Below are 52,185 nucleotides of genomic sequence, written 5' to 3' on the forward strand. Positions count from 1 at the left end.
ACCGAAACGGAGGTCGCCTGAAACACCCCGATCCACAGGTATTGACAATTCCTCCGCCTGCTGCGTTTCCATGTGATCGAACTTAGCGGCGCCACCCCGATGCCGATGCGGGTTTGGGTTCCCGTGTCGGTCGGCGGTCATCGCCTACCGTGGATGCCATGCCGATTCCCGTCACCGAGTTCAGCCTCCTCGAGCAGACCGCGTTTCTGACCGCCTACGCCCGGGCATTGGACAACCGGGCGGAGGTGCCGATACTCGGCGACGAGCTCTCCGACCGGGTCGTCGGGCTCATCGACTACGACTTCGCGGCATTCAGGATCCCGGCCAGTGTGGTGCGCCAGACCGCGTTGCGGGCCAAGCTGCTCGACGACCGGGTCCGCACGTTCACCTCCACCAACCCCGACGCCGTCGTGGTGGATCTCGGCGCCGGGCTGGGCGAACCGATGGTGCGGGTGGCGCCACCGGCGGGGGTCGACTGGTACAGCATCGACCTGCCGCACGTGATCGCGCTGCGCGAGAAGTTGCTGACGGCTCCCGACGGTGAGCACCTGGTGGCGGCCGATCTGACGTCGGGTGACTGGATCGCCGGTATCCCGGTTGGCCGGCCCACCATGGTGATTGCCGACGGCCTGTTCGCGTTTCTCACCGAGGCGCAGGTCATAGCGCTGTTCGGGCAGATCATCGACCGCGTCGGCACCGGCGAGTTGGCGTTCAACGATTACGGCCAGGTCGGCGTGCTCAGTTCGCTCGGGATGAAGCTGGCTCCGCGCGGCATGTTCACCGTGCTGCGCCAGGTCTGGGCCAACCCCGGATTCAGCGACCCGCGGACCCCGCAACGCTGGGACCCTCGACTGCGACTGGTCGAGCAGGCCTGCCTGGCGCATGCCGCCGAGGTCGATTCCTTCCCCAGCGCGGCCCGGGTGGTGACCCGGCTTGCCGGCCGATTCAAGTCGGTGGCCGGCAAGGCCCGGGTGCTGCGCTACAAATTCTGAGGCGCCAACTCGGTCACATCGGGGCGATCGAGACGAGCTGCTTACGTGTCAGAACAGTGACACTGCCCCGTCGAGGTACTGCGACGGGTCGAAGTCGATCCCAGCGAACGGGTCGGCGGGAAGGACGTAGTTGGGGACCGCCGCTTCGGTCAATCCGGAGTGGAACAGGCTGTTCCACAGGAACATCGGACTCGAATCACCGACCTGGATGTAGTCGGCGGAGACACCGTCGACCGTTACGACGGTGTTCGTAAAGTCCGGGGTCGAGAAGACCCAGTAGGTCGCATCGTGAGGTCCGACGTTGTCCATGGTCAAGCTGGTGAAGGCGCCATCGAAGTAGCTGAGCTTCTGCACCGTAACCCCGGACAGGTCGTCGAACCATCCCAGATCGAGACCATTGGAGGCCTCGGCATTGGGCACGAAGTCTCCGTATTGGTAGGTCGAACTGGTAAGCAGCGTCGACCAGAAGTCATCGATCTTGATGTTGTAGCTGCCGGCATCGGTCACCGTGCCGTCGTCCGAGGTGTACTGGACGTTGTAGACCTGGTCGCCCTTCCAGTCGGTGATCCATGGGCGAACCCCACCGTATTGCCAGTCGCTCAGGTTCTCCGGACCCATCACCAGGCAGACTGCGCCGTCGCAGGTCTCATAAGGGCCGCCCCCGAAGCCCGGTGCGATGCCGTTCTCACTTCCAGCAGCGTTTGCTGTCGACATCGACAAGGCGATTGCAACAAACGCTCCAGCCGCGCCCACCCCGCTCAGGGTAAGAAAACGACGCGATTTCCACATAACTGCCTCCGTGATCGTTTGTTGCACATGCGCACCTGTGATCGCTCTGGTGCTCAGACGTTACACCGGTGTTGCCTAGGATTGCCATCCGAATCTAACGGAAAATCATGCTAGTGGTGAACCTACGGTCTGTTCTAACCGGATGCTTCATCTGTCTCGCCTCCCACCTGCGTCACGCCAGATGTGTGGGAAGTTTCAGACGGTACTCCGGCGATGCACTGTTGTTACCAAGAACGGACGTTAACGTTATGTAGAGGTTCAGGCTTCCGCCCACACCTGCCCGACCAGCGTCTTCACAACCCGTCCGTTCCCGGCGGCGGGTGGATTCCACAGGTACATGCGTCGATGGACGGACACGTGCAACGCATGCCCCACGCGATCACGGCACGAGCGCGCGACAACGTCTCCAATTGGGCATCGATCTGCGCCAGCTTGGCCAGCGCCAGCATGCGGCTGGCCGGACGCCCCGGGGCGTCATCGGCAAACAGCAGCGCAATCTCTTCCAGCGAGAATCCCGCCGATTTGCACAGGCCGACCACCCCGAGCCGGGTCAGCACCGCATCGCCGTAGCGGCGCTGACCGCTGACTCTGGCCGGGGCAGACAGCAGGCCGATCTGCTCGTAGTAACGCAGGGTTGTCGCTGGGACCCCGCTGCGCCGGCTCACCTCGCCGATCGTCATTCGGTCAGACATCCGGACCTCCCGACCCTTGACTTAAAGTCAACTCTAAGTGGTTCCCTGATGTCATGCCCGCACAATCACTCGACGCTTTGCACGGTGCCCGCTACGCAGTTCTGCGGTCGTTTCGCCGCGACGGCACGCCCGCCGACACCCCGGTGTGGTTCGCGGTCGACGACGGCACCGTGTTGTTCCGCACCAAGATCGGCCCGAAAACCAAACGCCTGGCGGCACGACCGGATGTCGAGCTGACCGCGTGCGACTACCGCGGCCGGCCCCGACGCGACGCACCGACGATGGCCGGGGTCGCCACGATCCTGTCCGGCGAACAGGCCGAGGCCGCCAACCACCGACTGCACCGGCGCTACGGCTGGCAGTGGAACGCCATACCGATGATCAAGATCCCCGGTGTCACCAATGTGCATCGGAGCCTGTCGATCCGAGAAAAGCTGCGGCGGGCGCGATCCCGCACCCTGTGGCCGGACAGCGTCATCGTGGCCGTCACACCCGTCCGGTGACTATCCGCCCAAACAGCCCGGACCGAGCAATGCCTTCAAGTCGCCCATCAGCGCGGAGGAAGGAGTAACCCGCAGTGCGGGATCCAGTTCCAGCACGGTGATTCGCTCCCCGCTGATCAGCCGCAGCTGCACCTGCGCCGTGCCGGGATGACGGGTCAGCACCTGCTTGAGCGCCGAGACCTTGTCCAGCGTGCATTGCCGGGTCGGCAGACTGACCGCCAGCGGCCGGTCTGCGGCGCTGCCCGAGAAGTCGGGTACCACAAGCTCGTTGGCGATCAGCGAGAGCCGATCATCGCGGATGTTGACCTTGCCGCTGACCAGCACCACCGCGTCATCGGCGATCTCGGCGCCGTAGGCGGAGTAGGTGTGCGGAAAGAACATCACCTCGATACCGCCGGTCAGATCCTCCAACTGCGCTGAGGCCCAGGGCATCCCGTTCTTGTTGACCCGCCGGTTGACCGATGCCAGGATGCCACCCACCCGTACCTGGGTGTCGTTGGCGATATCGCCCTCCAGGATCGCTGGGATCTGGGTGTCGACCTGCGCCGCCAGCAGATGCGCGACGCCGTTGAGCGGATGCCCGGACACGTACAGGCCCAGCATCTCTCGCTCCAGGGCAAGCTTGTGCTTGTCCTCCCACTCGTCCTCGGGCACCTTGATGGTGAACACCGCGTCGCCGCCGCCGTCGTCACCGCCGCCGAACAGGTCGAACTGGCCCACCGCCTGAGCCTTCTTGGTGCCCAGCACCGAGTCGACCGCGTCGGTGTGCACCAAGAACAGGCCCTTGCGCGGATGTCCCAGAGAGTCGAAAGCGCCTGCCTTGATCAGTGATTCGGTGACCTTCTTGTTACAGGCCGCGATGTCGATCTTGTGCAGATAGTCCGAGAAGTCGGTGTAGCGGCCCTTACCCGTGCGGGTGGCGATCAGCGATCCGACGACGTTGGCGCCGACGTTGCGTACCGCGGCCAGCCCGTAGCGGATGTCGGTGCCGACCGAGGCGAAGTTCACCCCGGACTCGTTGACGTCGGGAGGCAGCACGGTGATGCCCAGCCGGCGGCAGTCGGCAAGATAGATTGCGGCCTTGTCCTTGTCATCTCCGACCGAGGTCAGCAATCCGGCCATGTATTCGGCCGGATAGTTGGCCTTGAGGTAAGCCGTCCAGTACGACACCAACCCGTAGCCGGCCGCGTGCGACTTGTTGAACGCGTAGCCGGCGAACGGAAGGATGGTGTCCCAGAGCGCCTTCACGGCCTTCTCGGAGAACCCGTTGGCCGTCATACCCTCATAGAAGCCCTTGTACTCGGCTTCGAGGACTTCGAGTTTCTTCTTGCCCATGGCTTTTCGCAGCGCATCGGCCTTGCCCATCGTGTAGGAGGCCACCTTCTGCGCGATGAACATGATCTGCTCTTGGTAGACGATCAGGCCGTAGGTCTCGGCGAGAATCTCCTGCAGCGGCTCTTCGAGCTCGGGGTGGATGGGCTTGATGGCCTGGCGGTTGTTCTTGCGGTCGGCGTAGTCGTTGTGCGCGTTCATGCCCATCGGACCGGGCCGGTACAGCGCCAGCACCGCGACGATGTCGTTGAACTCGGTGGGCTGCATTCGGCGCAGCAGGTCGCGCATCGGTCCGCCGTCGAGCTGGAACACTCCGAGGGTGTCGCCGCGGCCCAGCAACTCGTAAGTGGCCGGATCGTCGAACGGCAGCGAATCGAGATCCAGATCGATCCCCCGGTTGGCCTTGATGTTCTCCAGGCAGTCGCCGATGATCGTCAGGTTGCGCAGGCCCAGGAAGTCCATCTTGAGCAGGCCGATTTCTTCGCACGACGGGTAGTCCCAGCCGGTGATGATCGCGCCGTCCTGCGGACGCTTCCACAGCGGGATGGCGTCGATGAGCGGCTCGGAACTCATGATCACCGCGCAGGCGTGCACGCCCGCGTTGCGGACCAGACCCTCCAGACCACGCGCGGTCTCGTAGATGGTGCGCACATCGGGGTCGGTGTCGATCAGCCCGCGGACCTCGGCGGCCTCCTTGTACCGCTCGTGCGTCGGGTCGGTGATGCCCGACAGCGGGATGTCCTTGGCCATGATCGGCGGGGGCAGCGCCTTGGTGATCCGGTCGGCGATCGCGTAGCCGGGCTGACCGTAGTGCACACGCGCCGAATCCTTCAGCGCCGCTTTGGTTTTAATGGTGCCGAAGGTGATCACCTGTGCCACCCGGTCGCTTCCCCACCGCTCGGCGGCGTAGCGCACCATCTCGCCGCGGCGCCGGTCGTCGAAGTCGATGTCGATGTCGGGGGCCGACGGCCGCTCCGGGTTGAGGAAGCGCTCGAACAGCAGGCCGTGCGGGATCGGGTCGATGTTGGTGATCCCCAACGCGTAGGCGACCAGCGACCCGGCGGCCGAGCCACGCCCCGGGCCGACGCGGATGTCGATCGACCGGGCGTGGCTGATCAGGTCCGCCACGATCAGGAAGTACGACGGGAATCCCTTGCCGCAGATGACGTCGATCTCGTAGTCGGCGCGGTCGGTGTACTCCTGTGCCACCCCGGCCGGGAAACGGCGCTGCAACCCGGCGCGCACCTCATGGCGCAGCCACGAGCCCTGGTCGTGGCCCTCGGGAACCGGGAACACCGGCATCCGGTCCCGCGGCGCCCAGACGTCGGCGTAAGAGGTCACCCGCTCGGCGATCAGCAGCGTGGAGTCACACGCGCCCGGGAGCTGGTCGTCCCAGAGCGCGCGCATCTCGGCGGCGGACTTCAGGTAGTAGCCGTCGCCGTCGAACTTGAACCGGGTGGGGTCCGACAGGGTCTTGCCGGTCTGAATGCACAGCAGTGCTTCGTGGTTCTGCGAGGCGTCCCGGGTGACGTAGTGGCAGTCGTTGGTGGCCAGCGGCGGGATGTCGAGCTTGCGGGCCACCTCCAGCAGGCCTTCGCGGACCCGGCGCTCGATGGACAGTCCGTGGTCCATCACCTCCAGGAAGTAGTTCTGCGGCCCGAAGATCTCCCGCCACTTCGCCGCGGACTCCAGCGCCTCACGGTCCTGTCCGAGCCGCAGCCGGGTCTGAACCTCTCCGGACGGGCAGCCCGTGGTGGCGATGATCCCCTCGGCGTGCTCGGCGATGATCTCTGCGTCCATCCGCGACCACTTGCCCAGTTGGCCCTCGAAGGAGGCCAGCGACGTCAGCTTGAACAGGTTGCGCAGTCCGGTGGCGTTCTCGGCGACCATCGTCAGGTGGGTGTAGGACCCGCTGCCGGAGACGTCGTCGCTCTTCTGGCTGGGATCACCCCACTGGACCCGGCGGGTATCGAACCGGGAAGCGGGAGCGACATACGCCTCCACGCCGATGATCGGGGTGATGCCCGCCTTGGTCGCGGAGTTGTAGAACTCACTGGCGCCGAACATGTTTCCGTGGTCGGTCATCCCGATCGCGGACATTTCCAGCCGCTGCGCCTCGGCGAGCATGGGCGCGATCTTGGCCGCACCGTCGAGCATCGAGTACTCGGTGTGGTTATGCAGGTGCACGAAGGACCGCGCGGCTGAACTGTCCATAGGACCGCCAGTCTATGGCTGCCCGCCGACGCTTCCCGGGCGTGTCGTCAACCGTGTCTTGCGCGGCGGCGTTTCGCCAGACAACTGCCGCCGCCGTGCACTACGTTGAGGTTCGGCGCAAGCGAGGAGACACATACATGAGCGTGTACCGGGTCATCGACATCATCGGGACCAGCCCGTCGTCCTGGGAGAATGCCGCGGCCGAAGCGGTGCACCGGGCCAAGCAGACCATCGACGACATCCGCGTGGCCCAGGTCGTCGAGCAGGATCTCACCCTCGATGACAAGGGCGGGATCATCTATCGCACCAAGCTGCGGATCTCGTTCAAGATCCGGCCGCCGAAGTCCCCCGACAGCTAACGGGCGCCTGCACCTCAGCGGTGCAGGACGTCCAGGGCGTGCTGCAGGTCAGCCGGGTAGTCGCTGGTGATCTCGATGCGCCGCCCGTCGGCGGGGTGGGCGAAGCCCAGCGAATGGGCGTGCAGCCACTGGCGTTCCAGCCCCAGCTTGTCCGCCAGCGTCGGATCCGCGCCGTAGGTGAGGTCACCGCAGCAGGGATGTCGCAGCGCCGAGAAATGCACCCGGATCTGATGGGTGCGGCCGGTTTCCAGGTGCACGTCGAGCAAGCTGGCGGCGACGAACGCCTCCAGGGTGTCGTAGTGGGTGATGCTGTGCCGGCCGTCGGCGGTGACGGTGAACTTCCAGTCCCGCCCATGGTGGCGGCCGATCGGCGCGTCGATGGTGCCGCTCGACGGATCCGGATGCCCCTGCACCAGTGCGTGATAGCGCTTGTCGACGGTGCGGGCCTTGAAAGCCCGTTTGAGTGCGGTGTAGGCCCGTTCGGAGATCGCCACCACCATCACCCCTGAGGTGCCGACGTCGAGGCGGTGCACGATGCCCTGGCGCTCGGGCACCCCGGAGGTGGTGATCCGGTAGCCGGCCGCGGCCAGGCCGCCCAGCACCGTCGGCCCGCTCCAGCCGACCGAGGCATGCGCCGCCACCCCGGCCGGTTTGTCCACCGCGACGATGTCGGCATCGGAGTACAGGATCGTCATGCCCTCGACCTCGGTCGGGGTGTTCTCCAGCGGTGCCGGGGCCTCCGGCAGCCGCACGTGCAGCCAGGCGCCGGCGACCAGCCGATCGGACTTGCCGGCAGGCGCACCGTCCAATTCGACGTCGCCGTTCTCGGCCAAGGTGGCCGACACGCTCCGTGACAGGCCCAACAGGCGTGCCAGACCGGCGTCCACCCGCATGCCGGCCAGCCCCTCGGGGACCGGCATGGACCGTTCGGTCACAACCGCATCAGTCCTGGTCGCCGGTGCGCCGACGACCGACCGCATCGAAGTCGAATCCGAACACCGACAGCCCGACCAGCAGGATCGCCCCGCCAACCACGGCGGGGTCGGCGACGTTGAACACCGGCCACCAGCCGATCGACAAGAAGTCCACGACGTGGCCCTGCAGGTGACCCGGTGCGCGGAAGAAGCGGTCCACCAGGTTGCCCAGTGCCCCGCCGAGGATCATGCCCAGCCCGACGGCCCACCACGGCGACACCAGCCGGCGCGACATCCAGATGATGCCGAGCACCACCGTGCTGGCGATCAGGGTCAGCACCCAGGTGTAGCTGGTGGCCATCGAGAACGCGGCACCGGAGTTGCGGACCAATGTCCAGGTCACGGTCTCGCCGATGATCGGCACCGGCTGCCCCGGCGTGAGCATCTTCACCGCCAGCACCTTGGTGACGACGTCGGCGATCAGCACGACGGCGGCCACCGACATCAGCAGGCCCAGTCGGCGGCGCGGTGCCGCGGGCTCCGCCGCAGTCTCCGCGACCGGCTCAGTCGAGTCGGTTGTCTCCTCAGTCACGCCACCATCATCCCTTAATGCGCGTGCGGCATGATCGCGGCATGGTGTCCCAGCGGCTCACGGTCATCACCACCGGCGGAACGATCGCCGCCAGCGCCGACGATCAGGGGGTGCGCCGGCCCACTCGGCGCGGCGCGGATCTGGTCGCCGGGCTCGGCGGTGGTACCGCCGACGTCACGGTGGTGGACCTGATGTCCCGCGACAGCTCGGAGCTGACCCCGGACGACTGGGGGCGGATCGTGGCAGCGGTGCGCGCCGCGGTGGACGGCGGAGCGGACGGGGTGGTGGTCACCCACGGCACCGACACCTGCGAGGAGACCGCACTGTGGCTGGAACTCGGCTACACCGGGGACCCTCCGGTGGTGTTGACCGGCGCGCAGCGCAGCGCGGATGCCCCCGACGCCGACGGGCCCGGCAACCTGCGCGACGCGCTGCGGGTGGCGGCGGACCCCGCAGCCCACGGCCTGGGGGTGCTGGTGTGCTTCGCCGGGCAGGTGTTGGCGCCGTTGGGCCTGCACAAGGCGACCACCACCGACCTGACCGGTTTCCACGGGCCACCGGTGGGCACCGTGAGCTCCGGGCGGGTGCGGTTGACCGACACCAAGATCCGGCCCCAGCTCGATGCGACCGACCCGCCTCGCGTTGACGTCGTGGCGCTCTACGCGGGCGCGGATGCGGTGGCGCTGGACGCCTGCGTGGCCGCCGGTGCGCGCGGCCTCGTGCTGGAGGCGCTCGGATCGGGCAACGCCGGATCGGCCGTGGTCGACGGGGTGCGCCGGCACTGTGCCGCCGGGGTGGCGGTGGCGGTGTGCAGCCGGGTGCCGGATGCGCGGGTCGGCCCCGACTACGGGCCCGGCCGGGCCCTGGTGGACGCCGGCGCGGTGATGGTGCCGCGGCTGCACCCACCCCAGGCGCGGGTCCTGCTGATGGCGGCCCTGGCCGCGGGGCAGGCGGTCGGCGACGTCTTCGATCGGTGGGGTTGACTGCATCCATGTCCTCTCAACACACCTACACCTCAACTTCCCCGTGACGCACGACCCGGTGGTACGCCTGGCCGCCTAACCCGCGCGCGTGACGTCAGCGAGCTGATAGCGCCGGCGATAGCCGATTCGAACAGGCAGTACCACTTGAAATTCAGTACGGCAGCGACGGAATCAGCCCGGATCCGCACCGGCGACGTAGTCCGGCCAGTCCAGGCTGTCGACCGGGTCTGCCGGGCTGATCGCGGGCCCGTCGGCAGGAAAGGTCCGCGCTCGGCCCGGCCCGGAGCCACGCGTCTCGAATCGCACCGTCACCACCCCATGCCCGGCGCCCTGCACCCAGCCGTGGCCCAGCTCGGGGTGAGCGACGTCGTCCCCGATCCGCCAGGGTGTTGATTCGGGTGAAATAAGTTGCGCCACCGACATTTCCGAGTGATCCGCCTGCTCGGACGCCGAGGCTTCCCCGAATTCCAGATCCGGGAACAACGACTCCTGCCGGACGTCGGTCAGCCCCGAGTACCCCACCCCGAGTAGCCGGATCGGCCCTACCTCCGCGGGATCCAGCAGCAGCCGAGCAGCCGCCGAGGTCAGTGCCGCGGCGTCGGTCGTGGCATACGGCAGGGTCGCCGAGCGGGTCAGCACGCTCATGTCGGCCTTCTTGAGCTTCACCGTCACGGTGCGGGCGCCGCGGCCGTCGCGCACCAACCGGCGGTAGGCGTGCTCGCCGATCGGGCCCACCTCGGCGCGCAGCTGCTCCAGGGTGGTCAGGTCGACGGCGAAGGTCGATTCGGCGCTGATCTGTTTGGCCTCGGCCCGTTCGGCCACCGGCCGGTCATCGATCCCGCAGGCCAGCCGATGCAGCGCAGGGCCGATGGTGGCCCCGAGGATGCTGGCGACCTCGGTGTCGGTCAGCGCCGCGAACTGCCCGACGGTGCCGATCCCGAGCCGGTGCAGCTTCTCCTCGGCCACCGGGCCGATCCCCCACAGTCGGCGCACCGGCAAGCCGTCCAGCAGAATCCGTTCCTCGGCACGGCCGACCACCCGCACCCCGTCGGGTTTGGCCAGATCCGAGGCGATCTTGGCGATCTGCTTGCCCGAACCGGCACCCACCGAGGCCACCAGGCCGGTCTCGTCGAGCACCCGGCGTCGCAGCCGCTCACAGAACAGTTCGACGTCGGCGCGGTCGGCCCCGGCCAGCTCGACCGGTTCACCGAACGCCTCGTCGAAGGAGAGTTGTTCGACGACCGGGATCACCGCACGCACCGTCTCGAAGACCCGGCGGCTCGCCAGCCCGTACACCGCGCCGCGCGGCGGCAGCACCACCGCGGTGGCTCCCACCTGCCGGCGGGCCTGGTGCATCGGCATGGCCGAGCGGGCCCCGAACACCCGGGCCTCGTAGCTGGCGCCGGCCACCACGCCGCGTCCACCCGTCCCGCCGACCAGCACCGGCCGTCCCCGCAGGGTGGGACGGGTGAGCTGCTCGACGGAGGCGAAGAACGCGTCCATGTCCAGATGCAGGACCCAACGGGCGTCCACAACGCTAGATCCTAGGGCGGTCCCCCCCTGCCGCGGCGGCAGCGAGGCTACTTCGAGCCACCGCCCGCAAGCTGGTGCGGGCAATAGAATTTCGCTGCGATCGCCGTGAACCGTGCCGCGTCGGCCATGCTGAGCCCGGGGTTGGCCTCGGTGACGTCGGTGAGCAGCTCCAGGCTGGTCTCACCGTTGGCCGCCAGCCCGCATTCGGCTTCGGCAACGGCCACGGCCTGCGCGGGATCGGCGAAGCTGATCCCGACCTGGTGCAGCGCCTCGATGAACTCGGCGCGCTCCACCGCGCTCACCTCCACGACGCCCGGAGTGGCATGGCCGGGTGCGGCAAGCGCAAACGCTGCCGCCGCGGCGAGCGGGGCGATCGCGCATCTCATGAGAAGCATTGAGGTCTCCTTGCTCAGGCCAGCGCCGAGTTCGCCCCGGCGAGCGCACTGTCCTCGTCTTCGAGCACATGCACCGCGTGGATTCCAGGTTTCAGCGACAACTTGGCGACCAACTCGTCGAGGCCGGCCTGGTCGACGTTCCAATGTTGCACGACGTCGGGTGTCTGCTGCAGTTGGGCGATCACCTGGTCGAGCGGGACCGGCGCCTGCCGGTCGTTGAGGTTGGTCGACACCACCCGGGCCGCCGGTGCGATCGTGCGGGTCCGGGCGCCCGGGGCGCCCAGCGCCCCACCGGCGGCACTGCCCAGCGCTGCCGGTGCGAGCGCGCCGGGCACGGCCCCGGCCGCCGGGGACGCGGCGAGCGCGGTCTCGGGCACCGAGGTGGCGGCCAGCTTGATCGCCGAGGTGGCACTGGCCCAGTTCGGCGGCACCGACAACGCCCCCACCCGCACGGCGCTGCCCGCGCTGGCCCCGGCGGTGCGCGGGGCCCCACCCAGCCCGCCGCCCAGGTTCAATCCCGAGCTCGACAGGCCACCGCCGAGCGCGGACTTCGAGATCTCCACGACCGGCGCTTTGTAGCTGGCGCGGAAGTGGGTCATTCCCATGTTCATAGTCGCGTGCGTGCCGTTCACCCAACCGCTCTGGCCGGCGACTCCCGCCACCGCGCTCAGGTCGGACTCGAACAGCGTCCTCATCTCGGGCCCACCGAGCAGGCTGTCGAGGCCGTTCTGCCACATGGAGGTGTAGCCGTTGGCCAGTGAATTGATCTGGTTCAGGATCTGCTGCAGAAGGTCGGGCTGGGTCGTTGCGGCCGCTGCTGCGGTCGACTCGGCTGATCCCACGTCCCCGTTGGTGGTCTGCGGTGCTTCGCTGAACGCGGTCAGGTTGGTCGCGGATGCCGAAGCACCGGCGTAGCCGAGCATGGCCGCGACGTCCTGCGACCACATCCGCAGGTATTCGGCTTCCACGGCGGCGATCTCGGTGCTGTTCTGCCCGAAGATGTTCGACGCCACCAGCGAAGCCAGTTGACTGCGGTTCGCGGCGATCGCCGGTGGGGGCACGATCCCGGCGAACGCCGACTCGTAGGCGCTGGCCGCCGCCGTCGCCTGGGCGGCGGTCTGCTCGGCCTGCGCGGCCGTGGTGGACAGCCAGTTCACGTACGGAGCGGCCGCGGTCGCCATCGCCGCTGCCGCCGGCCCCTGCCAGCCCCCGCTCAGCCCGGCCAGCACCGCGGCGTAGGACGACGCGCTGGAATGCAGTTCGGTGGCCAGACCCGTCCATGCCGCCGCGGCGGCGAACAGCGGGTCAGCACCCGGGCCGGAGTACATCTGCCCGGAGATGACCTCCGGCGGTTGTGCCGCAAAGCTCCCAAACACCATGAACGCGACCTGCTTTCGTTACTTAGCGATCGGCGGGATGACGATGACGGTGGCCGTGGTGGCGATATCAGGCCCGGTTTGGTTGTTGGTGACGTGCGAGATCGCACTGATCGCGCGGGTGACGCCGGCACCGGCGGCCTGGCGCACCGGCGTTCCGATCGCCCGTCCGGCCAGACTCGACAGTGCCATCTGGCCGGCCAGCACGCCCTCGCCGTTGACCGCCAGTGCCGGAGCGGCCTCCAGCACGCTGGCCTGCAGCGCCACCGCAGCGGTCTTGACGGTCGGGATGGCGGTCGCCCAGCTGGTCGGGACCGACAACGAGCCGACCAGGCCTGCGCGCCCCAGCGTTCCCGACACCGCCGCCGGAGTGGCCTGCGCACCGGTGAGCAGCGGGCTCGCCAGCAGCGGTTTCAAGGCGCCCACGATCGGCTTGGGGTTGAGGGTGGAGGTCAGGCTGTTGAAGCCGTTGGTCAGCGACGGGATGCTGATGGCCATCTGGTAGAAGCTTCGGCCGGCGTTGGCGATCCCGATGCCATACGGCCCGGTCAGCGTGCTGAGCACCGTGTTGAACGTCTTCGTCACCGCAGTGAGGTCGCCGGACACCTGGCTGGTGCTGGGAAGCTGCGCGAGCAGGTCGGACAGGCCCAGCTGCGCATTGGAGGCGGCAGCGGACTGCGCCGCGTTGGTGGCGGCCGCCGACTGGCTGGTCTGGCCGGCGGAATTGGTGGTCTCCGGAGGAGCGGTGAAGGAGTCCAGTTTGGTGGCCGCCGCCGAGGAACCGGTGTAGGTGTACATGGCTGCCGCGTCCTGCGCCCACATCGCGCCGTACTGCGCTTCGGCCGCCGCGATGGCCGGCGCGTTCTGCCCCAGGAAGTTGGTCGCGACCAGCGTCGCGAGCAGAGTGCGGTTGGCCGCGATCACCGGCGGCGGCACGGTGGCGGCATAGGCGGCCTCGTAGGCCCCGGCGGCCGCCTTGGCCTGCAGCGCGGTCTCCTCGGCGCTTACCGCAGTGGCTTTCATCCACGCCGCGTAGGGGGTCGCCGCGGCCGCCATCGAAGTCGCCGAGGGGCCGTGCCAGGCCGAGTCGGCCAGATCGGTGATCACCGACTCATACGACGTCGCCGCATAATGCAGTTCGGCCGCCAGCGCCGCCCAGTTCGCGGCGGCGGCCAACAGCGGCGCCGAGCCGGGGCCGGCATACATTCGCCCGGAGTTGACCTCCGGCGGCAGTGCCCCGAAATCCATCACTGTCCCCCGCTCTGGCAACTTCGAAACATCCGTGAGTCAGGAACCAGTTAGCTCTGCTCATCTCCTGGTCAAAGGCTAGGAAGTCCGGCGAACAACCACGAACCGTCGCCGCCGAAATCGGCACTTTCAGGGCGCCCCGTGGACGCATCTCCAACGCCGTGACCAGGGGAACAGCCGGTGAACGGACTATTAATAATCTCGGCGCGAAAAACCAGCCCTCAATTCAGTCCGTGTTCAGGCCTTGGCTATCGCCACCTGCACGCCGTCACCGATCTCGGTGGCGCCCGGGCCCGGGTCGCCGAAGGAGAAACGGGTCGCCAGGATCTCACCGGAGATCAACTCGGCATGCGTCTGCGCCCACCCCAGCCGCTCCGCCGGCACCGACAAGACCACACTGATCCGGTCAGAGACCTCCAGGCCGCTGGACTTGCGCAGTTCCTGCAGCTCGCGGATCCGGTCCTTGGCCCAACCCTCGGCTTCCAGTTCCTCGGTCACCTCGCCGTCGAGTACCACCAGGCCGGCGCCGTCGGGCAGGGCCACGGTGAACTCCGGGTCGGCGGCCACCAGTTTGGAGGTGTATTCACCCTCGTGCAGCACCACCGGCCCCGCGCTCAGGGTGCCGTCGGGGTTGAGGACGCCCTCCCCGGCCTTGACGGCCTTGATCGCGGCCTGCACGTCCTTTCCCAGCCGCGGGCCGGCTGCCTTCGCGTTGACGGCCAGCTCGAACCGGCCGTAGCTGTCGATGTCGGCGGTCAGTTCGACGGCCTTGACGTTGAGCTCGTCGGCGATCAGGTCGGTGAAGTCGGCCAGGCGTTGCGGATCCTCCACGGCCACGGTGAGTTTGGGCAGCGGCAGCCGGACACGCAGCTTGTGCGCCTTGCGCAGCGACGACGCCGAGGAGCATACGTCGCGGACCTGGTCCATCGCTGCCACCAGTGCGGGGTCGGCGGGTATGACGCCGGGCTCTGGCCAGTCGGTCAGGTGTACCGAGCGTCCGCCGGTCAGGCCGCGCCAGATCGTCTCGGTGCTCAGCGGCAGCAGCGGCGCCGCCAGTCGACAAGTGACCTCCAGCACGGTGTGCAGGGTGTCGATGGCGCCGTAGTCCTCGTCCCAGAACCGCTGCCGGGAGCGCCGCACGTACCAGTTGGTCAGCGCCTCGGTGAACTGTCGCAGTTGCTCACACGCCCCGGAGATGTCGCACACATCCAGGGCCTGCGTCAGGTCGTCGCGCAGCGACGCCAGCTTGGCCAGGATGTAGCGGTCCAGCACGTGCTGTGAATCGGTGCGCCAGACACCGGGTTTCGGGGCGTAGAGCGTCAGGAAGCTGTAGGCGTTGGTCAGCGGAAGCATCACCTGGCGTACACCTTCGCGGATTCCCGCCTCGGTGACGATCAGGTTTCCGCCGCGCAGGATCGGCGAGGCCATCAGGAACCAGCGCATGGCGTCGGAGCCGTCGCGGTCGAACACCTCGTTCACGTCCGGATAGTTGCGCAGCGATTTGCTCATCTTCTGCCCGTCGCTGCCCAGCACAATGCCGTGTGCCACACAGGCTTTGAACGCCGGACGGTCGAACAATGCGGTCGCCAGCACATGCATCATGTAGAACCAGCCGCGGGTCTGACCGATGTATTCGACGATGAAGTCGCCCGGGTAGTGCGTCTCGAACCAGTCGGTGTTCTCGAACGGGTAATGCACCTGGGCATACGGCATCGAGCCGGAGTCGAACCACACGTCGAGCACATCGGGGATGCGCCGCATGGTGGAGCGCCCGGTGGGGTCGTCGGGGTTGGGGCGGGTCAGCTCGTCGATGTAGGGGCGATGCAGATTGTCCGGCCGCACCCCGAAGTCACGCTCGAGTTCGTCGAGGCTGCCGTAGACGTCGATCCGCGGATAGGCCGGGTCATCGGAGCGCCATACCGGAATCGGGGTGCCCCAGTACCGGTTCCGCGAGATCGACCAGTCCCGTGCACCGCGCAGCCAGTTGCCGAAGATGCCATCCTTGATGTGCTCGGGGTACCAGGTGATCTGCTCGTTGAGCTCGACCATTCGGTCCCGGAATTCGGTGACGCGGACGAACCACGACGACACCGCCTTGTAGATCAGCGGGTTACGGCAGCGCCAGCAGTGCGGGTACGGGTGCTCGTAGGTCTCGTGGCGCACCAGCACCGCGCCGTTGGCCGCGGCCGGCCCCGTGCCGTTCTTGAGGTCGGCGATGATCGGCTTGTTGGCGTCGAAGACATGCTGGCCGGCGTAGTCCGGCACGGTGACATCGAAGCGGCCCTTGGCGTCCACCGGAGTGACCGGGGTGATGCCGACCGGGTCGGTGGTGTTCTTGTCGTCCTCACCGTAGGCGGGCGCCAGGTGCACGATCCCGGTGCCGTCCTCGGTGGACACGAAGTCGGCGGCCAACACCTGAAAGGCATTGGCGGAGTCCATGAAATACGGAAACGGCGGCAGGTAGCGCATGCCCAGCAGATCAGCACCCCGGTAGCTGCCGAGAATCTCTGGCTCTGCGCCGTCTTCCAGGCCGAATTCGCGTGCGTAGGAACCCAACCGCGTCTCGGCCAGCACGAACCGCCGCTCGCCCACCGCGATCTGCACGTAGGTCACATCCGGGTTGACGGCGACGGCCTGGTTGGACGGCAGGGTCCAGGGCGTGGTGGTCCACACCAGCAGGTGCGCACCTTCGAGTTCGCCTTCAGCAAAACGGAACCCGACCGTCAGCGCCGGGTCCTGGCGGCTCTGGTAGACGTCGTCGTCCATTCGCAGTTCGTGGTTGGACAGCGGGGTCTCGTCGCGCCAGCAGTACGGCAGCACCCGATAGCCCTCGTAGGCCAGGCCCTTGTCCCACAGCTGCTTGAACGCCCACAGCACCGATTCCATGAACGGCAGGTCGAGGGTCTTGTAGTCGTTGTCGAAGTCCACCCAGCGGGCCTGGCGGGTGACGTAGGCCTGCCACTCCGACGTGTAGCGCAACACCGAATCCCGGCACGCCTGGTTGAACGCGGCGATGCCCATGGCGTCGATCTGAGACTTGTCGGTGATGCCGAGCTGGCGTTCGACCTCCAGCTCGGCCGGCAGCCCGTGGGTGTCCCAGCCGAATCGGCGCTCCACCTTGTAACCGCGCATGGTGCGATACCGCGGCACGATGTCTTTGACGTAGCCGGTCAGCAGGTGTCCGTAGTGCGGCAGGCCGTTGGCGAACGGCGGCCCGTCGTAGAAGACGTATTCCGGTGAGCCGTCGCGGCGGGCGATGCTGGCCCGGAAGGTACCGTCGGCGGACCAGAAGTCGAGTACCTCGGACTCCAGCGCCGGGAAGTCGGGGGCGCCGGCGGCCGGCTTCGGATAGCTGCGTTCGCTCACGTCTGTGTCGTCTCCCAAGGACCCGGCCCGGGGACGACGCCGCGCGGTTGCGCGAGCGCCGCGGTACCACCCCGCTTGTCGCACCCCGCCCGGGGCGCGACCGCTCGATGCCGGCTGTGACGGGCCGTCCCGTTCGGGTCTACTTGGCTCGTCCGCGGTGCGGACCGGGCTGTTCTTCCGAAGGCTCCCCGGTGATGGCCGGATCGATGCCGATGCACGCCGATTCTAGAACCCCCGATCGGCCTCCCCTCCGTCAGGGCCGTCGGGTTGACCCTAGACTTCGACCGTGGATTTCCGCTCTCCTGACGCCTGCGATGTGGTTTGGTCGCGGATGGTCCGGATGCCGGTTGCCGTCGGGACCACAGCAGCGGTGATCGCGGCCATTCCGGCGGCGACGATTCCGTCGGGTCCGACGATGAAAGAGGTGCTGCTGACCGGCCTGGGAGGCGGGACCGCGCTGATCATGGGCAGCAGCGGCATCCCGCTGCCGACGTCGGGCTACGTCGACGCCGCCACCACGCTCTACCTGCAACCGCACGGCTTCACCGGCACACCGCAGGCCCTGTTCACCCCGGCGGGCTTCTACCCCACAACCGGCGTCAAGAGCCTCCCGGCGTTCGTCTCCGAGACCCAGGGTGCACAGATCCTCACCGAGACGGTGCTGCGCGAGATCGCCGGCGGGCAGGTTGATGCGACAAATCCGGTGGTGGTCTTCGGCTATTCGCAGAGTTCTGCACTGTCGTCGTTGGCCATGGCCCAACTCGCCGAACACGGAGTGCCCGCCGACTACGTCCACTTCGTGTTGGTCGGTGACACCGCCGCACCCAACGGCGGGCTGCTCGAACGCTTCGACGTCCCCCTCGGCTCGCACCCGGAGATCCCGAGCATGGGTATCACGTTCGGTTACCCCACCCCGAATCTCTACCCCACCGACGTCTACACGCTCGAATACGACGGGTTCGCCAACTTCCCGCAGTACACGCTGAATCCGATCGCAGTCTTGAACGCCATGGTCGGGATGGCTCTCGCGCACTTCACCTACCTGGGCCTGGAGCCCGACCAGATCGCGAACGCCATCCCGCTGCCGACCACATCCGACTCGCTGGCCCACTACTATATGATTCCGCAGGACCACCTGCCGTTACTGGATGTGGTGCGCTTCCTGCCCTTTGTCGGCAACCCGCTGGCCGACCTGGTGGAGCCGGTCATGAAGATTCTGGTGAACCTCGGATACGGCAGCATCACCGACGGCTGGAGCCAGGGCCCAGCGGACGTGCACACCCCGTTCGGCCTTTTCCCGCCGGACCTCGATTGGGGTGAGGTCTTCAACGCACTGGTCAACGCGGTACCCGAGGGGATAGTCGCCGCCGGCAATACCCTGCTGGACCCGCAGAACTACGACGTCTTCGCCTCGATCGCCGACAATCCGGTGACCGGTCCGCTATTGCGGGCCGCGTACGCGACCGGCGAGCTCACCACGAACCCGGCCGCCTTCCTGGCGGATCCGAACCTGACAACTTTCACCCAGGTGCTCAACGCGCTGGACCTCGGATCATCGGTGGCACCCTCGGAGAGCTACACCCAACTGCTCCCGCTGGCCGACATGTTCACCGCATTGACCGTCACCCTGCCGGCCTACAACCTCACGGTGTTTCTCGACCAGCTCGAGCAGGGCAACCTCATCGAGGCGATCGGTCTTCCCATCGCCGCTGATATGGCCCTGATCCCGATCGCAATGGCCCTCGGGCTCGGCCTCTAGCCGGCCTCCCGGCACTCCCAGCAGTCCGGCATCAGCCCGGTCTCGAGGAAGTCGGCGAGTTCCGCGGACTGCTCCGGGTCCAACTCTCGGTCGGCGGCGGGATAGATTACCTGCTCCTCCTTGTCGTTGTGCGAGCCGAGCAGGCCCAACAGGTTCTGACCGGCCGCCCGGATCCGCGCGATGTCGACAGCCCCGGCCAGTTCCGCCAGCGCATCCATAGCCCGCCAGATCTCGCCATGCTCGGACATCATCACCGTGATGGGCATCGCCATGCCGCCGTGCCGAATCGGCGGAAACAGGATTCGCTCCTCGGCGAAGATGTGCCGGCGCAAGGCGTCCAGGGCGGCGTTCAGGCCGTCGGCGTCCACCCGGCCGCCGTCGAGTTCGGCCAGGAAACCGGCGAGCCCGTCGTCGACCAGCCGGTGCTCAAGCTCCAACGCGGCCGACAGCGATAGCGGCACCTCTGATGAGATCTCTTCGGACACAGGCGATCTCCAATCCGTGCTCAGAGGGCTGCCTTTGCGCAGACCCAGCCGTCCGGCATCCGGCCGTTGGCGATGAAGTCGGCCAGTTCGGTGGCGGTCTCGGGCGCAAGGCCGGTGTCGGCGGCCGGGTAGATCACCGGCTCCTCCACCTTGTTGTGGTCGGCCAATAGGTCCAGCAGCCGCCGGCAGGCCACTCGCAGTTCGTCGTGGTCGGCGGGATCGCCTGCACCACTGATCAGTTCGTCGAGGGCGTCCATGGTGCGCCAGATTTCCCCGTGACCCCGGATCATCCCGAACACCGACATCATCTGCGCGCCCTTGCTGATCGGCGGGAACAGAATCTGCTCCTCGAGGTAGATATGGCGGCGCAGTGCGGTCAGGGTGGCACCGAGGACGTCTGCGTCCACGCTGCCGCCGTCCAGCTTCTCCAGGAAGACACCGATCCCGGCATCGACTTCCTGGTGCTCGTGCTCGAGTGCGGCCGAAAGGTTCTCGTCAGTCATGGCTCAGCCCCGTTCAGACCAGTACCGCGTCGACGCTGATCTCGGCGCCGGCGAACAGTCGAGACACCGGGCACAGCGCCGCGGCGCCGCTGACGATGTCGGCGAAGTCTTCGGCGGACAGATCAGCCACCTCGGCACGAACGGTCAGCTTCGAGGTGGTGATGGTAGGCAGTCCCGCGACCTCGTCGAGGGTGACCGTCGAGGTGACTTCGAGCCGCTGGGGCGGGGTTTTGTTCTCGCCGAGCTTCAGCGACAACGCCATGGCGAAGCACGACGAGTGCGCGGCAGCCGCGAGTTCCTCCGGACTGGTCTTGCCGCCGGGCTGCTCGGTGCGGGCCGCCCAGGTCACCGGCAGTCCATCGAGCGCTCCACTGCTGCCGTGCCCCAGGGTGCCCGCGCCCGTGGCCAGCGCACCTTCCCAGGTGGTCCGAACAGTCCGATCCGCGATGCTCATTCGCCGACTCCTCCACCGATGCGGACACCGCCGGAGCCGGAACCCGCAACTATTTTCTACAATCAGGACTTGTCTAAATGTAGTCCATCGTGCAGTGCGCTGGCCAGAGGCGGATCAGGGGCAGCTCAGCGCTCGGTCTCTTCCTCCGGCGGTTGAGTCACCGACAGGGTCTCCGCGGGCCGCTCGTCGGCCGGCTGCCCGGGCCGTCCCGACAATTCCGGGAATGCCGAGGCGACCATATCCTCGAACGTCCGGTCTTCCGCGTCGGCCTGAACAGTGGCAGCAACCGGCACGGCCTGGCGCCGCGCCCGTGCGGGATGCTCCCGCACGTTCAACGGCCACCAGAACCACCGGCCGAGCAACGCCGCAACGGACGGCATCATGAACGAACGCACGATGAGGGTGTCGAACAGCAGGCCGAGTCCGATGGTGGTACCGACCTGGCCCACCACCCTCAGGTCACTGACCAGCATGGACGCCATGGTGAAGGCGAACACCAACCCGGCTGCGGTGACCACCTTGCCGGTGCCGCCCATAGTCCGGATGATGCCGGTCTTGAGCCCCGCGCCCATCTCCTCTTTGAAACGAGCAACCAGCAGCAAGTTGTAGTCACAGCCGACCGCCAACAGGATGATCACCGACATCACCATCACCATCCAGTGCAGGTTGACGCCGAAGATGTACTGCCACACCAATACTGACAACCCGACCGATGCCCCCAGCGAGGCCAGCACCGTCCCGACGATCACCAACGATGCGATGAAACTGCGGGTGATCAACAGCATGATGATGAAAATGATTGCCAGCGAAGTGATTCCGGCGATGAGGAGATCGTAGTCGGCGATCCCCTGCAGGTCACTGAAGAGCGCGGCGGTGCCGGTCACAGAGATCGTGGCGCCCGATAGGGGTGTTCCCTTGAGGGATTCGGTGGCAGCCTTCTTGATCAGGCCGGACCGCGCCATCCCTTCCGGCGTGCCCGGATACCCGTCGTGGGTGACGAAGAACCGCGCCGCGTGGCCGTCCGGTGACAGGAACAGCTGGATCACCCGTTTGAAGTCGGGGTTGTCGAACGCCTCCCGGGGCAGATAGAACGAGTCGTCGCTCTTGGCCGCGTCAAAATCTTGGCCCATCGCCGCCGAGTCTCCACCGACTTCCTCTGCTTGCGCCATGATCCCGGACATGGTGCTGTTCATCGTCAGCATCATGGTCTGCAGACTGCGCATCGCGGCGATCTGCGCCGGCATCATCTCCAGCAGCTGCGGCGTCACCGTATCGATGTTGTTCATCACCGGCGCCAACTCGTTGAGTTTGTCGGTGAGTTGATTGGCGCTGTCCATCGAGGCGTATGCCGACCGCAACGACAAGCAGGTCGGGTCAGTACGGCAATCCTGTTGCGGGGAAACCGTTTCGCGCAACGCCTTGGACGATTCGTTGAAATCAGCCATGTGTTGGCGCATCTCGGCGGCCACATCCATTGCCTCGCGCGAGACACCGGTCGCGTCGTGGGCGTTGGCGCCCATCTGCTGCATGAGGCCGTACATCCGTTGCAGTGAGTTGATAGTGCCCTCGAGATCGTCGGCCTGTTTGCGCATATCGGCGACCCGGTTCTTGACGAAGTCCAGGTTCTGCATCTGCCCGGCGTTCTGCATGCTGAGCAAGAAGGGGATGGAGGTGTGCCCGAGCGGCGTGCCTTCGGGCCGAGTCACCCCTTGCACCATGGCCACACCTTCGATCGCGAAGATACTCTTGGCCAGTTTGTTGAGCACCAGGAAATCCGCCGAGTTGCGCATGTCGTGATTGGCTTCGACCAGCACTATCTCCGGCAGCAGGCTGGACTCGGGGAAGTGCCGCGACGCCGCCGCCCACCCGATGTTGGCCGGAGTATCCTGCGGGATGAACGACGGGTCCTTGTAGCTCACCTGGTAGCCGGGCAGCGCCAGCAGGCCGATGAGTGCGACCGCGCAGGCGGCCACGAAGATCGGCCCCGGCCACCGCACGATCGCGGTGCCGATCTTGCGCCAACCACGCTCCGACATCTTGCGGCGGGGTTCGAGCAGTCCGTGGCGACTGGCCACCGTCATGACCGCAGGAACCAGAGTCAGCGAGACCGCCACCGCGACCAGCATGCCGACCGCGCAAGGGATGGCCATGGTCTGGAAGGCCGGCAACCGGGTAAAGCTCAGGCACAGTGTGGCGCCGGCGATCGTCAGTCCGGATGCCAGCACCACATGGGCGACTCCACGGTAGGTGGTGTAGTACGCCGCCTCCGGGTCCTCACCGGCGTGCCGGGCCTCGTGATAGCGGCCGATGTAAAAGATGCCGTAGTCGGTACCGGCCGCTATCGCCAACGTCACCAGGATGTTGATCGCGAACGTGGACAGTCCGATCAGTCCGACATGGCCCAAAAAGGCGACGATCCCGCGCGCCGCGGCCAGCTCGATCCCGACTACGGCCAGCAGCAGTGCGACAGTGCTAAACGAGCGGTAGAGCAGCATCAGCATCAGCGTGATGACCGAGATGGTGGCCAGCATGATCTTCAGGACGGCGCGGTCGCCGCTTTCGTTCATGTCGGTCAGGAAGGCCGCGGGGCCGGTCACGTACGCCCGCACTCCCGCCGGAGGCGGTGTGCGATTCACGACGTCACGGACTGCATTTACGGACTCGTTGGACAGAACCCCGCCCTGATTGCCCGCCAGGTTCAGCTGCACCAGAGCCGCTTTGCCATCTGCGCTCTGGGCGCCGCCGGCGGTGAGTGGATCCCCCCAAAAGTCCTGGATGTGCTCGATGTGTTTGGTGTCGGCGTTGAGCTGGGCGATCAGCTCGTTGTAGTAGTGGTGGGCGGCTTCGCCGAGAGGCTCGTCACCTTCGATGACTATCGTCGCTCCACTGTCGGAGTTGGATTCGGCGAAGACGTGCCCCAGCCGCGCCATCGCTTGAACCGAGGGGGCGTCCGTGGCATTCAAAGACACCGGGTGCTCTTTGGCGACCTGCTCCAGTGACGGAACAGCGAGACTCACCAGCATCGCGATCGCGACCCAGCCCAGGATGATGGGGAGCGCGAACCTGCGGACCGCTTCTGCTGCGGACGACCGACTACGACTCAGGTGGTGTATCTTCATCGGCCCCTCATCAGACGAAATACCCAAGCGATCACTTTAACCCCCAGTTCAGGACCGCGACGGCAGAAATTACCCGATCAGGTAGTCAGTCAGCGGGAAGCGATCCTGCTCTTTCACCGCGCTGCGCACCGAGGTCGGCCGGAACAGTGGGGCCTCCCCGGTGTGCTGGTTGAACCAGTAGGAGTTCGAGGTCGCGCAGTTGCCCAAATGGAACACCGAGCTGTCCAGCAGGCCCATCATCCGCTCGTAGAACGCGGCATTGGCCTCTTCGGTCACCTCGAAGGTGCGCGCCTGCCGGCGCTGCAGCTCACCGAAGAGCCGGTTCATGTGTCGGGTCTGATACTCCACGGTGTTGAACCAGGACAACCCCACCCAGGAGAACGGGCTGGCCATGTTGATGAAGTTCGGGAACTGCGGGGCTGTCATGCCCTGATAGGCCTGGAACCGGGTCTCGCGCCACCATTTGCCCAGGTTGCGACCGCCGCGACCGATCACCTCGATGGCCGGCAGGTTGCCCTCCCAGACGTCGTATCCCGTCGCCAGCACCAGGGTGTCGATCTCGCGCTTGGTGCCGTCGCGCGCCACGACGCCGTCGGGCTCGATCCGTTCGATCCCCTCGGTGACCAGGTGCACATTCGGCCTGGCGAAGGTCGGGTAGTAGTCGTTGGAGATCGACGGACGCTTGCAGCCGAAGTCGAAATCGGGCCGCATCTTGTCGGCGAGTTCACGATTCCGCACCGCGCGGCGCCGATGCAGCGCTGATTGGGCCGCCATCGCCTTGTTGAGAAATTTGAAGCGCCGGTAGCGCCACATCGTCAGGACCATCATGAAGTCCGTGGTGTTGTCGGTCAGCCACCGCACAATGCGCTGGGTGAACGGCACTCGGGCGAACATCCGCTGCACCACCGGCGGGAACACCACGTCGGACTTGGGCGTCACCAGGATCGGGGTGCGCTGATACACCGTCAGATCGGCGACCTCTTTGGCCAGTTCGGGGATCACCTGGATCCCGGTGGAACCTGTTCCGATGACGGCTGCCCGGCGTCCGGCCATCGAGTAGTCGTGGTCCCACTCCGCGGTGTGCACAACATGGCCGGCGAATGACTCGATACCGGGGATATCTGGAATCTTTGGCTGGCACAGGAAGCCGGTGGCAACGATGAGGAACTGCGACGTCAATGTCTCACCGCCGGCCAGGGCCACCCGCCAGGCCTGAGCCTCGTCGTCCCACTGGGCGCCGTCGACGGTGGTGTTGAAGCGCATGAAGCGCGTCACGTCATACTTCTCGGCCACATGCTCTGCGTAGGCCTGGACCTCATTACCGGGGGCGAACAGCCGCGACCAGGTGGGGTTGGGTTCGAACCAGTAGGAATAAGTAGTAGAGGGCTGGTCGACGGAGAGCCCCGGGTAATGGTTGACGCGCCATGTTCCACCGAGCCCGTCCAGGCGGTCGACGATCAGGATGTTCTCGTAGCCCAGCTTGTTGAGTTGGATCGCCGTACCGATTCCACCAAAGCCCGCGCCTACGATGATGGCGTCGTATTGCTGGGTCCCCATAAGGCCAACACGGTACCGCAATGGCGCACGATCCCGCTGGTCGAGCAGCTCAGCCGGACCGCAACCGGCCACGCCCGAAGGTGAAATTTCGGGCGCCGCATCGTTGCGGATTGGCCGCAGGATGGCAGCAATCACACCACAGTGGCGAGTCAGGCCTTAGTGTTTTGCCAAACTCGACTGTAAGCTTCTGCCCAGCCGCGCACTCTTGGGGCGCGGGTCGGACGGAGAGATTGGCCAATGTCAACCTGGATGGGCATCATCGGGCCGCTGAGCGGCTTGTTTGTTGTCGGGTTGATACTGGCCACAGTTGGTTGCGCGATTGCCCGGTACCGCCGCAACCTGGATGTCACCGCCGATGCCCAGTACGTGGCGACGCTGACGAGTCTGTCGGAAAGCTCCGTGCGACGCCGCTTCGACCCCTACCTCGACATCGACTGGGACGCCCCCGAGTACGCCATCACCCCCGATGACCCGCGCTGGGTTCTCACTCATGACCCGCTCGGACGCTCCGATTGGTACCGCAGCCAGCCGCTGGACAAGCAGATCGCCATCGGGATGTGGCGGCAGGCCAATATCGCCAAGGTCTCCTTGCAGTTCGAGAGCATGCTGATCCGTGGCCTGGTCCAGTACGCGTCCCGGGTGCCCAACGGCTCCCCCGAACACCGCTACTGCATGCACGAATCCATCGAGGAGTGCAACCACGTCCTGATGTTCCAGGAGCTGGTGAATCGCGTCGGTTTCGACGTTCCCGGGATGCAGTGGTGGATGCGGTGGCTGTCACCGTTGATGCCGCTGTATGCCGGCCCGTTCCCCAACTGTTTCTTCTTCGGCGTGCTGGCCGGTGAGGTACCGGTGGATGTCATGCAGACCAACGCCCTGCGCGGGCCGGATTCCCTGCATCCCATCGTCGAGAGAGTGATGGCCATCCACGTCGCCGAGGAGGCACGTCACATCTCGTTCGCCGACGCCTACCTGCGCAAGCGTGTCCCGAACGTGTGGCGACTCAACCGGTTCTGGATGTCGCTGTACGTACCGTTCGTGATGCGGGTGCTGGCCAAGCCGATGATGTTGCCGCCGCGCAGCTTCTTCCGGCGCTTCGAGGTGCCGCGTTCGGTGCGCAAGCAGTTGCTGACCGGCGCGCCCGAGACGCGCCAGGCATTCCAGGACACGTTCGCCGACATTCGCATGCTCTGCACCGACATCGGCCTGATGAATCCCGCCGGGCGGCTGATGTGGCGGCTGTGCCGGATCAACGGGTCGGCATCGCGCTACCGCGGCGAGCCGCAGCGCACCCAGCAGCCGGCCTCGATCACCGTGGTCTGAAGCACCCTCGGAGCTATGCGATACTTCCGGTATGGTTCTTTCCCCGTCTGCAACCTTGGAAAAAGTCGGTGCTGATCTGGTCTACCGGATCTCTGCGATGCCGCTGTACAAGAAGGCCTTCAAATACTGGTACCCGTTCATGACCAAGCGGATGGGGCACGACGACGTCGTCTTCCTCAACTGGGGCTACGAACAGGACCCTCCGCTGGGCCTCAAGCTCGACGCCGACGACGAAGAGAACCGCTACTCGATCCAGCTCTACCACCAGACCGCCACCCAGATCGACTTGGCCGGCAAGAACGTCCTCGAGTGCAGCTCCGGCCACGGCGGCGGTGCATCCTTCCTGGCCCGCACGCTGGCGCCCGCCTCCTACACCGGCCTGGACTTCAACCCCGACGGTGTGGCCTTCTGCCAGAAGCGCCACCAGGTGAAGGGCCTGGACTTCGTCCAGGGTGACGCTCTGAACCTGCCGTTCCCGGACAACTCGTTCGACGCGGTGGTCAACGTCGAGGCCTCGCACATCTACCCCGACTTCGCCCAGTTCGTCCGCGAGGTGGGCCGGGTGCTGCGTCCCGGCGGGCACTTCCTGCACACCGACTTCCGCTACAAGGACGAAATCGAGTCCTGGCAGCAGACCTTGGCCACCCCGCCGCTGCGGCTGGTCAACGAGCGCGACATCAGCCGTGAGGTCGTGCGTGGCCTGGCGGCGAACTCGCCGCGCTCCAACGCGTTGATCAACGAGCGGATGCCGTTCTTCTTGCGCCGCTTCGCCCGGGAGTTCGCCGTGGTCGAGGGCTCGCTGTTCTACCGCGACCTGGACCGCGGCGAGATCACCTACCGCATCTTCGACCTCGTCAAGGACTGACGTAGCCGAATCGTCGGATCGCCGGAGCGGGCCGGGACACCAGTCCCCCCGCTCCGGCGATTTTTTTGGTGACCGACGTCCCTTCAGCCGGTGAACAAGACCGGGTTAGGGTGGCCTGCGGTCATCCGCTGTGGGGACCTGACATTCGTGACGAGGGGCTAGCCACATGGACCTGAAGCAGTTGAGGCGCCGGCTTCGATTTCGCGCCAGCCTGCTCAAGATCGGCACCGACGGGCTGATCGGCGTGGCCCGCGACCGGGCGACCGCCTACCGATATGTGCTGACGCGTCGCGAGACGGCTCCGCTGACCGATTTCGACCCGTTCGCGCCCGAGACCATGGCCGACCCGTATCCCGGCTACCGCACCTTACTGTCCGGGTCGAAGGTCTGGTACAGCCGCAAACGCGGCATCTGGATCCTGCCGGGCTACGACGAGGTCCGCCAGGCGTTGCGTGACGACGAGGCGTTGTCCTCGGCGGAGAGCCAGGCCCGGTTCCGGGTGCGCCTGCAGACCATGAACGCCACCGACCCGCCGGTGCACACCCGGTTGCGCCGGTCGGTGTCGCGGGCGTTCACCCCCCGCGCGATGAAGTCGTGGGAGATCAACATCAACCGTGCCGCCGACGAGCTCGTCGCCGCGATGATCGAACGCGGCCGGGTAGAGATCGTGGCGGACCTGGCCAAGCCCCTGCCGAACCGGCTGATCACGATGATGCTGGCCATTCCGCAGGAGGACCGTCACCAGTTCCTGGAATGGGCGGACACCATCAACGAGGCGGCGTTCGCGCCGCTGACCCCGCGGGGCATGGCGATGAACATGCGCTCAAGCCAGGCGGTCAACGCCATGTACGCCAGCCTCGACCCGATGATCAAGGAACGCCGCGCCACCCCTGGCGACGACCTGATCTCGATGCTGGCGGCTCCCAGCGGTGAGGACACGCTCTCCGACGACGAGGTGTTCTGGACGGCGTCGATGCTGGTCGGGGCCGGCAGTGAGACGACGACGAACCTGATCTCCGGGTTGTTCCTGACGCTGGCGCAGCGCCCGGATGTCTACGCCCGGCTGCGGGAGAACCCGGAGTTGATTCCCGCTGCCATCGAGGAGCAGCTGCGGCTGGTCTCGCCGGTGCAGGGGTTCTACCGGACCGCAACCCGCGATTACCAGGTCGGCGAGCACACCATCCCGGCCGGGGCGCGGGTGCTGGTGCTCTACGCGGCCGCCAACCGCGACCCGCAGCACTACCCGGATCCCGACACGTTCGACCTGGACCGCAATCCGACCGACCACCTGGCGTTCGGCGGCGGCGCGCACTACTGCCTGGGCACGCACCTGACCCGCATCGAGGTCGGCCGCGTGCTCACCCAGCTCATCCCCCATGTCAAGGCCATCCGATTGGACGGGGACTATCGCTACCTGGTCAACGCGACCATGCGTGGCCTGGAGCACCTGCCCGTCGAATTGGTGCTCGCCGACGGGGAGCTCGCGGGCGAGGGAACGTCGATCGTCGCCGATGGGCGGTCGACGGGCGGCCTGTGAGCGCTGCCACCCCCCTCACCCACCCACCGCTGCGGCAGCCCGGCCATGAAATACTGGCCGGATGGTCACGATGAACCGCCTGATATTCAATCCGGTCTCCCACCGCGTCATGACGAACCCGTTCGTCTACCACCTGCTGTTCACCTCGTTCGTGACCAAGCGCTTCTCCACCCAGACCAAGCTGCTCAGCGGTGACGACTGGCTGTTCTTGAACTACGGCTACGAAGAAGACCCGGCGATGGCGATTCCGCTGGATGCGTCCGACGAGCCCAACCGGTTCTTCATTCAGCAATACCACCGCACCGCCGCCTTGGCTGACATGGCCGGCAAGAAGGTGCTCGAGGTAAGCTGCGGCCACGGTGGCGGCGCCTCGTACGTGGCCCGCACCTTCAAGCCAGCCTCTTACACCGGCCTGGACCTCAACCCGACCGCCATCGAGTTCTGCCGGGAGCGTCACCAGCTGCCCGGAATGGACTTCGTGCTCGGCGATGCCGAGAACCTGCCGTTCGAGGACGGCTCGTTCGACGTGGTGTTCCAAGTGGAGGCATCGCACCTGTACCCGCACCCGGCGAAGTTCTTCAACGGCGCGGCGCGCGTGCTGGCCCCCGGCGGGCACTTCCTCTACACCGACTTCCGCCGGCGTAGCGAGCTGCCGCAGTGGGATGCCGAGCTGGCCGCCACCGGACTGCGGCTGGTGACGCAAGAGGACATCAGCATGGACGTGCTGCGCGGCAACGAGAACAACCTGGGCCGCAAGCAGGAGAAGATCGCTCACCACGGTGGCCTGGCCCGATTCGCCAGCGCCGCAACCGACTGGACGTTCAACGGTGCACTGAAGAACGGCGAGTTCGTCTACCGGCTGTACTGCTTCACCAAGGACTGACCGACGCAGCCCGGCGCCGACCAGGTAGCCGGGCTAGGGGGCCGAACGTGTCGGGGGCGGGACGAGCCGTGCCGCCAGGGGCGGAACCACCCGTTGGTAGGCCGACCCGGTGAGCCGCAGCAACAGGTCCAGAATCTTGGTGTCGGGACCGACCAGGATGCGGGGTTGATTGCGGCGTACCGCGCGCAGAATGACCTGCGCGGCGCGCTCCGGCGAAGTGGTCCAGCCCCGCTTGTCATAGCGGCTGACCAGGTCGACCTCGCCCAGGTACTCGGCCGCAGCCATGTTGTCGATGAACGAGGTTTTGGTGCCCCCCGGAAACACCGCGGTCACCTTCACCGGATGCTTGGCCAGCGCCATCTCCTGGCGCAACGCCTCGGTGAATCCGCGGACGGCGAACTTGGCCGAGTTGTAGGCCGCCTGTCCCGGCAGCGCGAACAACCCGAAGGCGCTGGAAACATTCACCACATGACCGTCGCGGGAGGCGATCAGGTGCGGCAGAAAAGCTTTGGTGCCGTTGACCACACCCCAGAAGTCGATGTTCATCACCCGTTCGAACTCCTCGAAACTGGTGATCTCGATGTCGCCGAAGAACGCAATGCCGGCATTGTTGTAGATCTGGTTGATGCCGCCGAAGTGCTCGGCGACCCGGTCGGCGTAGGCCAGGAAGGCGGCCCGGTCGGCCACGTCGAGCCGATCGGCCAGCACGTCGGCACCCATCGCGGTCAGCTGCTGGTGAGTGCGGGCCAATCCGTCGGCATCGACATCGCTGATGGCGACCCTGGCTCCGGCGCGGGCCAGTTCCACGGCCAACGCCTGGCCGATCCCGGACCCGGCCCCGGTGACGGCGGCGACCTTGCCCGCGAATCCCCGTATCATCAGCCGCCGGCCAGCTGGCGGTAAACCCGCCCGACGATCGGCGCAATGATGCTGCGCGGCGCGTACTGGTTGGTGACCGACATGACCTTCGCGGGCAAGCCGGGAACCACGCGCATCTTGTTGCGCGCCAAGCCGTCCAGGGAGACCTTCGCGGCCTGCTCGGGTGAGACCCACAGATAGTCGGGCACCAGCTTGCTGGTGGTCGCCTCGTCGACCGACTCGACGGTGAAGGTACGCACCGGACCGGGCGCCAGCAAGGTCACGTGTACCCCCGAGCCTCGCAATTCGCAATGCAGGGACTCACTGAAACTGTTGATGAAGGCCTTGGTGGCCGCATAGGTGGCGTTGTTGGGAATCGGCGCATTGCCCGCCGTCGAACCGGACATCAGGATGCCGCCGGAACCTCGCTCGAGCATTCCAGGCAGGACCGCCAGTACCAGGTCGTGGACCCCCGCAGCGTTGAGTTGGACCAGATCACGCTCCCCCGCCGCGTCCAGCTGCGAAACCGGCCCGATGGTGGCAGCGCCGGCGTTGGCGCACAGTATCGAGATGTGACGGGACGCCAGCTCGTCGCGCAGCGCTGCTCGCGCAGCGGCGTCGGCCAGATCAGCCGGCCGCACTTCGACCGTGACGTGATGCTTATCGGCTAGCCTGGCTGCGAGGTCGTTGAGCAGCTCTTCGCGCCGGGCGGTGATGATGAGGCTATGACCACGGGCCGCCAGCTCGGCGGCCAGCGCCTCACCGATTCCGTGGGACGCTCCGGTGACTACGGCCCGGGCATCCGGGTGCGGGGACGGTACTGACACGCAGCGAGTATACAGAGAGCGAAATACCCGATCGGCCGACCAGCACAACGGCATTCGGGCCGACGGCTCCGGTTACAGCCCGCGGTCGGTCAGCCAGCCGTCGATACGGTCGGCGACCGCTTCCCAGCCAGGCTCGAGCATCATGTCGTGGCCCATCGCCGGAAAGAACTCGGCGGTGGTCCCATAGGCCCGCGCAGTCGCCAGAACTTCGTCGCGGGTGTGCGCACCGTCGTCGTCGGCGCCCAGGACCAACAGCGGCGTGGCGACGCGGTCCGGTCGCGGTAAGCGCAGCACCGCGCAGTCCACCCCGATCCGAGAGCTCTCCTCCTGCAGGCGCGCCGCGTACTTCACCACCATGTCCTCCGGCGTCCCCGGGGAGAAGAACCGCTCCCGGGCCAGCTCAGGAGTGCTGATATACGGCAGCGCGCGACCCGTGACCATCATCTTGATGAAGTGCCACGGTCGATGCCGCAGCCAGCGCCGGGCGGATCCGAGGTTGCCCTGCGGAGGCATCGATGTCAGCAGCACCCCGGCGGGCGCGTCATGGGTCTCCAGATACTTCTGCACGATGAATCCGCCCATCGAGTGACCGATGACCACCGGAGCCGCCGGCAGGCCTGCGGCGGCCTCGGCGATGTCGGCGACATAGTCGGTGACCGAGCAGGCCCGCAGCGGCTTGTCCGAACCGCTGCCGCCGTGCCCGCGGAAACTCAGTGCCACCGCCCGATAGCCACGGTCGGCAAAGTAGTCCAGAAAATTCTCCGCCCAGCACCAAGCGCCGTGCCAGGCACCGTGCACGAACAGCAGCGGAACCGGATGGGCCGCGCTGGTCTGCCCCCGGTCGATCAGCTCAAGCACGCCGAGGACCGGGACCTAGGTCAGAACGGCCACAGCGGGCCGGGAATCTCCACGCTGTCGGCCCAGCCGGCGCCGGGGTTGAAGTCAGAGACATCAAACAACTGCGACTCGATGTAGGGCGAACCGAAGAGCGAGCCGTTCTCCAGCCAGGAGACATCGAACGCACCGAACGGCGTGGTGATCCAGGTGCCGATCGCATCGTCGGTGGGACCGACATTACCGGCGCCGACCAGGTCGATGTAGACGTATCCCCAGGGCCCGAAGAAGTTGCCGAAGTTATGGATGTTGATCACACCCCACTCGACGTTGGTGTCCAGATTCTCGAAATACTCCCGGGGCAGAATGATCTGCTGCTGCGAGGTGTAGAACTCCATCGTGTCGATGACGGGAAGATTGAGCCCACCGAAGAGGTACGAGGAGTCCTTCAGGTCCAGGGGTTCGCCGTCCACCGTCACGTACTTGGTCATGAAGTCCTGGACGAACGGCGCGATGTTCTTCGAATCGAAGTCGAACAGCTGGGTGCCCGACAGGGTGCGCTGATACCAGGGGTTGCCGACCATCCCGGTGATGTCCGGCTCCGCGGTCGGGGTCAGGCCGAACGGGTTCGGAATGTTGAGACCGTAGTTGCCGGGGGTGGTGGTCGGGCTGTCCTGCACCTCGTCTGCACTGGCCGAACCCATCGAGAGCGCCATCGCCGTCAAAACGCCGCCAGCAACCACGCCAATCAACGTGACATTGCGATTCATAGTTCCTCTACCCCCCGAAGTGGTTTGTCCTGGTACTCAGCTAACCGGAACCTGAGTAGTTCCGTAGTTGTGCCAGACAGCAGCATAGCGGGTAACTGTCAGACCGCAACCTGAAGGGCGCACCGGCCGCGTCATCGCACGGCGTCAGGGGCAAAACAGCGCAAAATCGGTGCCGGACGGTGCAGCTCGAGTACTTCACCGGCAGGCTGAGAATGCGGTGAACGGCCGGCGCGTCATTACCTGCGCGCGAACGCGTCGTACCCGGGCACGCGTGGCGAACCCGACGAACCGCCGGTGATGCGCCCGTACCGATGCGTTGCCGGACGGAGAACTCCCGCTAGACGCCGAGTCCGCTGAACAAACTGGACCAGTCGAACGCGTCAGCGTCAGCCCCACCGATGTACGGGTGGGTGTACGGTTCGCCATCCAGTACGTATTCACCGGGGTCGGGCAGCCCCACGGGTTCGTGCGGAATACCCGCCAGTGCAGCCAACGTGCCCTCGATGTCGAACGGCGCGAAGATACCGACGTTGCTGAAGAGGTTGAACAGGTAGTTGCCCGTCCCTTCGCCCAGCAGACTGTTCATGCCCTGGTGAATCTCGTCGAGGGACGGCAGGTTCTGACCGAAGTCGAAGAACGGCGGCAGCTCCCTGGGGTCCGACATCCCAGGGTTGCCGAAGTTGAACCAGGTCTGGTTCCAGCGCCAGAGGTTCGCTTCGGACGAGATGAACGTCGGTGTCGAGATATTGGCGGTGCCGTCGGCATAGTCGTGCAGCCACTCATCGAGCACCGGGTTTCCCTTCCACATATCGCTGATCGCCTGGATCGCGATGTAGTAGGTGGGCTGCAGGTGGTGGCCGGGGTCGAGGTCCGGGAACAGACACGGACCCGGGCAGAACGGGCTGCCCGGCACAAACGGGTTGAACGCAATGGCGAACGAGGCCAGAAGCGACTGCATGGCGCGACCCAGATCGACGATGTTGGGCAGCTCGAACTTGCTCATGTCGAAGGGCTGCTGGAGGCTCTCCCAGAAGTTGTCGAACGGCTGCTGGAAGTCCATCGAGTAGGACATACCCGCCCACGGCATCAGCGGCGTGTTAGGGTCCATGGCTTCGATCCTGGAGACGAGATCCGGATCGTTAGCGATGATCTCGTCGTAGTTCGGGTTGTTCTGGAGATTCTCCAGTGCCTGCGCCGGCGTGATGGTGCCCTGCCAGAGGAACTGGTCGTGCCCGATGCCCGCGTCCTGCATGGGCACCGACGTCGGGTCGAAGAAGTATGAGTTGCCGTCCGTCATCTCCGAGAACGGAACCTGGAACCAGTTGTCGATCAGCGGGAATTTCTGCAGCCCCGTGATGATGGCCAGGCTCCACAGCATCTGGTCGAGCGCGGTGACGCCGGTGATCGGGCTGGTCGGCATGACCGGCAAGCACCACAGGCTCTCACAGACCTTGTCGGCCGGGATCTCGACGGCGAGGAGCATAGACAGCTGCTGTCCCAGACCGGGGTACATGAAGTCATCCTCGTGCCCCGCACCGGAGAGCACCGGGAACGGCACCAACGTGTTCACCAGACCTTCGAAGTGGGCCGGGTCACCGGGGTCTTCACCCCAGACATTGGTCGGGCTGCCGACCAGCCAGGGTCCGCTGAACAGCAGGGACTGCGCCAGCGTATCCAGGCCATTGATCGAGTTGGCGGGGGCGTTGAACAGCGCCTGAGCCAAGTTCAACGGCACATTGAGCAAAGACTCGTCAGCCACCAACTGGGTTGCGCGCCGGACTACTGAGTCTGCGGCGTCCAGCGGTGAGACCGCCACGACAGGTGTGGCTGCAACGATGCCGGCTGCAGCGACCGCGATACCCCCCCGGATATTCTGACGCTGCAGGGCACGGAACGGGTCACTCATCACCAGCTTGCGCTGCGGCACCGCTCGATGCCGACCACCAGTTGCGGAGCGACGCTCTCGCATCACAACATCCTTCACAAGTCCCCCTTGAGTCCCGACCGAACCGTGACAGCATATAGGTGTAACAGTTCAGTGTCTAAGCGAGTACGAGTCAATTTATATTGACCTGCAGAATAAGGTCCGCTAAGCGGAACTTTAGGTTTGTTTTCGGATCAATCGTTCAGCCACGCCCGGTTGCCGTAACCATCGAGGTGCACGACCTCCCCCACCGGCCGGCGACTCGTCGGCCCGTAACGGCCACGCGGCCAGCCCAGCGGAACGATACAGCACGGCGTGACGGCGTGCGGCAGCCCGAGGATGCGTCGCGCCGCACGCTGACTCCACAGCGGCAGGGTGATCAGCGAGGCGCCCAGCCCCATGGCACGCGCGGCCAGCAACAGGTTCTGCACACTGGGATAGATAGACCCCCAGTAGGCGGACTCGGCGATATGCGGCATCCGCACCACCGGCAGCCGGCCGTCCCGGGCGCCCAGCCGCAGGCAGGCCACCACCAGCACCGGGATCTCGGCGAAGTGGTCGATCTGCCACTGCATGGCCCGGGCGATGCCGGCGATAGTCGGGTCGGTCTTGATCTTGCGACGTAACACCACGTCGCGCTGGAGCTTCCAGGCCTGGCGGTAGCGCTTGGCCAGCTCCTCCTTGACCCGGCGGTCTTTGACGACGATGAACTCCCAGTTCTGCCCGTCATTGCCGGTGGGCGCCCGCAGCGCCAGCTCGATGCACTTGAGCACCACCGCGTCGTCGACCGGGTCGGAGTAGACCCGCCGCACCGCACGCTGGGTCATCATCGCCTCGCCCAGCGGCATGTTCAGGGCGGCCAGGGCGTCGGCGGTGGCCGGCAGGTGGGTCGGGGTGAAGCGCGCGCCCGTCACTGGGCGGCCCGATCGCTGACCCACTGCGCGGTGAACCGCTGGATGTCGGGAATGCCGTGAGAGAACTCCTTGGCCAGGAAACTTTCGATGGGCCCGCCCACCAGCGGCAGCCGGAACTCGATGTTGCCGGTCAGCTCCATCCGCGACCCGCTGTCGGTGGGCTCCAGCACCGCGGTGCCTCCCCCGCCGCCCGGAGCGCCGATCACCGCGACATCGATGTCGCCGGTCACCCGGCCGTCGGCGGTGGGCGCCCAGACCTCGGTGGTGACGATCTTGAGGTCGCCGCGGTAGATCTTGGTGAGCATCCCCGGCAGTGCGCCGTGCCGCAGATCCTCGGTGACGACCACCCGCACGCCGCCGTCCGGCTCGACGGCCAGTGAGTCCAGGGCCTTCTCGCCGCCGTCGAACTCGGCGTTGCGGGCCAGCCAGTAGTCCCGGGAGCCGAACGCGGCCAGCACCTGCTCGACGGTGGCCGTCGACTCGAAGACGATGTCGAATGAGCGGGGCATCTACTTGTCCCTGCCGAACAGCCGGCTCGCCAGGCCCCCGGCGAACGTGCGGACCCGGTCGAGCTGCTCGGGCTGGACATTGGTGGGCGGCAGCCGCAGGCCCAGGTAACGCTTCCGGTACCGCCCGCTGCCCAGGTAGCTGGTCAGCGACAGCATTGAGCGCAGCGGATCGCCCGGGTAGGTGAAGTGGATCTCATCAGTGTAGCGGCCACCGCACTCCTCCCCCAGCCGGGCCACTTCGGCGTAGTTCTCCTGCCAGTACTCGCGGCACACGGTGAACACCGCAAACGGCTTGCCGTCCAACAGTTTTCGCGCCTCATCGGTCTGCAGAAAAGAGCGAATCGGCATGGCGGGCGCCTTCCACCAGGTCGGTGAACCGATGCAGATCAGGTCGTAGTCGCTATTCCGCACCGCATCGGGGGTGCGGATCTCACCGGTCTCGCCGTTCTGCTGTGCCTTGAGCACGCTGAGCATGTCCGGCCACACCCGCCGCATCGGGAAGTGCGCGAACCGCGGCGCATACCGCGGATCGGTGAACTCGATACCCGCGGTGACCACCTCGCAGCCCCGCTGCGCGAACACCTCGCCTGCGGCTTCGAGCACCTTGCGTGACTGCCCGGAGAAACTGTAGTACAGCAACAGGATTCGCGGCGGGTGCCCGCCGCCCGTGGTGTTCTCATCGGCCATGTGTGTCTCCCCGTTCGATCGACTGACCACCAAGCGTATTAGGCTCGCCGACGTGGCAGACAAGATCCCCGTCGACCTGCACGGCGCCGCGCAGACCATGCTGACGACGCTGTACCTCAAGGCGCTGGACGCCGACTTCGACTCCCCGGTGCTCGGCGACCGGTTCGCCAAGGAGGCGGTCGAGCGCATCGACTTCGACTGGGATGGACTCAAGGCCCCCGGCCGGTGGGCGCCGCTGGTGACGGTGCGCACCGCCCAGTACGACATCTGGGCGCGTCAGTTCCTGGCCGCCAACCCCGAGGCGACCGTCATCCACCTGGGCTGCGGCCTGGACGCCCGGGTCTTCCGGATCGATCCGGGCCCCGGCGTCATCTGGTACGACGTCGACCAGCCGCCGGTGATCGCGCTGCGTGAGCAGATCTACCCCGACCGCCCGGGTTATCACCTGATCGCCACCTCGGCCACCGACCCGTCCTGGCTCGACGACATTCCCACCGACCGTCCGCTGCTGTTCCTGGCCGAGGGCATCAGTATGTATCTCACCGAATCCGACGGCGTGGCCCTGCTGCAGAGCATCGTCGACCGCTTCCCTAGCGGGGAGCTGCAGATCGACTTCTACAACTGGTTCGGCATCAAGACGCAGAAGACCCACCGGCTGCAGCGGCAGTCCGGCGCCAGCCTGCACTGGGCGGTCAACAGCCCGGCCGACATTCTGGACAAGGTGACCGGAATCCGGCTGCTGGCCGCGGCCAACCTTTTCGACGCCGAAACCTTCGCCCGGGTACCCGCCGGGTTCCGGCGGTCCAGCCGGCTGGCGCGTGCGGTGCGACCGCTGCGCGGCATGCTGCAGTACCACCGCTACGCCTTCGGCCCGGTCAGCTGACGCCGGCGGCCGCGTGCCGTTCGGCGATGCCGCACAGCAGTGCGCGGATAGCCTCCACCGAACGCTCGGGTTCGGGTCCGTGTGAGTGGTATTCGATGTTGAGCTGCCCGGAGAAGATCTGGGTGAAGTAGATGTCGATCCCGGCACTGACCGCGAAGTACAGCTCGCCGTGGGTGGTGGTGACCTCCACACCCGGTGGTGTCCGCACCGGCGGGACCAGCCCGTTGTTGCTCAGTACCACCACATCCGGCATGCCGGGCGGATTCCCGACGTACTGGGGGCTGAAATGCAGCCGGGACTGCTGGATGACGCCCTCGTCGAGGTCCTTCTGGAAGCTCTCGGCGATGTCGCGGGCGATGTCGACCACGTCGGTCTTGGCGTCGATCTCGGCGAGATAGGTGGCCAAGCCGATCGGGTTGGTGCACCCGGTCGCCGAAACCGGCGGTGAGAGAAAGTATCTCAGGTCCACGGTGTAGACATAGGGCACCGGGATGGTCAGCTTGCCGCGCAGCTGCCATTCGGCGATCAGCACGGCCGCCGAGAGCACCGCGTGCAGGCTCAGGTTGTGCGACCGGCCGAACTCGACGACGGCGTTGGTCTGATCCTCGGTCAACCGGCACGACGCCATCGGCACCAGCAGCGGCTCCGACGGGGTCTCACCGGAGACCGCCCGACGGGTGGGCGGCAGATCGTAGGCGAACAGCGCCGGCATGAACCGCTCGATGCCGGAACGCTTCTGCTTCTCGATCCCCCGGTCGGCCAGCACCGCCTCGATCGACTGCGGCGCCGGCTCGACGTTGATCGCGCCGATCTTCCCGGTGGTGACCAGATCGGTGTAGAAGGACAGCATCTCTTCGATCAGCGCGTACATGTGGTGGCCGTCGGCAACCGCGTGATGCACATACAGGGTCGGCTGCGCCTGCCCGTCCCGGATGATCAGTCGCATCGCGACCAGCGACTCGGTCTGATCGAAATGCGGTGCGGGCGCCTGCGCATCCGGCCCGTCGAGTTCGATCACCTCTATGGGTTCGGGCATCAGGTCGTCGGTGACGAACTGGTGGCGGCCGTCGTCCAGGCGCTCGATGCGGCCGGTGAGGATCGGGTGCGCCTCCAGCAGCGCCTCGTAGGCCTCCGAGAGCAGGTCGACGTCGACCGGACCGGTGACGTGTGCGGCCAGACCCACGAAGTTGTGGGTCTCGGCGAGCATCTCCTCACTGATCGCGAGCTTGCGAATGACCGACGTGGCGAACACTTTCGGAGTACTCCTAACTCAAGACAGCTCGACCAGAGCCATTTCGTCCTCAGCGCCTTCGCCTGCTTGCCCCTCCGAGGCCAGCTCATCTTCGGCGATCGCCGCGCGAACCAACTCCATCACCGCCGCTGAGAATGCCTCGGCGATGGCGCGCAGCACCGACTCCTCGATCCGGCGGCTGTCGTACCACCAGTCCAGGTGCAGCACACCGGCGGTGCGGTAGGCCCGCAGCTCCAGCGCGTGCCCCAGGCCCGGGATCGTCTCGCGCACCGGCATCGCGGGGTCGGGGCCGAACTGCACCGGCGCGTCACCCAGCGACGGCAGCTCCGGGATCGCCCCGGCGTAGGCGAAGTGCACATCCGCGGGCGGTACGGCACCGAACAGCCGTGCCGTGGGCGCGTAGAGGTAGCGCAGTAGGCCGTAGCCGATCCCGTAATGCGGTACCGCACCCAGGGTTTCGTGAACCGAGTCCAGCAGCTGGCGGGCACCGCTGTCGGTGGCACAGTCCAGGGCGACCGGATAGATGGTGGTGAAGCCGCCCACGGTGCGCCCCAGGTCGACTTCCGGCTTGAGCACCGAGCGGCCCGCACCGGCCAGGTCGACTGCGAGGGTTCCTGCACCGACGACCGAGGCCACCGCCCGGCTCAGCCCGGCGAGCAGGATCTCCTCGACCGGCAGCCGCAGCCGGCGGCGTGCGTCGTCGATCTCGCTGGTGTCGGCCGCACCCAGCGCCGAGCTGTGCTTGGCCAGATCCGCCGCGGACGGCGGTTCGCCGACCTCGGATCCCAGCCGCAATGTGGCCGATCGAGCTGTCTGCAACCATGATTCACGGCTTTCCAGCACCGCCGGGTGAGTCGCGAGCCCAGCGCAGCGCTGGGACCACTCGGCCCATCCGACGCCGGCCGGAGCCAGCTCGATGTCGTTGCCGGCCAGCTTCTGACCGAACGCGGTGAAGATGTCGGTCACCAGGATGTCGCGAGAGGCCTCGTCGCCGACTCCCGCGTGCAGGCTCAACGCCAGATAGCAGACGTCGCCGGCCGAGCCGCGGATGTAGAGCGCGGTCAGCGGTGAGCTGGAAAGATCCTGTTCCCGAATGTGTTCGGCCAGCAGCTCTCGGACCGCGTCATGCTCGGCGGTCAGGCCCTCGGGCAGCGAATGCGTGGTGATCGCGCCGAAATCGCCCGGTTCAAGTATCTGCTGCTCCCAGGTGCCGGCCCGCTCGGTGATGCGCAGCCGCAACGCGTCGTGGTGGTTGACCACCGCGGTCAGCACCGCGGTCACGTCGTCGACCGAGACATCGTTGCGCAGCCGCAGCACCAGCGGGATACGCCAGCGGCCGTGCTCGCGGACCCCGTTCTCCAGGAAGTAGGTGATGTTCGGCGGCACCGGTGGGTGCACGATGTCGCCCAGCGACTGGCGGCCCAGACCTCCCGCCGCGTACCGCGCGGTGAGCGCCTTGGCCAGCGCCGACACCGTCGGGTTGTCGTAGAGGTCCTGCGGGGTGATGTCGTAGCCCTCATGCGAGGCGGCCATCGCCACACTGATCGCCACCAGCGAGTCGCCGCCGATGTCGAAGAAGTTGGCGTTGCGGTCCACCGAGCCCACACCCAGGCAGACCGCCCAAATGCGTTGCAGGGTGGCCTCCATCGAGGGGCCCGTCGAGGCGGCACCGTCGGCGCCGGCCTGCCCGCCCGCGGCGGCGGTTGTGCCGGCGGCACCGGACACCCAGGTCGCACCGGCGTTGTGCTCCAGCCAATGACGTTGGCGCTCAAACGGATATCCCGGGACCGTCACGCGCTTGGGCTGGTAGGCACCGCGCAGCGGAGACCAGTCGACCTCGATGCCGGCGGCCCAGAGCTGGCCGAGCGCTAGCAGGAAGGTGTCGCGGTCGTCGCGGTTCTGGGCGTGGTGGCGCATCAGCCGCACCGCGCGATGCCCGCCGGCGAACTTCGGATTGCGCGATGCCGAAGCGGTCAGCGTGGCACCGGGACCGACCTCCACCAGGACGCGGTGGCCGTCGCCCAGCACGGTGTCGATCTCGTCGGCGAACCGCACGGTGGCCCGCACGCTGCGCGCCCACGTCGCCGGATTGGTCGCCTCACTGGGCGCCAGCCAGGTACCGGTCAGGTTCGACAGCAGCGGGATCTTCGGCTCGTGCAGCGTCTGCCGGGACAGGAACGCGGTGAACTCCGAGATCATCGAGTCCATCAGCCGGGAGTGGAATGCGTGCGAGGTCCGCACCCGGCGCGCGTTGATCCCGGCCTGCTTGAGCGCGTCGGTGAACGCGCGGATGTCGGCTTCGGTGCCGGCCACCACGCAGCCGTCCGGGTCATTGACCGCGGCCAGATCGACGTCGGCGGTCAGGTACGCACCGACAGCGTCGGCGCTGACCGGCACGGCCACCATGACGCCACGCGGGGCGGCGTGCATCAGCCGGGCCCGCATCGCCACCACCTTGATCGCGGTGTCCAGGTCGAAGACGCCGGCGACGGTGGCCGCCGCGTATTCGCCGATGCTGTGGCCGACCACCGCGCTCGGCCGCACGCCATAGCTCTCGATGAGCTTGGCCAGCGCATATTCCACGGTGAACAGGGCCGGCTGGGTGCGGTCGGTGCGCTCCAGATCCCGCGAGGTGCCCTCGAAGATCATCGCCCGCAGGTCATAACCCAGCTCCGCCTCGAATCCGGCGACGCAGGCATCGAAGTATTCGGCGAACACCGGCTCGTTGTCGTAGAGGCCGCGGGCCATGCCGATGTGCTGGGCGCCCTGACCCGGGAACAGGAACACCACCCGGTCGGTCTCGGTGACGTCGGAGAGTCCCTCACCGATGAAGACGTTCTCGCTGTCCTCGGCGCCCAAAACGCTGGCCGCGTCGGCTCGGTCGGCGACGACGGCGGCCAACCGGAGGCTCTCGGGGTGCCGGCCGGCCAGGGTGTAGGCCACATCCGGCAGCGAAGGAGCCTCGGCGTCGGCACCTTCCGAGCCGCCGGTGAGCTCGGCCGCCAGGTCGCTGCGTCCCTGCGCCAGTGCCTCGGAGGTGCGGGCCGAGAGCAGCAGCACCTCGGGGCCGGGCCGGGATGGCGCAGATGCCGCGGCATCTTCCGGCCACTCTTCGACGATTACGTGGGCATTGGTGCCGCCCACCCCGAACGAGCTGACGCCCGCGCGACGGATTCCGTCCCACTCCCACGGGCCGTACTCGCCCCGGATCCGGAACGGGCCGTTGTCCAGGTGCAGTTCCGGGTTGGGGCTGGTGTAGTGCAGCGTGCCGGGAATCGCCCGGTGTTTGAGGCACAGGATGGTCTTGATCAGGCTGGCGATGCCGGCCGCCGACTCCAGGTGCCCGATGTTGGACTTGACCGATCCCACGTAGCAGGGGCCCTGCCGCTGCTCTTCGGAGACCGCGAAAGCCTGTCGCAGGCCCTCGATTTCGATCGGGTCGCCCAGCGGGGTGGCGGTGCCGTGCGACTCGATGTAGCTGATGGTGGAGGCGTCGACCTCGGCGACCGCGTGCGCCTCGGCGATCACGTCGGCCTGCCCGGCCGCCGTGGGGGCGGCGTAGGTCATCTTGGTGCCGCCGTCGTTGTTCAGCGCCGAGCCGCGGATCACCGCGTGGATCTGGTCTCCGTCGTCGACGGCGTCGGCCAGCGCCTTGAGCACCACCACGCCGACACCACTGGAGAAGATCGTGCCGTCGGCGCGCACGTCGAACGGGCGGCAATGCCCGGTCCCCGACACCATCGAGCCAGGTTCGTGCCAGTACCCGACGTGGTGCGGAACCCGCAGCGACGAGCCGCCGGCCAGCGCCATCTCGCACTCACCGTTGAGGATGCTCTGGCAGGCCAGGTGCAGCGCGACCAGCGCCGAGGAGCACGCGGTCTGCACCGACAGTGCCGGGCCGTGCAGGTCAAGCTGGTGGGCCACCCGGGTTGCCAGGTAGTCCTTGTCGTTCTGCAGCGACAGGTTGACCATCTCGAAGCTGACGCCCTGACCGAGGATGACGTTCGGGTCGTAGTGCGACATCAGGTTGTGCAGCAGGTAGCCGCTGGTCGTGCTGGTTCCGTAGACGCCGACGGAGCCGTCGATCTTCCCGGGCTGGTAGCCGGCGTCCTCCAGGGCATGCCAGGCGGTCTGCAGGAACAGCCGGTGCTGCGGGTCCAGGGTGCGCGCGGCCAGCGGGGTGAACCCGAAGAAACTCGCGTCGAACTCCTCGATGCCTTCGAGCAGCGCGGCCCGCCGCACATAGTTGTGGTTGGCCAGCGCCTTGTCGCTCACGCCGTTGGCGCGCAGCTCGTCCTCGGAGAGCGTGACGATGGATTCGACGCCGTTGCGCAGATTGTTCCAGTACGCCGACAGGGTGCGGGCGCCCGGAAAGCGCCCGGCCATGCCGATGACCGCGATCGCGTTGGCCGGCACTTCGTTGTTGGTCACGAACGGTCTCCTACTTTTCGCCGAGCCGCCGCCCGCTGACGTGCCGCGGCACGCTGCTGGGCCCGGCCCCGAACACCGCCGCCGTCGCCGGCTCCGTCTGCAGTCTCGGCCTGGGCGAGGCCGAGTTGGCGGGCCAGGTCGGCGGCAAGGTCGTTGAGCGAGGCACCCTGCAGCAGCAGTGCCACCGGGGGCTCAGCGCCGAAGTCGCCTCGGACGGTGTTGCGGATGCGCACCGCCATCAGCGAATCCATGCCGAGCTCGGTCAACGGCCGGGCCGGGTCGATGACGCTGCCCTTGGGGTAGCCCATGATCGCCATGATCCGCGAACCCAACCGTGCCACAACCGCTTTGGTGGCCTCGGCGGCATCGAGCTGCTTGAGGCCCTCCGGACCGGGCCAGTCGTCGTCCTCGTCGTCGAGGTCGAGTTCCTCGGCGAGCGTGGCGAAGTAACCGAGCTGCTGCAGTTCCGGGAAGGCCGCGGCCACCCGGTCCAGGCGCAGCCGTGCGACGCCGATCCGGGACAGATCGCCGCCGAGGATCGCCTCGAGGGCCTCCATGCCTTCGTCGGGGTTGATCGGGTCCAGGGCGCTGAACTTGAGCTCCTGGGCCACGCCGACGCCGGACCACTGGCCCCAGTTGATGGTGATCGCCGGCAGTCCGGCCGACCGCCGCCACGCCACCAGGCCGTCCAGCCAGGCACTGGCCGCTGCGTAGGAACCCTGTCCGGGCGCACCCAGCAGCGACGAGGTCGAGGAGAACCCGACCCACCAGTCCAGGTCCTTGCCTGCGGTAGCCACGTGAAGGCGCAGTGCCGCGGTGGCCTTGGGCGCCCACACCCGGTCCAGGGTGTCCTTATCGACGCCGACCACGATCTGGTCGTCGATGACGGCGGCGCCGTGGATGACGCCGCGCAGGGTCAGGCCGGTCTGCTCGGCGGCGGCGACCAGGCTCTCGGCCACCCCCGGCGTCGCGAGATCGCCTGAGACGACCGCGATCTGGGCCTTCTGCTCGAGTTCGGCAATGATCGCGCGCTGCTCCTCGGAGGGCTGCGAACGGCTGTTGAGCACGATGCGCGCGGCACCGTGATCGATCAGCCAGCGGGCCACCACCAGTCCGATGCCGCCCAGGCCGCCGGTCAGCACGTAGGCGCCGTCGGACCGCACGATCGGTGCGCCGGTAGCTGTCAGGTTCGCGCGCTTGAGCCGTTCCGCGTACCGGTTCTCCCCACGCCAGGCAACCACGTCATCGGTGCTCGCCAGCCCCAGTTCGGTGATCAGCGCAGCGGCGGGGTCGGCCGAGCCGTCCAGGTCGACCACACCGGTGTGCAGGTCGGGGTGTTCATAGGCCAGCACCCGCACCAGGCCCTTGAGGGCGCTGATCGACGGATCCCCCGCTTCGCCCGGGTCCACGGTCAAGCCGTTGCGGCCCACCAGCCATAGCCGGGGCGGGGCGCCGTGCCAGCCGCTGACGACGGTGCGCACCGTCGAGACGACCGCCCAGGCCAGGTCGCGTCCGCGCCCCGGAGCGTCGCCGGACTCGGTACCGTCGAAGGGCTTGCCGGCGGCCAGCACCACCACCCCGACCGGGGGCCGGTCCGGGTCGTCGGCGGTCTGCGCGAACGCCTCGCGCACGGCGGGTTCGCTGGTCAGGTCGGCGATGATCACCCGACGACGCCCGGTGCCGAATCGGGCGGCGAAATCGGTTGCCAGCGACTCGGTTTCACCACCCTCGGCCAGCACCAGCCAGCTGCCGTCGGGGGCGTCCGACGGCTGCGCGGGGGCGGGCGCGTCGACCCACTCGGCGTCGAAGATCTTCTGGGTCAGCGGCAGCGGGACGGTGCGGCGCTGCACCCGCTGCAGGTAGATCCCGGACAGCTCGGCGGTGACCGTACCGGTGTCGTCGGTCAGGGTGACCCGGCCCATGATGCCGCTGTCGTCGTGGCTGACCAGTTCGGCGTAACCGCGGGCCCGGCGGCCCACCTCGCCGAACACCCGGATGGACTCGACCGCCACCGGAAGGTAGGTGGCCTCTTCCATACCGGCCGAACCCATCAGCGACTCGTCGGGCAGCGCCGCGGCCAGGCACTGCAGCGCCGCGTCGAGCATCACCGGGTGGATGCGGTAGCCGCGGTGCGCGGTCGCCTCGTCGGGCAGCACGATCTCGGCTTCCGACGCTCCGCCGGGCTTACGCACGATGCGGGTCAGCGCCGCGAACGCCGGCCCGTGCTGCAGTCCGGTGCCGCGCAGTGCGGTGTAGAGGTCGGCCGGAGACAGCGCGGTGCCGCCCGAGGCCGGCGCCGGGCGTTGCGGCTGCCCGGCGGGCTGCGCCGCTGCGGCACGGGCCACGGCGTGCCGTGACCAGCTGCCGCCGGCCGGGCGGGAGTGGATCTCGATCCGCAGTTCGTCGGAGCCGTCGGCGTCGTGCAGCAGCCGGGTGGTGACCTCGGTCCGCTCGTCGACACGCAGCATCTGCTCGACCTCGACGCGGTCCACCGCGACGCCGGACGCCGGCAGGCCCAGCGCCTCACCGGCCGCTGCCAGCGCGATCTCGGCGAAGCCGGTGGCGGGCATCACGACCTGGCCGTGCACCTTGTGGTGCGACATCCAGGCGACGACGTCGGTGCCGATGTCGGCCTGCCAGACGTGGCCGTGTCCGGACGGCAGCTCGACGTGGATGCCCAGCAGCGGGTGCGCGTCGGCGGCGTGCCGGTTGGCGGCCGTTGGTGCCGCCCAGTACCGGACGTGCTGCCACGGCCGCGGCGGCAGGTCGGCCCGGCCGACCCCGCCGTCAGGCGCCGGTGCGTCGGCTGCCGGCGGCGCCACGGTCGCCAGGTTGGTGTGGAAGCTCAGCGCCTCGGGCTGCTCGCGCAGCAGGGTGCCGGTGACCACGGCGTCGCCTGCGGGACGGGCGGTTTCGAGATTTCCGTTGATCGCGTGGGACAGCAGCGGATGCGGGCTGACCTCGACGAAGTTGGCGTGCCCGGCCGCGGCCGCGGTGACGGCCTGGGCGAACCGCACCGGGTTGCGCAGATTGTGCACCCAGTAGTCGGCGTCAAAAGCCGGCGACTCAGCTTGGCCTACGGTGCTGATCAGTGGGATCTTCGGCGCGGACGGCTTGAGGCCGGCCAGCTCGGTGCGCAGCTCCGCCAGGATGGGGTCGACGGTCGGGTGATGCGACGCCACGTCCACCTCGACGCGGCGGGCCAGCCTGCCCTGGGCGTCCACCACGGCGACCGCGGCGTCGACCTGCTCGGGCGGGCCGGCGATCACGGTCTGCTGCGGGGCTGCGTACACCGCGACGGTCAGATCCGAGTGCTCGGCGATCAGCTTCTCGGCGGCCTCGGCGTCGAGTTCCAGCAGCGCCATCGCCCCCTGGCCGCTCAGCCGTGCCATCAGCTTCGAGCGGGTGGCGATCACCTTCAGTCCGTCGGCGGGGCTCAGCGCACCGGAGACGACGGCCGCGGCCACCTCCCCCATCGAGTGCCCGATCACCGCGTCCGGCTCGACACCGTGCGAGCGCCACAGCGCGGTCAACGCCAGCTGCATACCCACCAGCACCGGCTGGATGCGGTCGATACCGACCACCGGCTCCCCGGACTCCAGCACCTGACGCAGCGAGAACCCGACCTGGGCAACGAAGTCCGGTTCCAGCTCGTCGACGGCGGCGGCGAACGCCGGCTCGTCGGCCAGCAGTTGGCGGCCCATGCCGGCCCACTGCGAACCCTGCCCGGAGTACAGGAACACGGTTCCCTTGCCGCCCTGGGCATTACGCGTGCCGACCACTCCGGGTGCGGGGTAGCCACCGGCCACCGCGCGCAGCCCGGCCAAAGCCTGCTCGGTGTCGTATGCGCTGACGGTGGCGAACTTGGCGTAGCGGCTGCGGTGGTGGTTGAGCGTGTTGGCGATGTCGGCCAGCGGCACACCCGTGCCGGGGCCCGCCAGCCAGTCGGCCAGCGTCGCGGCCCAGGCCGCCACTCGCTGCTCGGTCTTGCCTGAGACCACCAGCGTGCTCACCGGATCGGTCGGAGCCGGTGCGGGAACCGGGTCCGGGCCCTGCTCGAGCACCACGTGCGCGTTGGTTCCGCCAAGCCCGAACGACGACACCGCGGCGCGGCGCGGTCCCTCGGCCGCCGGCCACGGCGTCATCTCGGTGGGGATGAACAGCCGGGTCGGGGTCGGGTCGATCGACGGATTCCATTTGGAGAAGTGCAGATTCGGCGGTATCTGAGCCCGCTGTACCGCAAGTGCGGCCTTGATGAAGCCGGCGATGCCCGCTGCCGCCTCCAAGTGGCCGATGTTGGTCTTCACCGCACCCAGCGCACAGCGGTCCGGCCCCTTGCCGTACACGTCGGCCAGGGCCTCGAACTCGATCGGGTCACCGAGACCGGTTCCGGTGCCGTGCGATTCGATCAGGTTCACCGAACTCGGCGGGACGTTCGCACCGCGCAGCGCCTGGCGGATCACCTCGCTCTGCGCCAGGGTGTTCGGCGCGGTCAGGCCGTTGGAACGGCCGTCCTGGTTAACCGCCGAGCCGCGCACCACCGCGAGCACCCGGTCGCCGTCGCGCATCGCGTCGGTGAGGCGCTTGAGCACCACGACCCCGGTGCCCTCGCCACGCACGAACCCGTCCGCCCCAGCATCGAAGCTGTGGCAGCGGCCACGCGGGGACAGCATTCCCCACTTGGCCATGGCAATCTGGGTCTCGGGGCGCAGGATGAGGCTGACGCCACCGGCCAGTGCCAGGTCACTCTCTCGCATGCGCAGGCTTTGGCACGCCATGTGGATGGTGACCAGCGACGACGAGCACGCCGAGTCCATCGCGACCGCAGGCCCGCGCAGACCCAGCAGGTAGGCGATGCGTCCGACCGCCACGGCGTGGGCGGTTCCGGTGGCCGTGTAGCCGTCGATGGCATCCGGGTTCGACCCCGAAATACCTTGGTACTCCGTGTAATAGATACCCATCATCACCGCGGCGCGGATCCCGGCCAGCTTCTCCGGTGACATACCGGCGTGCTCGAGAGCCTCCCACGCCACTTCCAGTATCAGCCGCTGCTGGGGGTCCATGGCTTCCGCTTCGCGCGGAGAGATGCCGAAGAAGTCCGCGTCGAAACCGGCCACATCATCGGTGAGGAAGCCGCCCCACTTCGACGACATCTTGCCCGGCGCCAGAGTGTCCGGATCGTAGTACTCGTCGGCATCCCAGCGGTCTGCGGGAACCTCGACGATCGCATCGGTGCCGCCCGCGAGCATGTCCCAGTAGGCGTCCGGACCGGCGGCCCCGCCGGGCAGCCGACAGCCGATGCCGACGACCGCGATCGGTTCAGCTGCCGTGGTCTGAGCCGCCTTCTCGAACTTCCCGTCAAGTTCGTCGCGCTTCTCAGCCGGCAGCGCCGACATCCGATTGAAGATCGTCGTCATCAAAAACCGCTCTCGCTACCTAAAGCCGACTCGACCTGATCGAACAACTCGTCCAGCACACCGCCGGACGACTCGAACGTCAGGTGGTCGTCGGCTTCCGCCTCGTCATCCGGCGTGGCGTACGCGGTGGCCAACAATCCCACCAGATGCGTCGCCAACGCCGAGATGCTGGGGTGGTTCCACAGCATGGACGCCGACAAATCCACCCCAACCAACTGTTGTGTCTCCTTGAGCACCGTCATCGCAATCATCGAGTCCAGGCCCATCTCCGGGAACGGCTGGTCCACGTCGACCGCCGCTGCAGATGTCCGGAGCTCGCGGGCAAGGATAGCCTGCAACCGCACCGTCAACTCGCCGAGCCGCTCGTCGGCCGGGATCGTCGCCCAGTCCGGGGCACCGGTAGTCGAGGACTCCGATGCGCTGCCGCCTGGCTGCTCACCTGTCTCAGCAGCACCGATAGTCACTCCGGTTTCGAAGGCCTCGCTCACCAGACTCTCGAAGAACGTCAGGTCGCGGAACTCCGGCGAGGTCGCCACGGCGCGGTCGATACGCAACCGGCCCACCCCGACCCGGGCGGCCCCGCCGCCGAGCACCGCGTCGAGGGCCTCGACGCCCTCGTCGGGACTGATCGGGTCCAGCACGCTCAGCGTCATGGAACGCCCGAGGCCCACGTCCGACCACTGGCCCCAGTTGATGGCGGTACCGGACAGCCCGGCGGCGTGCCGCCATGTCATCAAGGCGTCCAGCCAGGCATTGGAGGTGGCGTAGCCCAACTGACCGGGCAGGCCCAGCAAGGCGGCCATCGAAGAGAATCCGACCCACCAGTCGAGCTCGTGTGCGGCGGTCGCGGCATGCAGCCGCGCCGCACCGACGGCCTTGGCCGACCAGACGCTCTCCAAGCTCTCTCGGGTCACCGCAGTCACCAGGCCGTCACCGAGCACGCCGGCCGCGTGTACAACGCCGCGCAGCGGCATGCCGGTCTCTTCGGCGGCGGCCACCAGAAGCTCGGCCACCCCCGGCGCGCTGATGTCGCCGGGGACGAACATCGCCTCGGTCTGAGCGGAGAGCTCCGCGAGGACAGCGCGCTGCTCCTCGGAGAGCTCACTGCGGCCGTTGAGGATGATCCGGCCGGCGCCGCGGGCCGCCAACCAGCGCGCGACCACGATGCCCAGGCCGCCCAGCCCACCGGTGAGCAGGTAGGAGCCGTCGGCGCGGACCTGAGCTTGGGGTGCTTCGGCGCCCAAGGTGGCCCGGGTGAGCCGCTCGGTGAACCGCTGTCCGCCTCGCCAGGCGATCACGTCGTCGCGCAGCGGTGCCTGCAGTTCGGCCAGCAGGTCTCCGGCCAGGGTTTCGGCATCAGCCGTTTCGTCCAGGTCGACCAGGGTGGCGCCCAGGTCCGGCTCGTCGGCCAGCACGCGGGCGAGCTCGCCGGGGAACCGCCAGGTGCGGACCACGCCCTTGAGCGCGCCGATGGCAGGGTCACCACCACCATCACCGCCGACGCTCAGCCCGCCGCGGCTGACCAGCCACAGCCGGGGGGACGCGCCGTCGACGGCCGCCCGGGCCGTCGTGGAGGCGGTCCAGATGAGTTCGCGGGCGCGGGCCAGTTCACCCTCGGGGTCGGTGCCGTCGAACGCGTGGTGCCCCAGCAGCACGACGACGCCGGCCGGCGGGTGCGCGGGGTCGGCGCCGGCCTGCGCGACCGCCTCGGCCAGCGCCGGCTGGTCGGCGAACGGTCCGGTGACGACCTTGCGGTTCGGCCCGGCCAGCCGGGCGGCGAATGCGGCGGCCAGTGCCTCGGATCCGGGTTCGGTGAGCAGCAGCCAGCTGCCGGCTGGCGCGCCGGTGTACTCCGGCGCCGGGCTGGGTGTCCATTCGGTGGCGTAGAGCTTCTGCTCCAGCGGGACCCGCAGGCTGCGCGGGTCGAGCGGGCGCAGTTGGACGCCGGTGAGCTCGGCGATCGCGGTGCCGTCGTCACCGGTGAGCACGACCCGGCCGGTGACGGCCGTGTCGTCGGTCCCGGTGACCTCGGTGTGGCAGCGCACCTGGCGTCCGGCGGGGGCGAAGACCCGTACCGCGGAGACCGATGCCGGTGCGTAGCCCAATCCGTCGTCGGCGACCGGGATTGCCGACGCCAGCTTGCGCAGGGCGGCGTCCAGCAGCGCCGGGTGCAGGCGATAGGCCGGGTGGGCGGCTGCGCTGTCCGGCAGTGCGAGCGGTTCGCCGGCGGGCAGCTCGGTGGCCGGTTCGGCCGTGGCGATGACGGCGTGCGCGTGGCGCGTCCAGGCTTCGCCGGTTGCGCGGGCGTGGATCTCGACCCTCGTCTGGCCGTCGGCCTGGTTCAGCTGGGTGGTCACCTGCATGCCGCCGTCGAGCACCAACGGCTGCTCGATCTCCAGGCCACTGACCATGATCGCCTCGGCGGGCGTGCCCAGCGCTTGGCTGCCGGCGGCCAGTGCCATCTCGATCAGGGCCGCGGCAGGCAACAACGCCTGGCCCTGCACTGGGCTCGCGCCCAGCCACGACAGCGTCTCGGGACCCAGGTTGGTCTGCCACATGTGGTCGCGGCCGCTGAGCATCTCGACGTGCGCCCCGAGCAGCGGGTGGGTGTCGGGTGCCTGGCCGGCGGCCCGCGCGGGTGCGACGAGCCAGTGCCGGGTGTGCTGCCAGACCGAGTTGGGCAGTTCGGCGAAGCCGCCGGGCGTGCCTGCGCCGGCGCCGAGTTCGGCCAGCTGCAGGTGGAAGCCCAGGGTTTCGTCGTCACCGCGTCGCAGGGTGGACGCCACGGTCACCGGTTCGCCGGTGGCTGCTTCGGCGGTCTCGCTGACCGAGTGGGTCAGCAGCGGGTGCGGGCTGATCTCGATGAACGTGGTGTGGTCTTGCGCCGCTTTGGTGATGGCCTGGCTGACCAGTGCCGGACGGCGCACGTTGTCGGCCCAGTACTGCGCATCGAGCACCGGTGCCGGCCCAGCCGGATCAACCGTGGTGGAGATGAACGGAATCTGTGGCACCGAAGGCACCAGATCCGCCAATGCCCCACGCAGTTCATCGAGGATCGGATCCATGAACGCCGTATGCGAAGCGACCTCCATATTGACCCGCCGAG

The 52,185-nt window shown here is 67.5% G+C and carries 37 protein-coding genes; 10 read left to right on the forward strand and 27 right to left on the reverse strand.

What is annotated here, in order from left to right; genetic code table 11:
- Positions 1 to 158 precede the first annotated feature (158 nt).
- Complete coding sequence (locus tag K6T84_RS20710) at positions 159 to 992, forward strand: class I SAM-dependent methyltransferase (RefSeq protein WP_224860437.1); 834 nt, start codon at positions 159 to 161, stop codon at positions 990 to 992.
- Between the two features lie 48 nt (positions 993 to 1,040).
- Here K6T84_RS20710 and K6T84_RS20715 read toward each other — a convergent pair whose 3' ends face one another.
- Together K6T84_RS20715 and K6T84_RS20720 are read right to left on the reverse strand one after the other, a co-directional pair.
- A complete protein-coding gene (locus tag K6T84_RS20715; RefSeq protein WP_224860439.1) occupies positions 1,041 to 1,706 on the reverse strand; it encodes a hypothetical protein in 666 nt (221 codons plus the stop codon).
- Positions 1,707 to 2,074: 368 nt separating this feature from the next.
- The gene (locus K6T84_RS20720) at positions 2,075 to 2,473 is read right to left on the reverse strand and encodes a MerR family transcriptional regulator (RefSeq protein ID WP_225400123.1); all 399 of its coding nucleotides are present in this window, start codon (positions 2,471 to 2,473) and stop codon (positions 2,075 to 2,077) included.
- A gap of 53 nt (positions 2,474 to 2,526) precedes the next feature.
- Between K6T84_RS20720 and K6T84_RS20725 the strand changes: the two genes are divergently transcribed.
- Positions 2,527 to 2,976, forward strand: coding sequence for a PPOX class F420-dependent oxidoreductase (locus K6T84_RS20725; RefSeq protein WP_224860443.1), 450 nt, complete (start codon positions 2,527 to 2,529; stop codon positions 2,974 to 2,976).
- Here K6T84_RS20725 and dnaE read toward each other — a convergent pair whose 3' ends face one another.
- The gene (gene dnaE / locus K6T84_RS20730; protein ID WP_224860445.1) at positions 2,977 to 6,522 is read right to left on the reverse strand and encodes a DNA polymerase III subunit alpha; all 3,546 of its coding nucleotides are present in this window, start codon (positions 6,520 to 6,522) and stop codon (positions 2,977 to 2,979) included.
- A 137-nt stretch (positions 6,523 to 6,659) separates the two neighbouring features.
- Here dnaE and K6T84_RS20735 point away from each other — a divergent pair, with 137 nt between their 5' ends.
- Positions 6,660 to 6,881 carry a dodecin family protein gene (locus K6T84_RS20735; protein WP_224860447.1) on the forward strand — a complete coding sequence of 74 codons (222 nt, stop codon included), beginning with the start codon at positions 6,660 to 6,662 and terminating at the stop codon, positions 6,879 to 6,881.
- Positions 6,882 to 6,895: 14 nt separating this feature from the next.
- Here K6T84_RS20735 and K6T84_RS20740 read toward each other — a convergent pair whose 3' ends face one another.
- Entirely contained in the window at positions 6,896 to 7,816 is a 921-nt protein-coding gene (locus K6T84_RS20740) for an RluA family pseudouridine synthase (RefSeq protein ID WP_225400124.1), read from the reverse strand.
- A gap of 7 nt (positions 7,817 to 7,823) precedes the next feature.
- Positions 7,824 to 8,387 carry a signal peptidase II gene (gene lspA, locus K6T84_RS20745; RefSeq protein ID WP_224860451.1) on the reverse strand — a complete coding sequence of 188 codons (564 nt, stop codon included), beginning with the start codon at positions 8,385 to 8,387 and terminating at the stop codon, positions 7,824 to 7,826.
- Positions 8,388 to 8,428: 41 nt separating this feature from the next.
- Here lspA and K6T84_RS20750 point away from each other — a divergent pair, with 41 nt between their 5' ends.
- Positions 8,429 to 9,370 carry an asparaginase gene (locus K6T84_RS20750; protein WP_225400125.1) on the forward strand — a complete coding sequence of 314 codons (942 nt, stop codon included), beginning with the start codon at positions 8,429 to 8,431 and terminating at the stop codon, positions 9,368 to 9,370.
- A gap of 171 nt (positions 9,371 to 9,541) precedes the next feature.
- Here the strand turns inward: K6T84_RS20750 and K6T84_RS20755 are convergent, their stop codons facing one another.
- The 5 genes from K6T84_RS20755 to ileS form a co-directional block, all read right to left on the reverse strand.
- The gene (locus K6T84_RS20755) at positions 9,542 to 10,903 is read right to left on the reverse strand and encodes a DNA polymerase IV (RefSeq protein WP_225400126.1); all 1,362 of its coding nucleotides are present in this window, start codon (positions 10,901 to 10,903) and stop codon (positions 9,542 to 9,544) included.
- A gap of 47 nt (positions 10,904 to 10,950) precedes the next feature.
- Positions 10,951 to 11,298 (reverse strand): DUF732 domain-containing protein, encoded by a 348-nt coding sequence (locus K6T84_RS20760; protein WP_408066156.1) that lies wholly within the window; start codon positions 11,296 to 11,298, stop codon positions 10,951 to 10,953.
- Positions 11,299 to 11,312: 14 nt separating this feature from the next.
- Positions 11,313 to 12,677, reverse strand: coding sequence for a PPE family protein (locus K6T84_RS20765; RefSeq protein ID WP_225400127.1), 1,365 nt, complete (start codon positions 12,675 to 12,677; stop codon positions 11,313 to 11,315).
- 18 nt (positions 12,678 to 12,695) lie between these two features.
- Entirely contained in the window at positions 12,696 to 13,922 is a 1,227-nt protein-coding gene (locus K6T84_RS20770) for a PPE family protein (RefSeq protein WP_225400128.1), read from the reverse strand.
- 237 nt (positions 13,923 to 14,159) lie between these two features.
- On the reverse strand, positions 14,160 to 17,288 hold the full coding sequence (ileS, locus tag K6T84_RS20775) for an isoleucine--tRNA ligase (RefSeq protein ID WP_225400129.1): 3,129 nt from the start codon (positions 17,286 to 17,288) through the stop codon (positions 14,160 to 14,162).
- A gap of 286 nt (positions 17,289 to 17,574) precedes the next feature.
- Between ileS and K6T84_RS20780 the strand changes: the two genes are divergently transcribed.
- On the forward strand, positions 17,575 to 19,047 hold the full coding sequence (locus tag K6T84_RS20780; RefSeq protein ID WP_224860463.1) for a PE-PPE domain-containing protein: 1,473 nt from the start codon (positions 17,575 to 17,577) through the stop codon (positions 19,045 to 19,047).
- Here the strand turns inward: K6T84_RS20780 and K6T84_RS20785 are convergent.
- From K6T84_RS20785 to K6T84_RS20805, 5 genes are all read right to left on the reverse strand, one after another.
- The gene (locus K6T84_RS20785; RefSeq protein ID WP_225400130.1) at positions 19,044 to 19,532 is read right to left on the reverse strand and encodes a hemerythrin domain-containing protein; all 489 of its coding nucleotides are present in this window, start codon (positions 19,530 to 19,532) and stop codon (positions 19,044 to 19,046) included. The two genes, K6T84_RS20780 and K6T84_RS20785, sit on opposite strands and share 4 nt — an antisense overlap.
- 20 nt (positions 19,533 to 19,552) lie before the next feature.
- Positions 19,553 to 20,035: a hemerythrin domain-containing protein gene (locus tag K6T84_RS20790; protein ID WP_224860467.1), complete on the reverse strand. Its 483-nt coding sequence runs from the start codon at positions 20,033 to 20,035 to the stop codon at positions 19,553 to 19,555.
- A gap of 13 nt (positions 20,036 to 20,048) precedes the next feature.
- On the reverse strand, positions 20,049 to 20,489 hold the full coding sequence (locus tag K6T84_RS20795; protein WP_224860469.1) for an OsmC family peroxiredoxin: 441 nt from the start codon (positions 20,487 to 20,489) through the stop codon (positions 20,049 to 20,051).
- Between the two features lie 125 nt (positions 20,490 to 20,614).
- The gene (locus K6T84_RS20800) at positions 20,615 to 23,608 is read right to left on the reverse strand and encodes an MMPL/RND family transporter (RefSeq protein ID WP_304621255.1); all 2,994 of its coding nucleotides are present in this window, start codon (positions 23,606 to 23,608) and stop codon (positions 20,615 to 20,617) included.
- Between the two features lie 69 nt (positions 23,609 to 23,677).
- Positions 23,678 to 25,165, reverse strand: coding sequence for a flavin-containing monooxygenase (locus tag K6T84_RS20805; RefSeq protein ID WP_224860471.1), 1,488 nt, complete (start codon positions 25,163 to 25,165; stop codon positions 23,678 to 23,680).
- A gap of 237 nt (positions 25,166 to 25,402) precedes the next feature.
- Here K6T84_RS20805 and K6T84_RS20810 point away from each other — a divergent pair, with 237 nt between their 5' ends.
- From K6T84_RS20810 to K6T84_RS20825, 4 genes are all read left to right on the forward strand, one after another.
- Positions 25,403 to 26,488 (forward strand): AurF N-oxygenase family protein, encoded by a 1,086-nt coding sequence (locus K6T84_RS20810; protein WP_224860473.1) that lies wholly within the window; start codon positions 25,403 to 25,405, stop codon positions 26,486 to 26,488.
- Between the two features lie 97 nt (positions 26,489 to 26,585).
- On the forward strand, positions 26,586 to 27,353 hold the full coding sequence (locus K6T84_RS20815) for a phthiotriol/phenolphthiotriol dimycocerosates methyltransferase (protein ID WP_224865797.1): 768 nt from the start codon (positions 26,586 to 26,588) through the stop codon (positions 27,351 to 27,353).
- Between the two features lie 166 nt (positions 27,354 to 27,519).
- The gene (locus K6T84_RS20820; protein WP_225400131.1) at positions 27,520 to 28,890 is read left to right on the forward strand and encodes a cytochrome P450; all 1,371 of its coding nucleotides are present in this window, start codon (positions 27,520 to 27,522) and stop codon (positions 28,888 to 28,890) included.
- Positions 28,891 to 28,960: 70 nt separating this feature from the next.
- The gene (locus tag K6T84_RS20825) at positions 28,961 to 29,773 is read left to right on the forward strand and encodes a phthiotriol/phenolphthiotriol dimycocerosates methyltransferase (protein ID WP_224860477.1); all 813 of its coding nucleotides are present in this window, start codon (positions 28,961 to 28,963) and stop codon (positions 29,771 to 29,773) included.
- A gap of 33 nt (positions 29,774 to 29,806) precedes the next feature.
- Here K6T84_RS20825 and K6T84_RS20830 read toward each other — a convergent pair whose 3' ends face one another.
- The 8 genes from K6T84_RS20830 to K6T84_RS20865 all read right to left on the reverse strand — a co-directional run bounded on the left by K6T84_RS20830 (position 29,807) and on the right by K6T84_RS20865 (position 37,096).
- A complete protein-coding gene (locus K6T84_RS20830) occupies positions 29,807 to 30,649 on the reverse strand; it encodes an SDR family NAD(P)-dependent oxidoreductase (protein ID WP_224865798.1) in 843 nt (280 codons plus the stop codon).
- Positions 30,650 to 30,651: 2 nt separating this feature from the next.
- Entirely contained in the window at positions 30,652 to 31,458 is an 807-nt protein-coding gene (gene cmrA, locus K6T84_RS20835; RefSeq protein WP_225400132.1) for a mycolate reductase, read from the reverse strand.
- Between the two features lie 72 nt (positions 31,459 to 31,530).
- Entirely contained in the window at positions 31,531 to 32,316 is a 786-nt protein-coding gene (locus tag K6T84_RS20840; protein WP_225400133.1) for an alpha/beta hydrolase, read from the reverse strand.
- Between the two features lie 20 nt (positions 32,317 to 32,336).
- Positions 32,337 to 33,035 (reverse strand): hypothetical protein, encoded by a 699-nt coding sequence (locus K6T84_RS20845; RefSeq protein WP_224860482.1) that lies wholly within the window; start codon positions 33,033 to 33,035, stop codon positions 32,337 to 32,339.
- Positions 33,036 to 33,399: 364 nt separating this feature from the next.
- Positions 33,400 to 34,989 carry a hypothetical protein gene (locus K6T84_RS20850; protein WP_329786818.1) on the reverse strand — a complete coding sequence of 530 codons (1,590 nt, stop codon included), beginning with the start codon at positions 34,987 to 34,989 and terminating at the stop codon, positions 33,400 to 33,402.
- A 191-nt stretch (positions 34,990 to 35,180) separates the two neighbouring features.
- Entirely contained in the window at positions 35,181 to 35,834 is a 654-nt protein-coding gene (locus K6T84_RS20855) for a nitroreductase family protein (protein WP_224865799.1), read from the reverse strand.
- A 62-nt stretch (positions 35,835 to 35,896) separates the two neighbouring features.
- Positions 35,897 to 36,409 (reverse strand): DUF2505 domain-containing protein, encoded by a 513-nt coding sequence (locus tag K6T84_RS20860; RefSeq protein WP_225396283.1) that lies wholly within the window; start codon positions 36,407 to 36,409, stop codon positions 35,897 to 35,899.
- The gene (locus tag K6T84_RS20865) at positions 36,410 to 37,096 is read right to left on the reverse strand and encodes a flavodoxin family protein (protein ID WP_224860488.1); all 687 of its coding nucleotides are present in this window, start codon (positions 37,094 to 37,096) and stop codon (positions 36,410 to 36,412) included. It abuts the gene before it with no gap.
- Positions 37,097 to 37,148: 52 nt separating this feature from the next.
- Here K6T84_RS20865 and K6T84_RS20870 point away from each other — a divergent pair, with 52 nt between their 5' ends.
- Positions 37,149 to 37,979 (forward strand): class I SAM-dependent methyltransferase, encoded by an 831-nt coding sequence (locus K6T84_RS20870; protein ID WP_225400134.1) that lies wholly within the window; start codon positions 37,149 to 37,151, stop codon positions 37,977 to 37,979.
- Here K6T84_RS20870 and K6T84_RS20875 read toward each other — a convergent pair.
- The 4 genes from K6T84_RS20875 to K6T84_RS20890 all read right to left on the reverse strand — a co-directional run.
- Positions 37,972 to 39,231 (reverse strand): phthiocerol/phthiodiolone dimycocerosyl transferase family protein, encoded by a 1,260-nt coding sequence (locus K6T84_RS20875; protein WP_224860492.1) that lies wholly within the window; start codon positions 39,229 to 39,231, stop codon positions 37,972 to 37,974. The genes K6T84_RS20870 and K6T84_RS20875 overlap by 8 nt on opposite strands.
- 18 nt (positions 39,232 to 39,249) lie before the next feature.
- Positions 39,250 to 43,662 (reverse strand): type I polyketide synthase, encoded by a 4,413-nt coding sequence (locus K6T84_RS20880; RefSeq protein ID WP_225400135.1) that lies wholly within the window; start codon positions 43,660 to 43,662, stop codon positions 39,250 to 39,252.
- A complete protein-coding gene (locus tag K6T84_RS20885) occupies positions 43,659 to 49,079 on the reverse strand; it encodes a type I polyketide synthase (protein ID WP_304621256.1) in 5,421 nt (1,806 codons plus the stop codon). Before K6T84_RS20885 ends, K6T84_RS20880 begins: the two co-directional genes overlap by 4 nt.
- Positions 49,079 to 52,185, reverse strand: a 3,107-nt coding sequence (locus tag K6T84_RS20890) for an SDR family NAD(P)-dependent oxidoreductase (protein ID WP_329786819.1), incomplete at its 5' end; no start/stop codon positions are given. The genes K6T84_RS20890 and K6T84_RS20885, both read right to left, overlap by 1 nt.

The organism is Mycobacterium zoologicum (assembly GCF_020181635.2).
GTDB classification, from domain to species: domain Bacteria; phylum Actinomycetota; class Actinomycetes; order Mycobacteriales; family Mycobacteriaceae; genus Mycobacterium; species Mycobacterium zoologicum.

What these genes read in the sequence shown, in the direction of transcription:
- K6T84_RS20710 (WP_224860437.1), top strand. Translation starts at nt 159, where the DNA reads ATGCCGATTCCCGTCACCGAGTTCAGCCTCCTCGAGCAGACCGCGTTT.
- K6T84_RS20715 (WP_224860439.1), bottom strand. Translation starts at nt 1,706, where the DNA reads ATGTCGACAGCAAACGCTGCTGGAAGTGAGAACGGCATCGCACCGGGC.
- K6T84_RS20720 (WP_225400123.1), bottom strand. Translation starts at nt 2,473, where the DNA reads ATGTCTGACCGAATGACGATCGGCGAGGTGAGCCGGCGCAGCGGGGTC.
- K6T84_RS20725 (WP_224860443.1), top strand. Translation starts at nt 2,527, where the DNA reads ATGCCCGCACAATCACTCGACGCTTTGCACGGTGCCCGCTACGCAGTT.
- dnaE (WP_224860445.1), bottom strand. Translation starts at nt 6,522, where the DNA reads ATGGACAGTTCAGCCGCGCGGTCCTTCGTGCACCTGCATAACCACACC.
- K6T84_RS20735 (WP_224860447.1), top strand. Translation starts at nt 6,660, where the DNA reads ATGAGCGTGTACCGGGTCATCGACATCATCGGGACCAGCCCGTCGTCC.
- K6T84_RS20750 (WP_225400125.1), top strand. Translation starts at nt 8,429, where the DNA reads ATGGTGTCCCAGCGGCTCACGGTCATCACCACCGGCGGAACGATCGCC.
- K6T84_RS20760 (WP_408066156.1), bottom strand. Translation starts at nt 11,298, where the DNA reads ATGCTTCTCATGAGATGCGCGATCGCCCCGCTCGCCGCGGCGGCAGCG.
- K6T84_RS20765 (WP_225400127.1), bottom strand. Translation starts at nt 12,677, where the DNA reads ATGGTGTTTGGGAGCTTTGCGGCACAACCGCCGGAGGTCATCTCCGGG.
- K6T84_RS20770 (WP_225400128.1), bottom strand. Translation starts at nt 13,922, where the DNA reads ATGGATTTCGGGGCACTGCCGCCGGAGGTCAACTCCGGGCGAATGTAT.
- K6T84_RS20790 (WP_224860467.1), bottom strand. Translation starts at nt 20,035, where the DNA reads ATGACTGACGAGAACCTTTCGGCCGCACTCGAGCACGAGCACCAGGAA.
- K6T84_RS20795 (WP_224860469.1), bottom strand. Translation starts at nt 20,489, where the DNA reads ATGAGCATCGCGGATCGGACTGTTCGGACCACCTGGGAAGGTGCGCTG.
- K6T84_RS20800 (WP_304621255.1), bottom strand. Translation starts at nt 23,608, where the DNA reads ATGAAGATACACCACCTGAGTCGTAGTCGGTCGTCCGCAGCAGAAGCG.
- K6T84_RS20805 (WP_224860471.1), bottom strand. Translation starts at nt 25,165, where the DNA reads ATGGGGACCCAGCAATACGACGCCATCATCGTAGGCGCGGGCTTTGGT.
- K6T84_RS20810 (WP_224860473.1), top strand. Translation starts at nt 25,403, where the DNA reads ATGTCAACCTGGATGGGCATCATCGGGCCGCTGAGCGGCTTGTTTGTT.
- K6T84_RS20815 (WP_224865797.1), top strand. Translation starts at nt 26,586, where the DNA reads ATGCCGCTGTACAAGAAGGCCTTCAAATACTGGTACCCGTTCATGACC.
- K6T84_RS20820 (WP_225400131.1), top strand. Translation starts at nt 27,520, where the DNA reads ATGGACCTGAAGCAGTTGAGGCGCCGGCTTCGATTTCGCGCCAGCCTG.
- K6T84_RS20825 (WP_224860477.1), top strand. Translation starts at nt 28,961, where the DNA reads ATGAACCGCCTGATATTCAATCCGGTCTCCCACCGCGTCATGACGAAC.
- K6T84_RS20855 (WP_224865799.1), bottom strand. Translation starts at nt 35,834, where the DNA reads ATGCCGCTGGGCGAGGCGATGATGACCCAGCGTGCGGTGCGGCGGGTC.
- K6T84_RS20860 (WP_225396283.1), bottom strand. Translation starts at nt 36,409, where the DNA reads ATGCCCCGCTCATTCGACATCGTCTTCGAGTCGACGGCCACCGTCGAG.
- K6T84_RS20865 (WP_224860488.1), bottom strand. Translation starts at nt 37,096, where the DNA reads ATGGCCGATGAGAACACCACGGGCGGCGGGCACCCGCCGCGAATCCTG.
- K6T84_RS20885 (WP_304621256.1), bottom strand. Translation starts at nt 49,079, where the DNA reads ATGACGACGATCTTCAATCGGATGTCGGCGCTGCCGGCTGAGAAGCGC.